This window comes from Pseudomonas sp. 7P_10.2_Bac1 (assembly GCF_025465935.1).
Classification (GTDB): Bacteria; Pseudomonadota; Gammaproteobacteria; order Pseudomonadales; family Pseudomonadaceae; genus Aquipseudomonas.
On the sequence record NZ_JANLNV010000080.1, the window covers coordinates 115,344 to 173,014 of the forward strand.

Annotated in this window: 50 protein-coding genes (2 of these 50 cut by a window edge); 12 read left to right on the forward strand and 38 right to left on the reverse strand. The window is 54.8% G+C overall.

The genetic code is table 11. The features are described from left to right. From NTD86_RS17350 to mtnA, 23 genes are all read right to left on the reverse strand, one after another. Window positions 1–385, reverse strand: the beginning of a protein-coding gene (locus tag NTD86_RS17350; protein WP_262203989.1) for a glycosyltransferase family 4 protein. Its footprint begins 731 nt before the window's first position; the window shows 385 of its 1,116 coding nt (coding positions 1–385); it begins with the start codon at window positions 383–385; its stop codon lies beyond the left edge, outside the window. Next, window positions 382–1,452, reverse strand: a complete 1,071-nt coding sequence (locus NTD86_RS17355; RefSeq protein ID WP_262203990.1) for a glycosyltransferase family 4 protein — start codon at window positions 1,450–1,452, stop codon at window positions 382–384. The genes NTD86_RS17350 and NTD86_RS17355 overlap by 4 nt, the downstream gene beginning before the upstream one ends. Beyond that, on the reverse strand, window positions 1,449–2,576 hold the full coding sequence (locus NTD86_RS17360; RefSeq protein ID WP_262203991.1) for an oligosaccharide repeat unit polymerase: 1,128 nt from the start codon (window positions 2,574–2,576) through the stop codon (window positions 1,449–1,451). The genes NTD86_RS17355 and NTD86_RS17360 overlap by 4 nt, the downstream gene beginning before the upstream one ends. A gap of 26 nt (window positions 2,577–2,602) precedes the next feature. Then, on the reverse strand, window positions 2,603–3,532 hold the full coding sequence (locus tag NTD86_RS17365; RefSeq protein WP_262203993.1) for a glycosyltransferase family 2 protein: 930 nt from the start codon (window positions 3,530–3,532) through the stop codon (window positions 2,603–2,605). Beyond that, window positions 3,526–4,809, reverse strand: a complete 1,284-nt coding sequence (locus NTD86_RS17370; RefSeq protein ID WP_262203995.1) for an O-antigen translocase — start codon at window positions 4,807–4,809, stop codon at window positions 3,526–3,528. Before NTD86_RS17370 ends, NTD86_RS17365 begins: the two co-directional genes overlap by 7 nt. A 1-nt stretch (window position 4,810) precedes the next feature. Continuing rightward, on the reverse strand, window positions 4,811–5,941 hold the full coding sequence (locus tag NTD86_RS17375) for a DegT/DnrJ/EryC1/StrS family aminotransferase (RefSeq protein ID WP_262203996.1): 1,131 nt from the start codon (window positions 5,939–5,941) through the stop codon (window positions 4,811–4,813). After that, complete coding sequence (locus tag NTD86_RS17380; RefSeq protein WP_262203998.1) at window positions 5,934–6,401, reverse strand: acyltransferase; 468 nt, start codon at window positions 6,399–6,401, stop codon at window positions 5,934–5,936. The genes NTD86_RS17375 and NTD86_RS17380 overlap by 8 nt, the downstream gene beginning before the upstream one ends. Then, window positions 6,394–6,798: a sugar 3,4-ketoisomerase gene (locus NTD86_RS17385; protein ID WP_262204000.1), complete on the reverse strand. Its 405-nt coding sequence runs from the start codon at window positions 6,796–6,798 to the stop codon at window positions 6,394–6,396. The genes NTD86_RS17380 and NTD86_RS17385 overlap by 8 nt, the downstream gene beginning before the upstream one ends. Next, window positions 6,795–7,361, reverse strand: a complete 567-nt coding sequence (rfbC, locus tag NTD86_RS17390) for a dTDP-4-dehydrorhamnose 3,5-epimerase (RefSeq protein WP_262204001.1) — start codon at window positions 7,359–7,361, stop codon at window positions 6,795–6,797. The genes NTD86_RS17385 and rfbC overlap by 4 nt, the downstream gene beginning before the upstream one ends. A gap of 2 nt (window positions 7,362–7,363) precedes the next feature. Further along, complete coding sequence (gene rfbA / locus NTD86_RS17395) at window positions 7,364–8,251, reverse strand: glucose-1-phosphate thymidylyltransferase RfbA (RefSeq protein WP_262204003.1); 888 nt, start codon at window positions 8,249–8,251, stop codon at window positions 7,364–7,366. Between the two features lie 164 nt (window positions 8,252–8,415). Then, the gene (gene rfaH / locus NTD86_RS17400; RefSeq protein ID WP_262204005.1) at window positions 8,416–8,943 is read right to left on the reverse strand and encodes a transcription/translation regulatory transformer protein RfaH; all 528 of its coding nucleotides are present in this window, start codon (window positions 8,941–8,943) and stop codon (window positions 8,416–8,418) included. Between the two features lie 95 nt (window positions 8,944–9,038). After that, window positions 9,039–10,511, reverse strand: a complete 1,473-nt coding sequence (locus NTD86_RS17405) for an MBL fold metallo-hydrolase (protein ID WP_262204007.1) — start codon at window positions 10,509–10,511, stop codon at window positions 9,039–9,041. A 126-nt stretch (window positions 10,512–10,637) separates the two neighbouring features. After that, window positions 10,638–11,093, reverse strand: a complete 456-nt coding sequence (locus tag NTD86_RS17410) for a hypothetical protein (RefSeq protein ID WP_262204008.1) — start codon at window positions 11,091–11,093, stop codon at window positions 10,638–10,640. 431 nt (window positions 11,094–11,524) lie between these two features. Next, window positions 11,525–11,773, reverse strand: a complete 249-nt coding sequence (locus NTD86_RS17415) for a LapA family protein (RefSeq protein WP_262204009.1) — start codon at window positions 11,771–11,773, stop codon at window positions 11,525–11,527. 24 nt (window positions 11,774–11,797) lie between these two features. Beyond that, the gene (ihfB, locus tag NTD86_RS17420) at window positions 11,798–12,094 is read right to left on the reverse strand and encodes an integration host factor subunit beta (RefSeq protein WP_083374729.1); all 297 of its coding nucleotides are present in this window, start codon (window positions 12,092–12,094) and stop codon (window positions 11,798–11,800) included. 366 nt (window positions 12,095–12,460) lie between these two features. Then, a complete protein-coding gene (gene rpsA / locus NTD86_RS17425) occupies window positions 12,461–14,155 on the reverse strand; it encodes a 30S ribosomal protein S1 (protein ID WP_262204012.1) in 1,695 nt (564 codons plus the stop codon). A 123-nt stretch (window positions 14,156–14,278) separates the two neighbouring features. Next, on the reverse strand, window positions 14,279–14,965 hold the full coding sequence (gene cmk, locus NTD86_RS17430) for a (d)CMP kinase (protein ID WP_262204014.1): 687 nt from the start codon (window positions 14,963–14,965) through the stop codon (window positions 14,279–14,281). Continuing rightward, entirely contained in the window at window positions 14,965–17,172 is a 2,208-nt protein-coding gene (locus tag NTD86_RS17435) for a bifunctional prephenate dehydrogenase/3-phosphoshikimate 1-carboxyvinyltransferase (RefSeq protein WP_262204120.1), read from the reverse strand. The genes cmk and NTD86_RS17435 overlap by 1 nt, the downstream gene beginning before the upstream one ends. Before the next feature lie 28 nt (window positions 17,173–17,200). Next, window positions 17,201–18,313, reverse strand: a complete 1,113-nt coding sequence (gene hisC, locus NTD86_RS17440) for a histidinol-phosphate transaminase (RefSeq protein WP_262204016.1) — start codon at window positions 18,311–18,313, stop codon at window positions 17,201–17,203. A gap of 10 nt (window positions 18,314–18,323) precedes the next feature. After that, a complete protein-coding gene (pheA, locus tag NTD86_RS17445) occupies window positions 18,324–19,418 on the reverse strand; it encodes a prephenate dehydratase (RefSeq protein WP_262204018.1) in 1,095 nt (364 codons plus the stop codon). Continuing rightward, window positions 19,418–20,503, reverse strand: a complete 1,086-nt coding sequence (gene serC, locus NTD86_RS17450; RefSeq protein WP_262204020.1) for a 3-phosphoserine/phosphohydroxythreonine transaminase — start codon at window positions 20,501–20,503, stop codon at window positions 19,418–19,420. The genes pheA and serC overlap by 1 nt, the downstream gene beginning before the upstream one ends. Before the next feature lie 185 nt (window positions 20,504–20,688). After that, on the reverse strand, window positions 20,689–23,352 hold the full coding sequence (gene gyrA / locus NTD86_RS17455; RefSeq protein ID WP_262204021.1) for a DNA gyrase subunit A: 2,664 nt from the start codon (window positions 23,350–23,352) through the stop codon (window positions 20,689–20,691). A 308-nt stretch (window positions 23,353–23,660) separates the two neighbouring features. Next, on the reverse strand, window positions 23,661–24,737 hold the full coding sequence (gene mtnA / locus NTD86_RS17460; RefSeq protein ID WP_262204023.1) for an S-methyl-5-thioribose-1-phosphate isomerase: 1,077 nt from the start codon (window positions 24,735–24,737) through the stop codon (window positions 23,661–23,663). Window positions 24,738–24,845: 108 nt separating this feature from the next. Here mtnA and NTD86_RS17465 point away from each other — a divergent pair, with 108 nt between their 5' ends. The 4 genes from NTD86_RS17465 (at window position 24,846) to NTD86_RS17480 (ending at window position 28,401) form a co-directional block, all read left to right on the forward strand. Then, window positions 24,846–26,177, forward strand: coding sequence for a TRZ/ATZ family hydrolase (locus tag NTD86_RS17465; protein WP_262204025.1), 1,332 nt, complete (start codon window positions 24,846–24,848; stop codon window positions 26,175–26,177). 64 nt (window positions 26,178–26,241) lie between these two features. Continuing rightward, window positions 26,242–26,940, forward strand: a complete 699-nt coding sequence (ubiG, locus tag NTD86_RS17470) for a bifunctional 2-polyprenyl-6-hydroxyphenol methylase/3-demethylubiquinol 3-O-methyltransferase UbiG (RefSeq protein WP_262204026.1) — start codon at window positions 26,242–26,244, stop codon at window positions 26,938–26,940. A 3-nt stretch (window positions 26,941–26,943) separates the two neighbouring features. Continuing rightward, window positions 26,944–27,615, forward strand: a complete 672-nt coding sequence (gene mupP, locus NTD86_RS17475; RefSeq protein ID WP_262204028.1) for an N-acetylmuramic acid 6-phosphate phosphatase MupP — start codon at window positions 26,944–26,946, stop codon at window positions 27,613–27,615. 45 nt (window positions 27,616–27,660) lie between these two features. Continuing rightward, entirely contained in the window at window positions 27,661–28,401 is a 741-nt protein-coding gene (locus tag NTD86_RS17480; protein ID WP_262204029.1) for a YciK family oxidoreductase, read from the forward strand. A gap of 67 nt (window positions 28,402–28,468) precedes the next feature. On the opposite strand, the gene NTD86_RS17485 is transcribed toward NTD86_RS17480, so the two are convergent. The 7 genes from NTD86_RS17485 to NTD86_RS17515 form a co-directional block, all read right to left on the reverse strand. After that, window positions 28,469–29,251 (reverse strand): TenA family transcriptional regulator, encoded by a 783-nt coding sequence (locus NTD86_RS17485; RefSeq protein WP_262204031.1) that lies wholly within the window; start codon window positions 29,249–29,251, stop codon window positions 28,469–28,471. Window positions 29,252–29,297: 46 nt separating this feature from the next. Continuing rightward, window positions 29,298–31,757: an EAL domain-containing protein gene (locus NTD86_RS17490; protein WP_262204032.1), complete on the reverse strand. Its 2,460-nt coding sequence runs from the start codon at window positions 31,755–31,757 to the stop codon at window positions 29,298–29,300. 135 nt (window positions 31,758–31,892) lie between these two features. Then, on the reverse strand, window positions 31,893–33,683 hold the full coding sequence (locus NTD86_RS17495; protein ID WP_262204121.1) for an ABC transporter ATP-binding protein: 1,791 nt from the start codon (window positions 33,681–33,683) through the stop codon (window positions 31,893–31,895). Between the two features lie 19 nt (window positions 33,684–33,702). Beyond that, entirely contained in the window at window positions 33,703–34,338 is a 636-nt protein-coding gene (locus tag NTD86_RS17500) for a DsbA family protein (protein ID WP_262204033.1), read from the reverse strand. A 1-nt stretch (window position 34,339) separates the two neighbouring features. Beyond that, window positions 34,340–35,278, reverse strand: a complete 939-nt coding sequence (locus NTD86_RS17505; protein WP_262204035.1) for a rhodanese-related sulfurtransferase — start codon at window positions 35,276–35,278, stop codon at window positions 34,340–34,342. Between the two features lie 113 nt (window positions 35,279–35,391). Beyond that, a complete protein-coding gene (locus NTD86_RS17510) occupies window positions 35,392–35,688 on the reverse strand; it encodes a BolA family protein (protein WP_262204036.1) in 297 nt (98 codons plus the stop codon). A gap of 11 nt (window positions 35,689–35,699) precedes the next feature. Continuing rightward, window positions 35,700–36,218 (reverse strand): DUF2059 domain-containing protein, encoded by a 519-nt coding sequence (locus NTD86_RS17515; RefSeq protein WP_262204037.1) that lies wholly within the window; start codon window positions 36,216–36,218, stop codon window positions 35,700–35,702. Between the two features lie 194 nt (window positions 36,219–36,412). Here NTD86_RS17515 and NTD86_RS17520 point away from each other — a divergent pair, with 194 nt between their 5' ends. Further along, complete coding sequence (locus NTD86_RS17520) at window positions 36,413–37,804, forward strand: class II fumarate hydratase (RefSeq protein ID WP_262204039.1); 1,392 nt, start codon at window positions 36,413–36,415, stop codon at window positions 37,802–37,804. 251 nt (window positions 37,805–38,055) lie between these two features. On the opposite strand, the gene pap is transcribed toward NTD86_RS17520, so the two are convergent. Beyond that, entirely contained in the window at window positions 38,056–39,582 is a 1,527-nt protein-coding gene (gene pap, locus NTD86_RS17525) for a polyphosphate:AMP phosphotransferase (protein ID WP_262204041.1), read from the reverse strand. A 139-nt stretch (window positions 39,583–39,721) separates the two neighbouring features. On the opposite strand from pap, the gene mnmC reads away from it, so the two are divergent. The 4 genes from mnmC to NTD86_RS17545 all read left to right on the forward strand — a co-directional run bounded on the left by mnmC (window position 39,722) and on the right by NTD86_RS17545 (window position 46,754). Further along, window positions 39,722–41,701, forward strand: coding sequence for a bifunctional tRNA (5-methylaminomethyl-2-thiouridine)(34)-methyltransferase MnmD/FAD-dependent 5-carboxymethylaminomethyl-2-thiouridine(34) oxidoreductase MnmC (gene mnmC / locus NTD86_RS17530; protein WP_262204043.1), 1,980 nt, complete (start codon window positions 39,722–39,724; stop codon window positions 41,699–41,701). A 307-nt stretch (window positions 41,702–42,008) separates the two neighbouring features. Next, window positions 42,009–43,781 (forward strand): N-acetylglutaminylglutamine amidotransferase, encoded by a 1,773-nt coding sequence (locus tag NTD86_RS17535; RefSeq protein WP_262204044.1) that lies wholly within the window; start codon window positions 42,009–42,011, stop codon window positions 43,779–43,781. A gap of 3 nt (window positions 43,782–43,784) precedes the next feature. After that, complete coding sequence (gene ngg / locus NTD86_RS17540) at window positions 43,785–45,530, forward strand: N-acetylglutaminylglutamine synthetase (protein ID WP_262204045.1); 1,746 nt, start codon at window positions 43,785–43,787, stop codon at window positions 45,528–45,530. Between the two features lie 36 nt (window positions 45,531–45,566). Further along, complete coding sequence (locus NTD86_RS17545) at window positions 45,567–46,754, forward strand: osmoprotectant NAGGN system M42 family peptidase (protein WP_262204047.1); 1,188 nt, start codon at window positions 45,567–45,569, stop codon at window positions 46,752–46,754. A 95-nt stretch (window positions 46,755–46,849) separates the two neighbouring features. On the opposite strand, the gene cysG is transcribed toward NTD86_RS17545, so the two are convergent. The 6 genes from cysG to NTD86_RS17575 are packed head-to-tail and all read right to left on the reverse strand — an operon-like array spanning window position 46,850 to window position 54,385. Next, the gene (gene cysG / locus NTD86_RS17550; protein WP_262204049.1) at window positions 46,850–48,244 is read right to left on the reverse strand and encodes a siroheme synthase CysG; all 1,395 of its coding nucleotides are present in this window, start codon (window positions 48,242–48,244) and stop codon (window positions 46,850–46,852) included. Continuing rightward, window positions 48,245–49,525, reverse strand: a complete 1,281-nt coding sequence (serS, locus tag NTD86_RS17555) for a serine--tRNA ligase (protein WP_262204051.1) — start codon at window positions 49,523–49,525, stop codon at window positions 48,245–48,247. A 16-nt stretch (window positions 49,526–49,541) separates the two neighbouring features. Further along, the gene (crcB, locus tag NTD86_RS17560) at window positions 49,542–49,916 is read right to left on the reverse strand and encodes a fluoride efflux transporter CrcB (protein ID WP_262204053.1); all 375 of its coding nucleotides are present in this window, start codon (window positions 49,914–49,916) and stop codon (window positions 49,542–49,544) included. After that, window positions 49,913–51,238, reverse strand: coding sequence for a replication-associated recombination protein A (locus NTD86_RS17565; RefSeq protein ID WP_262204055.1), 1,326 nt, complete (start codon window positions 51,236–51,238; stop codon window positions 49,913–49,915). The genes crcB and NTD86_RS17565 overlap by 4 nt, the downstream gene beginning before the upstream one ends. 26 nt (window positions 51,239–51,264) lie before the next feature. Next, entirely contained in the window at window positions 51,265–51,888 is a 624-nt protein-coding gene (gene lolA, locus NTD86_RS17570) for an outer membrane lipoprotein chaperone LolA (protein WP_262204057.1), read from the reverse strand. 52 nt (window positions 51,889–51,940) lie between these two features. Beyond that, entirely contained in the window at window positions 51,941–54,385 is a 2,445-nt protein-coding gene (locus tag NTD86_RS17575) for a DNA translocase FtsK (protein ID WP_410016991.1), read from the reverse strand. A 371-nt stretch (window positions 54,386–54,756) separates the two neighbouring features. On the opposite strand from NTD86_RS17575, the gene aat reads away from it, so the two are divergent. From aat to infA, 3 genes are all read left to right on the forward strand, one after another. After that, window positions 54,757–55,446 carry a leucyl/phenylalanyl-tRNA--protein transferase gene (gene aat / locus NTD86_RS17580; RefSeq protein ID WP_262204059.1) on the forward strand — a complete coding sequence of 230 codons (690 nt, stop codon included), beginning with the start codon at window positions 54,757–54,759 and terminating at the stop codon, window positions 55,444–55,446. A gap of 65 nt (window positions 55,447–55,511) precedes the next feature. Next, on the forward strand, window positions 55,512–56,219 hold the full coding sequence (locus NTD86_RS17585) for an arginyltransferase (RefSeq protein ID WP_262204061.1): 708 nt from the start codon (window positions 55,512–55,514) through the stop codon (window positions 56,217–56,219). A gap of 99 nt (window positions 56,220–56,318) precedes the next feature. Continuing rightward, window positions 56,319–56,537: a translation initiation factor IF-1 gene (gene infA / locus NTD86_RS17590; protein WP_002553999.1), complete on the forward strand. Its 219-nt coding sequence runs from the start codon at window positions 56,319–56,321 to the stop codon at window positions 56,535–56,537. A 285-nt stretch (window positions 56,538–56,822) separates the two neighbouring features. Here the strand turns inward: infA and clpA are convergent, their stop codons facing one another. Continuing rightward, window positions 56,823–57,671 carry the final stretch of an ATP-dependent Clp protease ATP-binding subunit ClpA gene (gene clpA, locus NTD86_RS17595; protein ID WP_262204062.1) on the reverse strand. 1,422 nt of this gene lie beyond the right edge of the window, so only the last 849 of its 2,271 coding nucleotides appear in the window; its start codon lies off the right edge, out of view; its stop codon occupies window positions 56,823–56,825.

Below are 57,671 nucleotides of genomic sequence, written 5' to 3' on the forward strand. Positions count from 1 at the left end.
CAGATACACCTTCTGTAAAAGCCCATCCATGCGCTGTAAAAACTACAGGTATAGAAAGACTTTTTGCTGCTAACCTACCAATAACACCAGCTTTTGACGAATGAACATGAACGATATCCGGGTTTGTTAATTTAAAAAAATTTCGCAACTCAAAAAAACAAAGAAAATCTTTTACAACATTTATTTCTCTTACAAGATTTTTTAAACCCTTACACTTGATACCCATCGATGCAGCGCGGTCAAACAAAACACCTGTTTCAGTTTCTGCGCCAACACCGATAACTACATCATGACCCTTTGCTTGAGCCCCTGCCGCCAGATCTAGCAAGTGAACACTTGCTCCACCCAACACATCTGAACGTGTGATTACATATAGTATTTTCAATTTGCAATCTCGCTCATAATTCGCATCAGCGATGAAGCTTGGACTTGTACTGAGTAGTGATTCTCAACTGAGCGTCGACCCGAAAGCCCTAATTTTTCTCGAACTTCAGCAGATGAAAGCAAATGACCTAAGCTCTGCTCCCAATCCTCAAGAGATTTAGCTAATAATCCAGATTTACTGCCGTTCACAATATCAACATTGACACCTATTGGAGATGCTATAACTGGGACAGCACACGCCATATATTGAATTAACTTGTATCCGCACTTTCCTTTTTCCCAAGGGCCATCCTTGAGCGGCATAATACCTATATCCATTTGCTGGATCATTTCTACTTCTGCGTCTTCACTCCAGGGCAATACTTCGATATCAACGCCCTGAAATTCATTAACTAGTTTAGTATCAGCACCCACCAAAATGATTTTTGCTCCGTAGGCTTTACACTGAGCTATCAAAGCATCTTTTATTTCAATAATGTATTTTTGCGTCGAGGGAGATCCCATCCAGCCTATAACTAGCTTATTACCCTCACCATTTTTTTTCACGTCATAGCGTTCTAGGTCAATCACCGTTGGTACCACAACTACTTTTTCCGCACCAGCATCAGAAGCATATGTAGCCAAATAGCTATTTCCAGCAACTACGCAACTTGAATAACGCATCACACGCGCAATTTTATCATTTAAGAATTTTTTAATCAGGGGATTGGAGGACATATCATAGTTATGAAAAATCGCATCATCATAATCAACAATAATTCTTACCCCAATTAATACTAAGACTTTCTCTGCCCAAGCAGGAAAGTAGGGAAATATCTCCTTTTCGAGCCAGATCACATCATATTTTCGGGCTTTAAACAGCCATGCCAACCTGCAAAAATAATACTTTATATAATGCCAAATCGTGGAGCCACTACCATCATAAAGTCTAATTAGATATTGCTCATCTAACATGTTAGCTACATCTACAGTATTTCCTTCCCGTTCTAGAAATGGAATATACTGAAGCATCCTTAATCTCGAACTAGCTCCCGTTCGAGAGTATTTAGAAAGCAAAAGAATTTTCATGACTCACCTTCATTGCAATAACGTTTTGATAACGTGAGCCTGCCACCATAAAATAACGGCCACAAAATTACGCCAACGTAAAAATAAGTTGTCAATGTAAACTGCCAAGCATAGAATACCATAACTAAAGCATATATGTAACAACTCAAAAGTGCTAAAAAATAACCTCCATTGCTGCAAGCCCAGCGCCTTAGCAGGGCATACCAAAATCCCAATAGAGTCATGCAGGTTACAACGACGCCAACACCGCCTACTAAGTATGGACTTGACGCGTAGGTGAGCACATTAAAATCACCATCTGCAAAACCAATATCAAATGGAGTACAGCTGTATGTTCCAAGGCTAATGAGTTCAATGACTTTACCAACTACTAAGTCAACGCAACCATTCCCTGCCTGCCCCCCTAACCAATGTGAAAATGCCGTTACAGCATATCCAAAATAGGTATATAAAAAATCAAAACCCTTATCACCACCCGCTCGTCCAGTGGCGACAGCAATGATGCAGAATATCAAGACCAAACCGATAAAAAAAACCAGCAAACCCTTAAGCCGCACCCAGCCAATATAAAATAACGTATAGGCGATGCTCACAAACAGGAACAGGACACTGGTACGCTCCGCCAAACTTAAAGCCGAAACTAAGTATATCCCTCCTGCTGCTGAACAAAGCAGCAATCTTTTGTTTTGTGCGTAGTACAATGCCAAACACAGGCCGAATAATGAGAAGTGCTGAGCTCCATAATTAGATTCATTACCCCAAACATATACATACCTTAGATTAAACAGCACCCCCCCCTGTAATGGACCGTTTATACCGAACTTATAAATTCTATAACACGACAATATCAACCCAATTAACGCCAATACCCAGTAGAATAAAATAATTCCGCGAGGGGCTTCTGCAGAACCTACTTCCATTTGCGCCGGGTCCCATTTACCGCCCCCTAGTATCAATATAAGAACACTATAGGACAATAAAAAAGCTAAAATACCACTTAAAAAAACATTATGCCCCCACTCCCAAGGCTCACCCAAAACAATGAGATTCATTACAAGCATAGTTGCTACAATAAAAACAAGAATATTGAATGGTGATGTCAAATAAAATCTAGAGTCATTCATTTATAAAATCTACACATACTAATATATTACCTAACCTTCGACTTAAGATAAGAGCGAAAAACAGTGAGCAATCTTGATAGAGGAATATTAAAAAAATAGTAAATAGAACTGACAATTACTCGCCCAGACGATGCTTTGAAAATTGGCTTTATATACTCGAACTGACGATTTTTTATTGCAACAATAGAGTAATATGCAAACATTTTTGAAACTGCATATTCAGACAGTGGGGCTTTAGCAATTGAGCGAATAGCTTGGGCGACAATCGTATATTGCCGCAATAGGTTCCTAAAACTGTTGTGTGGATGTTGACGGTACATAACCACATCAACTTCTGGCGCATACAAGAAATCACGGTCCCACTCAGAAAAAACAGACAACAATCTTACGAACATTGGGTAGTCATCTAATACGACATTAGAATCCCAACCGCCAATATCTTTGAGCGCGCTCACCCTAAATACGGTAGATTGCAACAGCAATGGAACCGGATAGTTAAAAAGAGAAGCTTTACTCCGCTCGCTAGGTTTCAGCTTCAAAAAGCTCTCTTGTGCCTTACCATAAACATCGTATGTACTACCTTCATCTTCGTCATCAAAGGCTCTAGCACCACCAATACAAAATTGGCTCCTTTTATTATTTTCTAATTTCTCTATACACTGTAGCAGCCCATCTTTATCAGGTATGTCGTCTGACGCAACAAGATAAAAATACTCAGTGCGTGCAAGCGATAGCCCCAAATTTAAAGACGAAACCAGGCCTGAATTATTTTTTTGTATTAACGATATGTTCGATGCGTTATGTTTTTTTAGAAATGATTGTACGATTTCAGCTGTTGCATCCGTTGAACCATCATCTATAACAATAACGCTAGCCCATTCAAGTCCAAGAACAGCCAACATACATGATTCAATATATTTTTCATGATTATAAGATGCAATTACAATCGTTAGCACAACACACCATCCTTATTACTCAGCACTGCTGCCTTAAATTTTCTCGACATCAACAGAGCTATTACAACCCAATAAATTGCATAATTAATAGCATACGCAACTGTTACCCCTACAAACCCAAAGTAATGAGTAAAAACAACAACCATAAGTACATAAGATATTGCGAACAAAACCTCCGTTATCATAAACATCTTAAACATGGCTTTACTCAACATCACATATGCTAGAATCCAACTTCCTATTTTCAAGGTATCGCCAATCATTTGCCAGGCAAACAACTCACGCATAGGGCCGAAATCAGATGTAAAAAGAAGATTTATAATAAAATCACGCAAGACATAAACAATACCTGCCATTAGAGCGACACAAGGCAATACGTATTTGTAGCCTTGCGTGATTTCGGCTTTGAGAGCGATAACACTTTTAAGTTCTGACAACTTTGGAAGATAATAAACACTTAACGTCGAGGTTACCAAAAGCAAATAAGCAGAGCTGAATCGAGTTATGGCCTCCCAATATCCAGCCGCATCCCACCCAAACAATGTCGCCAAATGATTACGGATTAATATCTGACTTAAAGGTACACACGCAGCCGATGTTAGCGCCATAGCAACATATTTAAATAAGTTTTTTGCTACTGACTTGTCTATAGCGCCAAACAAGTAATGCAGTTTGAACCAACTTGCTCTTTTGCAGATGTAAATGGTGACAAAAAATGAAATAGACTGGTAGAGGGCCAATGCAACCAGAGCTCCATATAGCCCATACTTAACTGCCAAAAAACCAGTAATACATAAAGCGAAAATGCTACCAACTATATTGGCTGCAACATAACGCAGAATATCTTTTTTACCATTAAGAATCGCTAGTATTAATGAGTTTAAAGCAAGAAGTATTAGCCCGCCTGAGAGCCACCAAAACACACCTGACAGTCCCTTGTCTTTAAAAAAAAGTTCCGCCAAATACCCACTAAATACTGCGACTAATATAGCCATTATTAAAGAGATAATAGTCGCTAATGTGCCAGCAGTACGCCAAACCGCCTGCTGCTTAGCTACATCGTCTGAATACTCGGCAGTATATTTGGTCACTCCTGTATTGATCGCGCCACTTGTAAACGTAGAAATCATCTGTAACGCATTTTGGAATTGCCCCAGCGCTGCGTATCCAGAAGGCCCTACATAAATAGCAAGGATTTTATTAATCCCTAGCAAAGTCAGCATTTTAACAATAACTGCAACACCATTTAAAACACTTGTGCGCAACAAGGTCATCATATTATTTACTTACTGAAAATTTGTTACACGCATCCACAACTAACAAGGCATCAGCCTCTGTCATGACAGGACTGATTGGCAAACTTAAAACTTCTTGATGAATACTTTCAGTAATAGAATAATCACCCTCAACAAATTCAAACCCCTCATATGCTTTTTGTTTGTGCGGCGGTATCGGATAATGGATAAGTGTATCTATCCCTTTGCCGGATAAATATTTTTTTAATTCATCACGCGAATCACAACGAATCACAAAAAGATGCCAAACGTGAGCACCATACTCCAACACATCTGTACCACGCGATAGAGGGAGAGTAATTAACGGATTATCAATGCCTCTCATATAAATATCAGCGATCACTCTTCTCTTGACGATCTGTTCCTCAAGATATTTCAATTTCACACGCAGCATAGCTGCTTGTATTTCATCGAGTCGACTATTTACCCCCTGAATAATATTTTTATACTTTTCGTGCGAGCCGTAATTACGTAATGCTTTTAATACATCAACCAGCTCGGGGTCATTCGTGGTAATGGCTCCTGCATCCCCAAGCGCACCGAGGTTTTTACCTGGATAAAAGCTAAAGCCCGACGCATGTCCCCAATTGCCAGCTTTTTTCTCATGCAGCTTAGCGCCGTGAGCTTGGGCGGAATCTTCTAGCAAAAGTAATCCATGACGATCCGCAATATCAGCTAACTGGCTCATATTCGCGAGCTGACCGTATAAATGCACAGCAAGGATTAAACGGGTTTTGGCAGTTATCCGAGACTCGACTTCAGCTGCGCCTAAATTATATGTCAGTTCATCTGGCTCAACCAAAACCGGAACAAGACCATTTTCGGTAATACTTAAAATACTGGCGATATATGTGTTAGCAGGAACAATGACTTCATCACCGACGGCTAATCTACCTAGTTCTTTCCAAGCGCGGATTGTTAATGTGAGCGCATCTAACCCGTTAGCAACGCCGACACAATATTGTGTCCCGCAGTAAGCTGCAAACTCCTTCTCAAACTCGTTTAACTCTTTCCCGTTTATATACCACCCAGAGTCAATAACCCGCGCACACGCCTCTATAAGCTCGGAGCGGCATTCTTCATTAATTTTTTTTAAATCTAAAAAATCAACCATGATCAACATACCTAATAACTTTTGCTGGATTTCCAACTACAACAGCATGGTCTGGAACATCTGATATAACAACTGCCCCCGCACCAACCATGGCACCTACACCAACAACAACACCTGGTAATATTGTTGCATTTGCTCCAATGCTGGCCCCCTCATTAACTATCACACCATAAAATTTTTCAGGATATACTTTTGATCTGGGATATGGATCATTTGTAAATGTGGCATTAGGCCCAATAAATACATTATCGTAAATCCTGGTACCCTCCCACAAATATACGCCTGATTTAATTGTCACATTATTGCCAATCTTGACATCGCCTTCAATCAAAGTATGCGCACAAATATTACAGTTCTCACCTATCACTGCACCACTCAGAATTACTGAGTATTGCCATACTCTTGTTCCTGAACCTATGGCTTCGCTCTGAACATCTGACAAGGGATGAATTTTAGGCATTACCTACCTCGCGTTTAAAAGCGCTGTAGTCACGCAAATAATCTGCTTCGGTGTAGTGCTCACTCGCTAAAACGAGAAGAATACAATCCTCACTGAAATCATGCATCTCGCGCCAAAGCAAACTGTCAATCAGAAGTCCTTTAACAGGCGAGTTCATGATTACTTCTTCCCGGACCAAACCATTATCGAGAACCATTCGACAGCTACCCGATATACAAATAGCGACTTGTTTTAATTCTCGATGAGCATGAAATCCACGACTTACATTTTTTTCAGTATGATATATGTAATAGACGCGTTTGATTTCAAAAGGAATTATTTTACCCTGCTCTAATGCTACTAGACTTCCTCGTTCATCACCTAGAATCTGAAAATCCAACCATTTCGCCAAGATCATAACTTACCGCCCATTAGCGACGAATATGATGGAGCATTTTTGTCTTTTTCGCTGATTACCAGATGATCGATTTGTGGCCAATTAATATTAAAAACTTCATCATCCCAGCGTAAAGATCGCTCCGAAGATTTATTATAATAATTCGTCGTTTTATAAAAAAACTCAGTTTCATCTTCCAAAGCCAAGAACCCGTGTGCGAAACCCTCAGGAATCCACAACATCTTGTTGTTAGACTTGCTCAGTTCGACTCCAACCCATTTCAGATAGGTTGCAGAATCTTTGCGTAAATCAACAGCCACATCATATGCAGCCCCCTGCAGCACACGTACTAGTTTACCTTGGGCATACGGAGCCTCTTGAAAATGCAGGCCTCTAAGCACTCCTCGCTTAGAGAAGGAATGATTATCCTGCACAAATGCACGTGCTATAGGTAAACCTAAATCCTGCAACCTTTGGTTAAAGAGGGCCTCATTGAAGCTTTCCATGAACCAACCGCGGTCATCGGAATAAATTTTCGGCTCAAATATCACAACATCAGGAATCTCGGTTTTGATGATTTCCATGCCTACTTACTCTCATCAAATATTTTCTGAAGATACTGTCCATACCCAGTTTTCTTCAGTTTATGAGCCTGCTCACCCAATTTCTCAGGTGTTATCCAGCTATTGTTATAGGCAATTTCTTCCAGGCAAGCAACTTTCAAGCCCTGACGTTGCTCGATGGTATGTACAAAGTGACTGGCCTCAAGTAATGACTCATGAGTTCCAGTATCCAGCCATGCAAAACCACGCCCCAACATTTCGACCTTCAAGTTGCCCTGCTCGAGATAAGCGCTATTAATATCTGTAATTTCAAGTTCACCACGTGAAGATGGCTTAATACTTTTAGCTATTTTCACGACGTGATTATCATAAAAATATAAGCCTGTTACTGCATAATTCGATTTTGGCTTGATAGGCTTTTCTTCAATACTAAGCGCACGACCACTACTATCAAACTCAACAACACCAAAACGTTCAGGATCTGAGACATGATATCCAAACACAGTGGCGCCCACACTGAGCGACATAGCTGAGCGTAAATTATCCGAAAAATGTTGACCGTAAAAAATATTGTCGCCAAGGATCAAACAAACAGCATCTTCACCTATAAACTCTTCACCAATGATGAAGGCTTGTGCCAATCCATCGGGGCTAGGCTGCTCAGCGTAGCTCAGTTCAATTCCATATTGACTACCATCGCCCAACAATTTCTTGAAGCATGGCAAATCTTCAGGCGTGGAGATAATTAAGATTTCGCGCATGCCTGCCAGCATCAATACCGACAGAGGATAGTAAATCATCGGTTTGTCATAAATTGGCAGCATTTGTTTTGAAACGCCCAAGGTGAGCGGATGCAAACGGGTGCCTGAACCGCCAGCTAAAATGATGCCTTTACGTTTAATGGTGGTCATGTCGCGAGCACGTCCTTAACTGTTCTTGTACGTCCCCTCACTTATATCTGGATGTTATGCGGGAGGACTAATCTGAAATACACACGCTACCGCCCCAGGATTTATCGTTGAATTCCTGAGAACGATTTACATTTTCGATTTGGCAAAGCCAACCCAATATCGGTCTACCTAGGAGAAATACTCGTGGCAGGCAAACTGATCTGCTGCTGACGGTTCATTAGGTTGATGAGCAGAATGACCCTCTCCTCGCCGTCCATAGACATAAATATGGACTCAATACCTGTGAAGCCCTGTTCGAGGATGGTGACTTTATCGCCAGGATTAAATTTGGAGATGATGTGCGTTTCAGCACGTGATTGTAGTTGAAGGATCAACTCGTGGCTGACGGCCAAGGGGCGTCCACCAAATGCAACAACCCGAGCGACTCCTCGGGTTGAACGCAGGGGGGCCCAATTGGCGCCTTCGGGCATATGGATGAAGAGATAGCCCGGGAATAGTGACTCTCTCACGCAGCTCAATTGGCCACGGAGCAGTTTTTCTCGCCGACAAACCGGGCGAGAACACTCGTAGCCTTGGCGCTGGAGATTTTCTTCGGCACGCTCGTCTTGTTTAGGCTTGCATTGCACCAGGTACCAGTCGTCTGATTTCGGATTGCAGGGATCACTCGGTACTGGGGTATTTATTGTTTGCATGGGGACTTCATTGATGGGTTCATCCGTGGTTTACCATTGTGCCTTGCATGTGCAAATGGCAAGCAACTGGGCTCTTATCATGACTGCAGCCGGCTTCATGGAAACGGCTTGACGTCTGTCGGGATAAGGACGTCTACAACTTTGTTTTGAGCGCGATATAGGCCCAACAGTTCCTTTGCCAATGCCTTCCTTGCCGGCTCCTCACCGTGTACCAGGCGTATTTGTGCTGGCCATTGAGACATGCCTGAAACGAACTGAAGCAGGTCTTTCTGGTCGGCGTGGGCAGAATAGCCACCCAATGTGCTGACACCTGCATGGATCATACAGCGCTCACCTTCCAATTCAACAAATCCGCCTGACGGACCGTATTTTTGTATCGCTGCCCCCGGTGTTCCCTTGGCCTGAAACCCCGTAAACAGCACGTTATGCCGTTGGTCAGCCAACATCGCTTTCAGGTAGTTCACTATCCGTCCACTGGAGCACATTCCTCCTCCAGCAATAACTATCGCCGGTCGACCGGTGCTGGCCAGATAGTTAACTGTCTGCATATGCCGTGCATGGCTGTCGACAGTGATCAATTGCTCGAACTGCAAAGGCTTGCGCCCATCTGCAAGTCGTACTAGGGCCTCTTCATTCCAGTAGTTCTGTAGTTCACGATAGACCTTGGTTAAGCGGCTTGCTAAAGGAAAATCCAGAATAACCGGCACTTGTGGCCATGTGATGGGAAGAAATTGATCGTCATCACATACGGCTTGCGCCGGACCAAGCAAAGCCTTGCGATGCAAGATATCTTCAATTTCGTAGAGTAGCTCTTGAGTACGGCCCATGCTGAACGCCGGAATCAATAACGTTCCATGATCAGCCAAAGCCTTGTCGATAGCGCTTTCAAGGCGTTCTTGGCGGCTCATACGATTTTCGTGTAAACGGTCGCCGTAAGTGCTCTCAAGAATCAGGATATCTGCCCTCTCGGGCGACACAGGCGCAGACAGAAATGGTGAATGCGGAGCGCCCAAATCACCCGAAAAGACGATGCGTCGCTTCAACGTTGCCTGAGGATAGTCAAGATCGCACTCCACATAGGCTGCCCCCAGGATATGCCCTGCCCTTTGCAGTCGAATTTGAGCGGTCAGGACATCTGTTTGTTCGATGCTGAACCAATGATCAAAAGGCAGCGCAATGATTTGTTGCTGTACGCGCTGCAAATAGCGCTCGACAGTCTTAGGATCTCGACTCACCTCAAGCTTGAATGCATCTTCAAGAATCAATGGCAGCAGCTTGGCTGTTGGTTCACTGCACAGAATTGGCCCGCGGAAACCTGCGGCAAGCAAGTAAGGAAGCCGCCCAACATGGTCAGCATGGACATGCGTGATAATCAGGGCCTTAACACCTTCAAGCGAAAAGTCGATCTGCGGGTAATCTGTGCACCTTTCGAGTGCGACTCGTTCATCACCGCCTTGAAATAGCCCGCAGTCAATCAGCACACTGCACTGGTCAGTCATCTGTAATTGATGACATGACCCGGTAACGCCGTTGACGGCACCATGATGTAGAACAATCGGATATCCCATGTACTCGCTCGCGACAGTCAAACCTTGGGGCTATCAACACTCAGCTTTTCGACGCCCAGCTCTGTCGATAATCGCCGGATCAATACAATCAAGACACTTACCACACAGCTAAAAGTTCAGCCGCCATCAAGATATGACCTCTCCGGGCGTTATCGCTTCCATCAACCGAGCTAGTCGATCCATCCGCACTACTCTAAGCTGCTTACCCAGCACGGCCAGCTCAACCTGTGAATGAGTGCGCTTTACCTCTCCAGCAGCGTTCAATGTTGCATTGCGGGTATGCTGGTTACCGTCACTTTTGGCTAACGCTGCTTCAAACCTATGCTCGAGTTTCGTACTGCTTTTATTGATCACGCTATTGAAGCCAGCCTCTAGCCGCTTACGCCCAACTTCCATTGCAGACGTTTCACCTACATTGGAAGCACATGGGAGCCCTCTCATCGAAGAGTTACTGAACGGCTCAAAACCCTCACCAAGCCTAACGCCTGGACGCTGCAAATAACTGAACGGCCCCTGATTGGCGTTGAAAAAAAACCAAAGACCAAGTGCATCGAGAGTTTGGTTCGTGGCCAGACGAAACATACTTGCCACTCGACATTGAAGGGTTATAAGGCAGGAATGAGCATAGATAAATAACCCAGCTGAGGCGCCAAGATGCAGAGCAAAATGGCAGCCATGCGAATTTAACCGGACAAGCTCAATGCTATCGCTGTCGTGGCTTGAGACGGTACCTAGAAAAGGGGGAATACTGCTCAAAAGCGAAGCCTGCTTTCAATGCAAAACTGCGGGCTCGGATGCGGAGATATTTATCACCGAACAACAAGCACCTGAATGAGGGCACCTGAATAGGTAAGTCAACAGCAGGCAATCGAGGATTGGCCGTATTCTGCCTGCATTACCTGTCGTTACAAAGAATACGAGGCCTGACTTGTTGTAGGAGATTTCCCATTACAACTGATTACTATCTGGCCAGGCGAGTGATCCTCGATCCGTTGCGCCAGACCTCTACCTTTTTATGACTGCACTAAGTTGCGCTTTAATCTGGCCGACTTTCGCTTGTAAGCAATAAAGCCCATTGCAGGCCCAATCAGCATGCCTAGTAGCAAAGACCCTATGACGATAAGGGAAGCCGGCAGTTCTGGTGTACTCCACCCAAGAAAAACCAATGAAGTGGGTTGCTGGTTTTCGAGAATAAAAATCATCGTCCCAAAAATCACCACCAGCGCAAAAACCACCAGAACTGCACGCTTGACGCTACTCATTTGTAACTCCCATGTCCTGAAGGATTAAATCTCGCCTTCCTCATCTTCGTTCACTCGATCCCGAAGCTCTTTACCTGGCTTGAAATGAGGAACAAATTTGCCGTCAAGACTTACTGACTGGCCGGTCTTTGGGTTGCGCCCCACTCGTGGAGCCCGATAGTGCAGCGAAAAACTACCGAAGCCACGGATCTCAATTCGATCTCCGGTCGCCAGGCACTGTGACATTTGTTCAAGCATGGTCTTGATAGCCAGCTCAACATCCTTGGATGAGAGTAGCCCTTGATGGGTGACAATTCGTTCGATCAACTCCGACTTCGTCATATTTTTCCCTTCTTTTTCAAGCAGCTAGATCAGCGCTCCAAAGGTTTTAGCATGATCAAAAGAATTTGAACAGCCCAGTTATTGACTTTTGTATGCCATTCACTACTGAATTGCGGATGAATACAGAGAACGATCAAAAAACATCACCTAATAGCTTGGCCGTCCTCGAGCCCATCCAACACGACGCTAAGAGCTTCTGAAGGACACTCGCTGCCATACCCGCACACGACGGCAAAACGCTGGAGACACACCCAGAGCCCTTCCTGCTCAACCTTCACATGATCAGCGTCGACCTTTAGGAAAAACTCAAATTTCAGGCACAAAAAAGGGCGACCTAAGTCGCCCTTTTTTATGGTCAATCAGAACTTAGTTCTGTTTTTCCATTTGTGCACGCAGCAGGTCGCCCAAAGTGGTCGGACCAGCAGCGATCTCAGAGGTAGCTGGCTTGTCGCGCAGGCTCTGGATTGCTTCCTTCTCGTCTTCAACGTCTTTCGACTTGATGGACAGTTGGATTACGCGGCTCTTGCGATCAACGCTGATGATCTTGGCTTCTACTTCTTCGCCTTCTTTCAGAACGTTACGAGCATCTTCGATGCGGTCACGGCTGATTTCGGACGCTTTCAGAGTCGCTTCGATATCGTTGGCCAGAGTGATGATGGCGCCTTTGGCGTCAACTTCTTTCACGGTGCCTTTAACGATTGCGCCTTTGTCGTTCTCTTGTACGTACTCGGAGAACGGATCGCTTTCCAGCTGTTTGATACCCAGGGAGATACGCTCACGCTCTGGATCAACAGACAGGATTACAGTGTCAAGCTCGTCGCCTTTCTTGAAACGACGAACGGCTTCTTCGCCCACTTCGTTCCAGGAGATGTCGGACAGGTGAACCAGACCGTCGATGCCGCCGTCCAGACCAATGAAGATACCGAAATCGGTGATCGACTTGATGGTGCCGGAGATTTTATCGCCCTTGTTGAACTGGCCAGAGAAATCTTCCCATGGGTTAGATTTGCACTGTTTGATGCCCAAGGAGATACGACGACGCTCTTCGTCGATGTCCAGAACCATAACTTCCACTTCGTCGCCGACTTGTACGACTTTCGAAGGATGGATGTTTTTGTTGGTCCAGTCCATTTCAGAAACGTGTACCAGACCTTCAACGCCTTCTTCCAGCTCAGCGAAGCAGCCGTAGTCGGTCAGGTTGGTCACACGCGCGGTCACGCGAGTGCTTTCTGGGTAACGGGCTTTGATAGCAACCCATGGATCTTCACCCAGTTGCTTCAGGCCCAGGGAAACACGATTGCGCTCGCGATCGTACTTCAGAACCTTAACATCGATCTCGTCGCCAACATTGACGATCTCGGAAGGATGCTTGATGCGCTTCCAAGCCATGTCGGTGATGTGCAGCAGGCCATCAACGCCACCCAGATCGACGAATGCGCCGTAGTCGGTGAGGTTTTTGACGATACCTTTAACTTGCTGACCTTCTTGCAGGGATTCCAGCAGAGCTTCACGCTCAGCCGAGTTCTCTGCTTCAAGTACGCTGCGACGCGAAACAACAACGTTGTTGCGCTTCTGGTCAAGCTTGATGACCTTGAATTCCAGCTCTTTGCCTTCCAGGTGCGTGGTGTCGCGCACTGGACGAACGTCAACCAGAGAACCTGGCAGGAACGCACGGATGCCGTTAACGTCGACAGTGAAGCCGCCTTTAACCTTACCGTTGATAACGCCCTTGACCACTTCTTCAGCTGCGAAGGCTGCTTCCAGAACGATCCAGCATTCAGCGCGCTTGGCTTTTTCACGGGACAGCTTGGTTTCGCCAAAGCCGTCTTCGACCGCGTCCAGCGCAACGTGAACTTCATCACCGATGTTGATGTTCAGTTCGCCAGCATCGTTGTGGAACTGCTCCAGCGGGATGAGGCCTTCAGACTTCAAACCAGCGTGAACGGTTACCCAACCAGCTTGGTAATCGATATCAACGATGATAGCGGTGATGATCGAGCCAGCCTGAAGATTCAGGGTTTTTAGGCTTTCTTCAAACAGTTCTGCAAAGCTTTCGCTCATTTTAATTCCTGTTGATCAAGGGCGAAGGAATACGCCCATCTGCCACATTCCAGACAATGTGGGTTACGTTCATATAAAAGAAGGCATGCAGGACTATTTCTGGTCTCCTGCACGCGTTCTTGATCATCCGGCGAGATCGCGCAGGGCGATTTCGCTCTTGATGCGTTCCAACACCTGCTCGATGGACAACTCCGTAGAGTCGAGTTGCAGGGCATCAGCCGCCGGCTTGAGCGGGGCTATTGCACGCTGCGTGTCACGCTCATCACGGGCACGTATCTCATCCAACAGACGCGGGAGACTAACATCATCCCCCTTGGCCTTCAACTGCAAGTAACGGCGACGGGCCCTCTCCTCGGCGCTGGCCGTCAGAAAAATCTTGAGCGGCGCATTAGGAAAAACCACAGTCCCCATGTCTCGACCGTCCGCAACCAGCCCCGGAAATTCTCTGAAGGCACGCTGACGTTGTAGCAAAGCCTCGCGAACAGCGGGCAATGCCGCTACTTTGGATGCGCCCGCAGCAACATCTTCATTGCGGATAGCCAGCGTAACGTCTTCACCTTCGAGCACGATACGCGCCGGCTTACCTTCCGTCGCCCCGACGAACTGCACATCTAAATGTGCCGCCAACTGACTCAATAAGGCTTCGTTATCGAGGGCGACACCATGATTAACGGCAGCAAACGCCAACAAACGGTACAAGGCGCCAGAATCCAGCAATGCCCAGCCCAAATGCTCGGCCAGGCGACCTGCAACTGTGCCTTTACCCGAACCGCTAGGCCCGTCGATGGTGATGACTGGCGCCGTCAACATCACGACTGCGCCTCTTGGGCCACGCGAATACCGACCTGCTTGCACAACGCAAGAAAGTTCGGGAAAGATGTCGCGACGTTGGCACAATCGTGAATACGGATGGGCGCCGTGGCACGCAACGAAGCAATACTGAAGGCCATTGCAATGCGGTGGTCACCATGGCCATGCACTTCACCACCACCGATTGAGCCGCCATCAATAATGATGCCGTCTGGCGTTGGCTCACACTTGACGCCCAAGGTCAGCAAGCCGTCAGCCATCACCTGGATACGATCAGACTCTTTGACACGCAGCTCTTCAGCACCGCGCAAAACAGTACGACCTTCTGCAACAGCCGCCGCCACGAACAGTACCGGAAATTCGTCAATCGCCAATGGCACCAGCGCTTCAGGGATTTCGATGCCTTTAAGCTTGGCCGCACGCACACGCAAGTCCGCTACTGGCTCGCCGCCCACTTCGCGTTGGTTTTCGAGAGTGATGTCAGCCCCCATCAAACGCAAGATATCGATCACACCGGTACGGGTCGGGTTGATACCAACATGCTGCAGCAACAGATCGGAACCTTCAGCAATAGACGCTGCCACCAGGAAGAATGCCGACGAGGAGATATCGCCCGGTACTTCGATATGCGTTGCCGTGAGCTTGTGGCCCGACTCGACCGACGCCGTAGCACCGTTAACGCTCACTGGATAGCCGAAACCCTGCAACATGCGCTCAGTATGGTCGCGCGTTGGCGCAGGCTCAGTGACCGAGGTCTTGCCTTCGGCATACAGACCCGCCAATAGCAGACAGGACTTCACCTGAGCACTGGCCATCGGCAGCGTGTAATTCAAGCCCTTGAGGGAATGACCGCCACGAATGGTCATCGGAGGACGACCCTCTGCCGCCGTTTCAATCACGGCACCCATTTCACGCAGCGGGTTGGCTACGCGGTTCATTGGGCGCTTGGTCAGCGATGCATCACCGGTCAGCGTCGTGTCAAAGCTCTGCGCAGCCAGAAGCCCCGACAACAGGCGCATCGACGTACCCGAGTTACCCAGATATATGGGCCCCGGCGGCGCTTTCAAGCCATGTAGGCCAACGCCGTGAATGGTCACGCGCCCCTGATGCGGGCCTTCAATAACCACGCCCATATCACGAAACGCCTGCAGTGTTGCAAGAGCGTCTTCGCCTTCAAGAAAGCCTTCAACCTGCGTCGTCCCCTCAGCCAGGGAGCCGAGCATGATCGAGCGGTGGGAAATGGACTTGTCGCCTGGCACGCGGATTTGGCCAGTAACAGTGCCACCTGGTTCAGCCAGGAAAATCAGATCATTTGAATTCATAGGGTCCACATATGCCCGGCGGGCCAGGATTTTACTGAAATGCTCTCGAGCAACACGGGCGCGAGTAAAAACGCCCAGCAGTTGATGCCCGTCCCCTGCATCGACCGCGTCGCGCAAGGCGTCGAGATCGCTACGAAATGTATCCAATGTGCGCAGCACCGCCTCGCGGTTGGCGAGAAAGATGTCATGCCACATTACCGGGTCACTCCCGGCGATTCTTGTGAAATCGCGGAAGCCTCCCGCAGCGTAACGGAAGATCTCCAGATTCTCATTGCGCTTGGCAAGAGAATCGACCAACCCAAAAGCCAACAGATGCGGCAAATGGCTGGTTGCAGCCAAGACTTCGTCGTGACGCTCGACCTGCATATGTTCTACATCAGCGCCCAGCGCACGCCACAACGCATCAACCAGAGCCAACGCGACAGGATCGGTTTCAGCCACAGGCGTCAAAATAACCTTGTGCCGCTGAAACAGGCTGGCATTTGATGCTTCTACACCACTTTGCTCAGACCCGGCAATCGGGTGACCCGGCACGAAACGCGCCGGCATGGCGCCAAATGCCTCGGCAGCAGCCCGCACCACGTTGCCTTTTGCGCTGCCAACGTCGGTCAGCACCGCTTGCCCCAGATCAATACCCGCCAACAAGCCGAGCATTTTCTCCATGGCCAGGATGGGCACCGCCAATTGGATAACGTCGGCGCCACGGCAAGCCACCGCCAAATCGGCTTCACAGCGGTCAACAACACCCAGTTCTACAGCCAGGGCCCGCGACGTCGGGTTCAGGTCTACCCCGACCACCTCAGCACACAAGCCACTTTCACGCATGCCTTTGGCGAAAGAGCCACCAATCAGGCCCAGCCCCACCACCACCAACCGACCCACAATAGGCTCGGCAGGTTTCAACGATATAACATCAACCACGAGCAAGAACCTTGGCCAACGCCTCAAGCAAGCGGGTGTTCTCCGCTGGCAGACCAATAGTGATACGCAAGTGATTCGGCATGCCGTAATTGGCCACCGGGCGAACGATTACGCCTTCACGCAACAAGCCCTGATAAACAGGTGCTGCCACCCGCCCCAGGTCCACGGCAATAAAATTGCCCTTGGATGGAATCCACTTCAAGCCCAACGCACGGAAACCGTCTTGCAGCTGCAGCATGCCGGCATCGTTAAGGCGGCGGCTTTCAGCCAGATAATCGGCATCTTGCAATGCAGCGCAGGCCGCAGCCAGCGCCAGACTGTTGACGTTGAATGGTTGGCGAACACGGTTCAACACATCAGCCACCACTGCACTCGACAAGCCATACCCGACCCGCAAGGCGGCCAGGCCATAAGCCTTGGAGAAGGTACGCGAGACCAGCAGATTTGGATAACCTGACAGGAACTCCACGCCATCCGGCAACTCACTGCCTTCGGCGTACTCGATGTATGCCTCGTCCAGCACCACCAGCACGCGTTCAGGCACATCTTGCAAGAACTCGTTCAGCGCTTCGGCACTGAACCAGGTACCAGTCGGGTTGTTCGGATTGGCAAGAAATACCACACGCGTGTTGTCGTCTATCGCCTGCAGCATCGCCGGCAAGTCATGACCCCAGTCTTTCGCCGGAACAACATGCGCCATTGCCCCGACTGCCTGGGTCACAATCGGGTAAACCGCGAACGCATGTTCACTGAACACCGCATTCAGGCCTGGCGCCAAGTACGCACGAGCTACCAGCTCCAGGATGTCGTTGGAGCCATTGCCCAGCGTGACTTGATCAAGTTGCACGCCAGACTGCTCAGCCAGGAGGGTTTTAAGGGCAAAACCGTTGCCATCCGGGTAACGCGTCAGCTCAGCCAGTTCTTCACGAATGGCCGCCAGAGCCTTGGGGCTCGCACCCAAAGGGTTTTCGTTGCTGGCCAGCTTGACGATAGTGGCCGGATCAATGTCCAGCTCACGCGCCAGCTCGTCCACAGGCTTGCCCGGGACATATGGCGAAAGTTGCTGCACGCCCGGCTGTGCCAGGGCGAGAAAATCACCGCTCATGTAAACCGCCTCAGAGAACCGCTTTCGGATAGGAGCCGAGCACCTTGAGTGCTACGGCTTCCTGGCTGATCTGCTCCAGCACACTCTTGACCAACGGGTCGCGATGGTGGCCAGCAAAATCAATGAAGAACACATAGGTCCACTTGCCACTGCGCGATGGGCGTGTCTCGATTCGCGTGAGATCGATGCCGTTTTCATGGAATGGCACCAACAGCTCATGCAACGCACCTGGACGGTTGCTCATCGACACGATGATCGAGGTCTTGTCATCCCCGGTCGGCGGCACTTCCTGGTTACCAATCATCAGGAAGCGGGTGGAGTTATCCGGACGATCTTCGATCTTTTCAGCCAGACGCGTCAGACCATACAGGCCCGCCGCCATGTCGCCAGCAATCGCTGCTGAATTCCACTCACCCTTGACCCGCTTGGCCGCCTCGGCATTGCTCGATACGGCGATACGCTCAACGTTCGGGTAGTGAGCATCCAGCCACTTACGGCACTGGGCCAACGACTGGGCATGCGAGTAGATACGGCTGATGCTGTCCGTCTTGGTGTTTTCGCCCACCAGCAGGTGGTGGTGAATACGCAGCTCTACTTCGCCGCAGATCACCATGTCGTGCTCAAGGAAGCTGTCCAGCGTGTGGTTGACGGCGCCCTCCGTAGAGTTCTCCACCGGCACCACGCCAAAGTTGACCGCCCCAGCCGCCACCTCGCGGAACACCTCATCAATCGCAGCCATTGGCTTGCTGATCACGGCGTGCCCGAAATGCTTCATGGCCGCTGCTTGAGTAAAGGTGCCCTCAGGGCCCAGATAAGCCACCTTGAGTGGCTGCTCCAGCGCCAGGCAAGAAGACATGATTTCGCGGAACAGACGCGCCATCTCCTCGTTACCCAGCGGCCCCTTGTTGCGCTCCATTACACGTTTGAGCACCTGAGCTTCACGCTCAGGACGGTAAAATACCGGCACTTCGCCTTCAGCCAGCGAATCCATCTTGACGCGCGCCACTTCCTGCGCGCAGCGAGCACGCTCACTGATCAGCTCGAGAACCTTTTCATCCAGGCTATCGATACGCAGGCGCAAAGCCTTGAGTTCTTGCTCGGACATTAGCCGTGTTCCTTCTCGAACTCTGCCATGTAAGCCACCAACGCGTTCACTGCGTTGATGTCAACGGCGTTATAGATCGACGCGCGCATACCGCCTACCGAGCGATGGCCCTTGAGGTTCAGCAGACCACGAGCCTCGGCACCTGCCAGGAATGGCTTGTCGAGACGATCATCCGCCAGACGGAACGGCACGTTCATCCACGAGCGATCGGTCTTGTTGATCGGGTTGCTGTACAAGCCGCTGGCATCGATGAAGTCATACAACGTGCGTTTTTTGACTTCATTGAGCTTGCCGATCGCTTCAACACCACCCTGCTCTTTCAGCCACTCAAATACCAGACCTGAAAGGTACCAGGCCAGGGTTGGCGGCGTGTTGTACATCGAGCCGTTATCAGCTGCGACCTTGTAATCGAGCATGGTCGGGCAGAACGAGCGAGCACGCCCCAGCAGGTCTTCGCGAACGATGTTGACGACGATACCACTCGGGCCGATGTTCTTCTGTGCGCCGGCGTAGATCATGCCGAAGCGGGACACATCGACCGGACGCGACAGAATGTCGGAAGACATGTCGGCCACCAGCGGAACATCACCGGTTTGCGGAATCCATTCGAACTCCAGGCCGCCAATGGTTTCGTTCGGAGCGTAGTGAACGTAGGCCGCGTCCTTGGAGAGTTTCCACTCGTTCTGGCCGGGAATTGCGAAATAGTCGTAGCTCTTGGCACTGGCAGCCACGTTGATGTGGCCATAGCGCGAGGCTTCTTCAATGGCCTTCTGCGACCAGATACCGGTATCGATATAATCCGCCGAGCCATTTTCTGGCAGCAGATTCAGCGGAATCTGGGCAAATTGCTGGCTGGCGCCGCCCTGCAGGAACAGGACCTTATAGTTCGAGGGAATAGACAGCAGGTCACGCAGATCCTGCTCAGCCTTGGTTGCAATGGCCACGAACTCATCGCTGCGATGGCTCATCTCCATGACCGAGAGACCCTTGCCGTGCCAGTCGAGCAACTCTGACTGGGCCCGCAACAGGACGGCTTCAGGAAGCGCAGCTGGACCTGCGCAGAAGTTATAGGCTCGTTTGCTCACATCCACTCTCGCTCTGATTTGGTGGGTCATGCAATAAATCAATAAGAGCTGCGCAGTACAGCGAGACGGCAATCTGTTCTGTGCGCACCTGCCAGATGGCTCAGAAAACCGCTGCCTCGCTATGCTTTGCAGCTCCAACACATACAACAAGGGGGCGAATCTTCATCCGCCCCCTGTGTGTCCGCTTATTCCTGCGGCTCTGCTTCGTCAGCGTCAGCCTCTAGCGGCTGCTCGTCGTCAACACCATCCTGGATGGCCTCGCCCTCGAGCTCGACTCCACCTTCGATGTCACCGTCGAGTTCTTCGCCTTCGACTTCCGATGGTTCTTGTACCCGCTCAAGTCCAACCAGCGTTTCGTCACTGGCCAGCTTGATCAGCGTAACGCCCTGGGTGTTTCGACCCAGGCTCGACACTTCGTCAACCCGTGTACGCACCAACGTGCCCTGGTCAGAAATCAGCATGATTTCTTCACCATCCTGAACTTGAACAGCGCCAACAAGGCGACCGTTACGCTCGTTGCTGACCATGGCAATTACGCCCTGACCGCCACGCTTGTACTCAGGGAACTCGCTGATAGCAGTACGCTTGCCGTAGCCGCGCTCGGATGCAGTGAGGATCTGGCTGCCATCTTCCGGGATAAGCATCGAAATCAGCTTTTGACCTTCTGGTAGGCGCATACCACGTACGCCACGGGCAGTACGGCCCATCGCACGCACGTCGGACTCTTTAAAGCGGGTTACCTTGCCACCGTCGGAGAACAGCATGACTTCACGCTCACCGTCTGTGATGGCTGCGCTGATCAGCACGTCGCCTTCGTCCAGCTCCAGGGCAATCAGGCCCACGCTGCGCTGACGACTGAAGGATTCCAGCGGGGTCTTCTTCACGGTGCCGTTGGCAGTTGCCATGAAGATAAAGTGACCTTCGGTATATTCCTCGACCGGCAACATAGTGGTGATGTATTCACCTTCATCCAGCGGCAACAGGTTGACCAGCGGACGACCGCGCGCTGCACGGGATGCTTCCGGGATTTCGTAAGTCTTGAGCCAGTACACCTTGCCCTTGCTGGAGAACAGCAACAGCGTGGTGTGACTGTTGGCAACCAGCAGGTGAGCGATGTAGTCCTCATCCTTGACGCCAGTAGCCGATTTGCCTTTACCGCCACGACGCTGGGCCTGATACGCCGCCAGCGGCTGAGTCTTGGCATAGCCACCGTGGGAAATGGTCACGACACGCTCTTCTTCCGGAATCATGTCGCCCAGTGTCAGGTCGAGACGGTGATCCAGGATTTCGGTACGACGGACATCGCCGTATTCGGCACGAATGACTTCCAGCTCTTCACGGATCACTTCCATCAAGCGCACAGCACTATTGAGGATGCGGATCAGTTCGCCGATCTGGTTGAGAATCTCTTGATACTCAGCCAGCAGTTTCTCGTGTTCAAGACCGGTCAGACGGTGCAGGCGCAATTCAAGAATGGCCTGAGCCTGTTCTGGCGACAGGAAGTACTTGCCATCACGCAGACCGTATTGCGGGTCAAGATTTTCAGGACGGCACGAATCTGCGCCGGCGCGCTCGACCATTGCCACAACGGCAGTGGACTCCCAAGGAGTGCTGACCAGCGCTTCCTTGGCTTCGGACGGCGTTGGCGAAGCCTTGATCAGTGCAATCACCGGATCGATGTTCGACAGGGCAACCGCCTGGCCTTCAAGGATGTGGCCACGCTCACGGGCCTTGCGCAACTCGAACACCGTGCGGCGGGTCACCACTTCACGACGGTGACGCACAAACGCTTCAAGCAGGTCCTTGAGGTTCAGAATGCGGGGACGACCGTCGATCAGGGCAACGATGTTGATGCCGAAAACGCTTTGCAGTTGAGTCTGCGCATACAGGTTATTGAGAATAACTTCTGGCACTTCGCCACGACGCAACTCGATCACTACGCGCATACCGTCCTTGTCGGACTCGTCACGCAACTCAGTGATGCCTTCGAGCTTCTTCTCTTTAACCAGCTCGGCGATCTTCTCGATCAAACGCGCCTTGTTCAACTGGTAAGGCAGCTCGGTGATCACGATCTGCTGACGGCCACCGACCTTGTCGATGTCCTCAATGACCGAGCGGGCACGCATGTAGATGCGGCCACGGCCAGTGCGATAAGCCTCGATGATACCGGCACGGCCGTTGATGATGCCTGCCGTGGGGAAATCGGGTCCCGGGATGAACTGCATCAGCTCATCAACGCTCAACTCCGGGTTGTCGATCAGTGCCAGGCAGCCGTCGATGACTTCGCCCAGGTTGTGCGGCGGGATGTTGGTGGCCATGCCTACGGCAATACCACTGGAGCCGTTGACCAACAGGTTGGGAATACGCGTCGGCATGACCGCCGGGATCAGTTCCGTGCCGTCATAGTTCGGCACCCAATCCACGGTTTCCTTGTGCAAGTCGGCCAGCAATTCGTGAGCCAACTTGGTCATACGCACTTCGGTATATCGCATGGCTGCGGCGTTATCGCCGTCAACCGAACCGAAGTTGCCCTGACCGTCTACCAGCAGGTAGCGCAGGGAGAATGGCTGAGCCATTCGAACGATAGTGTCGTAAACAGCGGTATCACCATGCGGGTGATACTTACCGATCACGTCACCGACCACACGGGCAGATTTCTTGTACGGCTTGTTCCAGTCGTTACTCAGTTCGCTCATCGCAAACAGCACACGCCGGTGCACGGGCTTCAAGCCATCGCGCGCATCAGGCAGTGCCCGCCCGACAATGACGCTCATTGCGTAGTCTAGGTAGGACTGTTTCAGCTCGTCTTCGATATTGACCGGGAGGATTTCTTTGGCCAGTTCGCCCATGAGAAGCCTGATTCCTTTTTCGGGTGAAACTTCGCCACATCCATTCGGGACGAACGAAGCTCGCCGCTGCTGGCCACGTGCCAAGCAACGACTTACGACAAATCAACGAGTTAACCTACGGATTTGCGCAGTAAGGGCAACCCCTGCAGGGCACCCCGGAAACCGCCGGATGTTATCACAATTGGCGTGGTTGGCGGCTACAAGCTTCAAGCGACAAGCTGCAAGTTTGCAGCACATGGCAAGATATCCCGCAGCCTCGCAACCGCGGCTTCAAGCTTGCCGCCGACAACTCGCCGCTTGCAGCTGCATTAATGCAACCGCTTGCGACACATCAACTGGGCTATTTTGGCCGCATCCGGACGCTCAACAATGCCCTTTTCGGTCACGATCACATCGATCAGGTCAGCTGGCGTCACGTCAAAGACCGGGTTGAACGCCTGAACGTCCGCTCCGACACGCCTGCCCCCGACTTCCAGCAGTTCGCTGCCAGTGCGTTCTTCAATTGGAATGTCTTCGCCGCTGGCCAGATCCATGTCGATGGTCGAGCTCGGCGCAACCACCATAAAGCGCACACCGTGATGCATCGCGTTGACCGCCAACTGATAGGTGCCGATTTTGTTCGCGACGTCACCATTGGCGGTAATCCGATCAGCCCCCACAATCACCCAGGTGACACCCTTGGTTTTCATGATATGGGCCGCCGCCGAATCCACATTCAAAATCACCGGAATCCCCTCATTGGCCAGTTCCCAGGCCGTCAGCCGCGAGCCTTGCAGCCAAGGGCGTGTCTCATCGGCATAGACCTGCTCGATCATGCCTTCCAGCCAGGCCGCCCGAATCACCCCCAACGCTGTACCGAAGCCGCCGGTGGCCAGCGCGCCGGTGTTGCAGTGCGTCAGAACAGTCTGGGCATTGCCCTGATGCCGACGAATCACATCGACACCCAATTGCGCCATGGTCAAATTGGCCTCGCGATCACTCTCATGAATCGCCAACGCTTCATCTTCGAGGGCCTGCAGGGCATCGGCGCTATCTTTGCAGCGCTCCAGACGATCACGCATGCGGTTGAGGGCCCAAAACAGGTTCACAGCAGTCGGCCGCGAGTTCGCCAGCAGGGTGAAATCCTGCTCCAGCGCCGCCACCCAATCTGCGCCAGCTACCTTACGATCACGCGCCGCCAAGACAACGCCGTAAGCGGCCGCAATCCCGATCGCCGGCGCGCCGCGCACCACCATATCGCGGATAGCCTGGGCTACACCCTGGACATCGGTATAGGCCAGCCAGCTCTCTTCAAAGGGCAAAATGCGCTGATCCAACAGATGCAGGGCTTTACCCTGCCAATCAATGGCCTTCACCTTTTCTGCGGCCAACAGTCGATCGCGCATGACTTCCCCTATCACCCAGATACAAAACCGCTGATTATAGCGAGCCTGCCCCCAGGGCGCTCGGGTATACTTCGCGTCCTTTTTATAATGCACTGGAAGCCGTTTTTGATGCCAACCCAGCCCTTGACCTTCGATTTACTGCTACTCCCCACCTGGCTAGTACCGGTTGAACCCGCCGGGGTTGTGCTCAAGGATCATGGCATAGGCATCCAGGACGGACGCATCGTTTTCATCGGCCCACGCCAACTGGCACTGAAACACACAGCTCTTGAAACCCGCGAACTCCCTGACATGCTGCTGAGCCCGGGACTGATCAATGCCCACGGCCATGCGGCGATGACCCTGTTCCGCGGCATGGCCGATGACCTGCCCCTGATGACCTGGCTTGAAAACCACATCTGGCCGGCCGAAGCCAAATGGGTCGACGAAGCCTTTGTACGCGACGGCACCGATCTGGCCATTGCCGAACAGATCAAAGGCGGCATTACCTGCTTCAGTGACATGTATTTTTTCCCGAAGGTGGCCAGTGAACGCGTGCACAACAGCGGGATCCGCGCACAGATCGCCTTCCCTGTCCTGGACTTTCCGATTCCGGGCGCCAGTAACGCGGATGAATCCTTGCGCCAAGCGGTAGAGCTGTTTGGCGATCTGAAGTACCACCCACGCATCAAAATCGCTTTCGGCCCCCACGCGCCCTATACAGTCGGCGACGAAAACCTGGAGAAAGTCCGAATTATTGCCGACGAGCTCGATGCCGCCGTGCAGATGCACGTACACGAAACCGCCTTTGAAGTGCAACAGGCGGTCGAAAACAATGCCGAACGCCCGATCGCCCGCCTTGCCCGGCTGGGCTTGCTGGGCCCGCGCTTCCAGGCCGTGCACATGACTCAGATCAGCGACCAAGACCTGAGCTTGCTGGTAGAAAGCAACTCCAGCGTCATCCATTGCCCCGAATCCAACCTGAAACTGGCCAGCGGCTTCTGCCCGGTCGAGCGACTGTGGCAAGCCGGCGTCAATGTCGCGGTTGGCACCGACGGGGCCGCCAGCAATAATGACCTGGATCTGCTCGGCGAAACCCGGACTGCCGCCCTGCTGGCCAAAGCCGTTTCCGGCTCGGCCACGGCACTGGATGCACACCGCGCATTGCGCATGGCTACGCTCAATGGCGCACGCGCACTGGGCCTTGAGAACGAAATCGGCTCGATTGAAGTTGGCAAGGCGGCTGATCTGGTGGCATTCGACCTGAGCGGGCTTGCCCAGCAACCGGTCTACGATCCCGTCTCACAGCTGATCTACGCCACTGGCCGCGACTGCGTGAAGCACGTATGGGTCGCAGGCAAGCAACTGCTGGATAACCGCCAACTGACGCGACTGGACGAACAACACCTATGCGCGACCGCCAAAGCCTGGGGCGAGCGCATAAACAGCCATACTCACTGATTCCAAGCCTCAGGGCTGAGGCCCTGAGTTTTACCCGGTTTTTTCAGCTTTAGAGGATTTACCCATGAGCAACGTCGACCACGCCGAGATCGCCAAATTCGAGGCGCTTGCCCATCGCTGGTGGGACCGCGAAAGCGAGTTCAAACCGCTGCACGATATCAACCCGCTGCGTGTGAACTGGATCGACGAGCGCGTCCAGCTGGCCGGCAAAAAAGTCCTCGATGTGGGGTGTGGCGGCGGCATACTCAGTGAATCCATGGCGCAACGCGGAGCAACGGTCACCGGTATCGACATGGGCGAAGCCCCGTTGGCGGTCGCGCAATTGCACCAGCTAGAGTCCGGCGTCAACGTCGAATACCGCCAGATCACCGCCGAAGCGCTGGCAGACGAAATGCCAGGCCAGTTCGATGTCGTCACCTGCCTCGAAATGCTCGAACACGTGCCAGACCCAGCCTCGGTCATCCGTGCTTGCTATCAACTGGTCAAACCCGGCGGCCAGGTGTTCTTTTCCACCATCAACCGCAATCCGAAATCCTATCTGTTCGCAATTATCGGCGCCGAGTACGTTCTTAAACTGATGCCGCGCGGCACTCATGACTTCAAGAAATTCATTCGTCCCTCCGAGCTGGGCGCCTGGAGCCGCAAGGCGGGCCTGAGCGTCAAAGACATCATCGGCCTGACTTACAACCCGCTGACCAAGCACTATAAATTGGCCAACGATGTAGACGTCAACTACATGATCCAGACACTGCGCGAGGAGTAACGCATGCGTTTAAGAGCAGTTCTCTTCGACATGGACGGCACCCTGCTCGACACCGCGCCGGACTTTATCGCCATCTGCCAGGCCATGCGTGCAGAGCGCGGCCTGGCGCCGATTGCCGACAAATTGATTCGCGATGAAATTTCCGGCGGTGCCCGTGCAATGGTCGCCGCAACATTTGACATCACTTGTGAATCGCCAGAGTTCGAGGCATTGCGCCTTGAGTTCCTTGAGCGTTATCAACGTGATTGCGCAGTACACAGCAAGCTGTTCGACGGCATGGCCGAACTGCTGGCCGATATCGAAAAAGCGCATTTGATCTGGGGCGTCGTCACCAACAAGCCGGTGCGTTTTGCCCAACCGATCATGGAACGACTAGGGCTGGCCGAGCGCTCAAAAGTGCTGATCTGCCCCGATCACGTCACCCACAGCAAACCCGATCCTGAACCGATGATCCTGGCCTGCAAGATGCTTGACCTTGATCCCGCCAGCGTTTTGTTCGTGGGCGATGACCTGCGTGACATTGAATCGGGGCGCGATGCAGGCACCAAAACGGCCGCCGTGCGCTATGGCTATATTCACCCTAATGACAACCCCGACCATTGGGGCGCCGATGTGGTCGTCGATCATCCGGCTGAATTGCGTAAAGTCCTGGATAACGCGATGTGCAGCTGCTGACACGCCGCCACCGCGCATGTTTTTTGCTTTTTGTTGAGGTGCTTAATGTTTGATTACTCCGCTCGCCCCGATCTGCTCCAGGGCCGCATCATCCTTGTGACGGGTGCCGGGCGCGGTATTGGCGCCGCAGCGGCCAAAACCTATGCCGCGCACGGAGCGACTGTCCTCCTGCTTGGCAAGACAGAAGCCAACCTGAGCCAGGTCTACGACGAAATCGAAGCCGCAGGGTACACCAAGCCGGTGGTTATACCGTTCAACCTCGAAACCGCCCTGCCCCATCAGTACGATGAACTGGCCGCCATGATTGAAAGCGAGTTCGGCCATCTTGACGGGGTGTTGCACAACGCCTCGATCATTGGCCCACGCACGCCACTGGAGCAGTTGTCTGGCGAGAACTTCATGCGCGTCATGCACATCAACGTCAACGCCACATTTATGCTGACCAGCACCCTGCTGCCGTTGCTCAAGCTCTCACAGGACGCGTCGGTGATCTTTACGTCCAGCAGCGTAGGTCGCAAGGGTCGCGCCTACTGGGGTGCCTATGGCGTGTCCAAATTCGCCACCGAGGGGCTGATGCAAACGCTTGCCGACGAAGTTGAAAACGTTTCGACAGTACGCGCCAACAGCATCAACCCCGGCGCCACCCGCACCAGCATGCGAGCACAGGCCTACCCTGCTGAAAACCCGCAAAATAACCCTGAGCCGCAAGACATCATGCCGGTATACCTGTACCTGATGGGCCCAGACAGCACCGGTGTGAATGGCCAGGCTTTCAACGCGCAATAACGCCAAGCCATAAAAAACCGGAGGTCGCGCCCCAGCACGATCTCCGGTTTTTGCCATGGGAAAATACTTACCCGGCGACCAACTCGCGTTGCTCATAAACCGCGTGTGAGCGTTCGTACTGCAAGCAACTCTGCAAAAACAGGTACTTGTAGTCATAGCTTTTGCAAATCGCCCGGCGCAACTCGGTCTGCAGCGCCTCAGAGGGATTCATCCCCGCCAGCGTGCAGATAATCTCGAGCGCTTCCCAAGGGTGTTCATCGTCATATTGCGCGTGCATCTTCAGCCACTTCATGGCGCGCTTACGCTCTTCAGGCGCGAAGGAGTCTTCATAGATGGTTTTTGAACAGACTACGGCCGCCCACTCCCCAACAGCTCCCTCGATGGCGTAATTGGTTGCTGCCATCGATACGGCCAACGAGTCAGTGGCGCAGCTATGCCAGCACCAGTCATTCAGGGCCTGGAACTCTGCCGGGACGTCCTGCGCATTCATCTCCTCAAGACTCACGCCATGCGCCCGTGCCCAGTTCACCCAGTAGTCCGCATGGTTGAGCTCAACCCGAATGTTGCGAATCAGCCAGCGCCGCGCCATGTCTTCGCCAGGGTGTCGACCATAACGGGTCTTGCCCAGGTTATGGCCCATATACAATGAAAACTGCTCAACCACCGGCCAGCCGCCGATCAGAAAAGTGCGAAAGGTCTTTTCACTCAGCGTGTTGTCACGCATGCGCTGGTAGATCTCGTGTTCAACCACCCGACGCTTGCTCTGCGCGCAGTCACGAATCAGCTGCTGAGCCCACTCTGGATAACTGGTCGGCTCCATCAAGGGGCCTGTTCGGTTAAATGCATCCATCGCTATCCGACTCCTTCTGAAATGCACGTTATTAAATCAGCAAGCTTTAACGCAAAGCTCCCGGCAATTTCGGAGCAAAAGGCCGCGGTCGCGAGGGTCGAGACCACAGGCTTTCAACCTTGAAGATGCCGGGGCGTTCGATCACATAACCCTGAGCATAATCAACGCCGATTTCCATCAATGCATGCTCAATTTGCGATGATTCGACAAATTCGGCAATCGTTCGCTTACCCATGACATGCCCGATATGGTTAATAACCTCAACCATAGCCCGGTTGATTGGATCGTCGAGCATATCCCTGACGAAACTGCCATCTATCTTCAAAAAATCGACGGGCAGGTGTTTAAGGTATGCAAATGAAGACATTCCTGCGCAAAAGTCATCCAAAGAGAAATGACAACCCAGCGCCTTGAGGTCATTAATGAAGCGAATAGCGTTGCCCAGGTTCGCGATAGCGCTGGTTTCGGTGACCTCAAAACAGATCTGCCCAGGTGAAACGCCATAACACTCGAACTGTTCATGCAAGAACGCCAGAAATTCCTCATCTCCAATCGTCGAGCCTGACAAGTTGATCGCACACATTTCCATAGGCCGCCCGGGTTCCCGGAGCGCGCATTCGGCAATCGTCTTGAAGACGCTCTCCACTACCCAGCGGTCAATCAGGCCCATCAAGCCATAACGCTCGGCTGCAGGGATGAAGCTGTCAGGCATGATCACCCGCCCCTGCTCATCATGCAGTCGCAACAAAATCTCGAGGTGACCGCGGTCCTGCGGTTCAGGCCCCAGCGGTACGATGGCTTGTGAATAGAGGCAAAAGCGGTTTTCCTCCAGAGCCACATGCAAGCGTTGGACCCAAGTCATCTCACCGAACCGTATGGACAGCTCCGTGTCATCCTCGTGATACACCTGAACTCGATTACGCCCCTTTTCCTTGGCCATGTAACAGGCCAGGTCGGCTGCCCGCAGCGCAGCCTCCAGAGTGACAGGCACAGGGTTGATGTACACCAGGCCAATACTGATGGTGTTTAAAAACGGCCGTCCCTTCCAGGCAAAGTGCAGGCTTTGCACCGTGTGGCGCAAGCCTTCGGCAATTTTCTCGGCCACGTCAGCCGGGCAGTTTTCAAGCAATATGCCGAATTCATCTCCCCCCAGCCGGGCCAGGGTATCGCCTTCGCGCAGACCGGCCTGCAGCAGCGCGCAGACATGACGCAACAGTTCATCACCCGCCGCATGACCACAGGTGTCGTTGACCAGCTTGAATTGGTCCAGGTCCAGGAACATCAGCGCATGGCGGCCTTGCTGCCGTGTCAGATTCTGCAGTACCCGCTCCAGCCGGTATTCGAATTCACGACGATTGGCGACCCCGGTCAAGGCATCATGAGTGGCTTGCCAGGACAAATTGGCAATGTACTGGCGCTCCTGGGTCATATCGTGCAGCACCAACACCGCCCCGCTAAGTGCGCCTGCGTGTCGGATCGGCGTACCAGTCAGCGTAACTGCGACGCTGGTGGCGTCCATGCGTTGGATCAAACGGGAATGCTCGCTACTGCCCGCCAGACGGCCACGGAGTATTTGATCGATGAGAGTAAAGCCGTCATCTGCCCGATTTTCATCCAGTAACTTGAACAAGGCCCCTAACGGCAAGCCCTGGGCCTGCGCGAACTTCCAGTGGGTCAATTGCTCGGCCGCCGGGTTCATGTAGGTGATGGCCCCCTTCGTGTCTGTCGTGATCACTCCATCACCGATGGATTCAAGCGTGACATGCGCCCGCTCTTTCTCTAACTGCAGAGCGTCGGCAAATGCCCGGCACTGCAACAAGATCTTGTGTGTGCGCCACAACGCCAGACAAATCAGCACCAATGCCGTCAGCAGATTAACGATCAGCAACGCCTGCAGAATGAAGCGCGAGGCTTCGCCCAAGATCTCGCTGAATGCATAGGTCAAGGGCGTGACAGCATCATTGATCGCATCTATCTGCGCCTTCCACTGCCGGGTATCGTCTGCTGTCACTTGCTCAGTGCTGATACGCCCATGCATCTGGAGTGCGAGTTCATCGAGCTTGGCCAGATACCCATCCGCCACACTCCATTGCTGGATGGCTTTGTCCAGAAAGCTCAAATGACGGAAGTTTTGATAGAGCCAGATAATTCCGGCCACATCTTCAGGACGATTGCCACCTTGCAGAGCGCCTTCGCGTGCAGCCTTGAGGTCGGGTGGCGACTGCTCCAGAGCTACGCGTAGCGCGTGATCACCTTGGGGAACACCAATGGCTTGCTGGTATTGCGCATATGTATACGGATCGCGACTGTCCGCGTAGAGATTGAGAAAGTGAATGGCATCTTTCTGCCCCTTTGACCACAAACTCTCCCCCGCAACATACCCTCTCACGGCAGAGAGCATGTACAGGCTCACACACCCCAATAGCACCTGGAACAGCACGACCGCAATAAAGGGCCAGACAATCCCCAGCAAACGAGGTGTGACGAGGCTACGTGTTGGCTTCATGAGGTTCCTTGCAGCAAGCTGCTTGATGAAAACCAGAAAAAAAGCCGCGAAAAATCAGACCCACAGTTGGTGCTCAGGACGATTCAGGCGCTCGGCCGCACACCCTGACTACCCGTCCACATACACTGCCCGCCTTCAGCTTTGCTGCAAATGGCCATACAACTGTGCGTAAAGACCGCCTTCGGCTATCAACTGGTGATGCTCGCCGTCCTCGGCAATGCTACCACCATCAAACACTAGCACCCGGTCTGCTTGTTTTACCGCAGAAAGACGGTGAGCGATGATTAAAGTCGTACGCCCACTCAAGAATTTTCCTAAAGCGTGATGCAGGTTGTATTCGGTGGCAGCATCCAGCGCGCTGGTCGCCTCATCAAGAATTACCACACGGGGTTCGGCCAACACCATACGTGCAATCGCCAGACGTTGCCGCTGCCCCCCTGATAAACGCACGCCGGAACGCCCGACCACGCTGTCCAAGCCTTGGGGCAAGGTCAAAATAGTGCCGTCGAGCTGAGCGATTTCCAGTGCGCGCCAGCAAGCTTCATCGGTCCGCTCACGACCCATGGTCAGGTTGGCACGCACCGTGTCGTTAAACAACGCCGGATGTTGCAACACGACCGCCACATGCTCGCGGATGGTCTCAAGACCAATGTCGGACTGCTTGACGCCGCCAAAGGAAATAGTCCCAGACTGTGGGGTATACAGCCCCAGCAGCAGTTGCACCAAAGTGCTTTTACCGCCGCCGCTGGTGCCGACAATCGCTACCTTTTCGCCAGGAGCAATACTCAGGTTGAGCGTGTCCAGCACCTTTTCTTCACCGTAGCTGAAACTCAGGTCCCGAATAGTGATACCGACGGTTTCATGCCCGGTAAACGGGTTAATACCGCCCGGATAGTGAGGTTCGTCTTCACGGGCGAGCAATTGATTGATGCGCGTCACAGCACCGTCGGCGGCATAAAAAGCGTATTGCAGATTCAGCAACTGCTCGACCGGGCCAATCATGAACCAGAGGTAACTGAACACCGCCAGCATCTGGCCAATCGACAAATCAGAGAACAACACCGTCAACATGGCTGCTGCGCGGAAAATATCGATACCAAACTGGAACAGCAGCCCACTGGCACGGTTCGAAGCATCGGTTTTCCACTGCGAGGTCGAAGCAAAATTCCGCACTTCGCGAGCGCGTTGCTGTAACCGACCGAGGAAAAAGCCTTGGCGATTGCCCGCTCGCACCTCCTGGATCGAATCCAGGGTTTCGGTCAGCGCCTGGGTGAAACGCCCGGTGCTGTCGTTTTCGAGTTTCTTGAGGTGTTTGACGCGCTTGCCCAACTGTACAGTTGCGTAGATCACCAACGGGTTGAACAACAGGATCAACAGCGCCAATTGCCAGTTCATCCACAGCAAAATCCCTGACGTACCAATCAGGGTGAGCATTGCCACCAAAAATCGGCTCAGGGTTTCGCCGACAAACTTGTCGAGGGTGTCGAGATCGGTGACCAAATGCGTGGTTACCGTGCCGCTGCCCAGGCTTTCGTACTCCGCCAACGAGATACGTTTCAAACGCTCGATCAGCCGCACCCGGATGCGAAACACGATGTCTTTGGCCAACCGCGAAAACAAGCGTGCCTGCAGAACGTTAAATAGCAATGCGCCCACGCGCAGCAACAGCGTTACCACCAGCATCAGGCCAATGTAGCCCACCGATGTGTGCCAGGCAGCGGGCAGCCAGTGGTTCATGACCTTCAGCGCCGCATCGCCATGCCCCAGCAAGACTTCGTCCACCAGCAATGGCAGCAGCAACGGAATGGGCACACTGCACAGGGTGGCCAGCACGGCCACGCCATTGGCGATCCACAGGGCTTTTTTATGGCGCAGGGCCAAACGGCGAATGTCTGACCAGCTCAGACGGTCTGCCATACGGGAAATCGACGGCTTGGCAGACGACTCAAGCACTCGCTGCTCGTTCAAGCCAGCGGCCCAGCAAGTCTGATAGTTGATCAATCGGCTGATAGCCATTGGTCAGCAACGCCAATTGGCCATTGCGCTCGGCCAACAAGGTCGGAAACCCGGCAATACCCAGATCCTGAACCCACGTGAAGTCTGCAGCCGTCGCAGCCTGTTGCTCGGCACTGTCAAATGCCGCAGCAAAGTCGATCCGTGACAGCCCGGCCTGCTCGGCCAATTCAACCAGCACACTGGTTTGCGTCACGTCACGTCCCTGGGTGTAGAACGCCTGCTGGATAAGCTTGACCAACGCCCAGGCACATTCCGGTGCCAGGCTGCGCGCAGCCACAACCGCGCGGCAGGCAGGCTCACAATCGTAGATAAAACCATCGGGCAAGGCACCGTCAAACTGGAACGGCTGCCCGGTGGCGTCAGCGACGGCCTGCCAATGCTCGAGGATATAGCGCCGCGTTGACGGCTCAAGCGCCGCACTGTTGCCAGTGCGCAACCCGCCCATCACCAAGTGCACTTGAACACCCGCGGCTTGCGCCTGCTCGAACAAGGCTTGCGCGACAGGCGAAAAGCCCCAGCACCATGAACACATCGGGTCCATCACATAGAGCAGGCGCGCAGACATATCAGGCCTCGGCAGATTTACGGTAGTTGTGACCGATAGGGTGCGGCTGATTGCGGGCCTTGGCCAGTTCAATCTGCTTTTGACGATCTATCGCGCTGCGACGGGTTTTCTCGCTCAGCTTGTCCCAACAGTGCGGGCAACTGATGCCTGGCTGATAGTGCTCGGACTCACGATCCGCGGCGCTGATCGGCGTACGGCAGGCGTGACACTGGTCGTACTCACCTTCGCTCAGGTCATGGCGCACGGTCACACGGTTATCAAATACAAAGCAATCGCCTTGCCACTTGGACTCTTCCTGCGGCACCTCTTCAAGGTACTTCAGAATGCCGCCCTTGAGATGATAGACCTCATCAAACCCCTGGCTGAGCATGTAGCTCGAGGCTTTTTCGCACCGAATGCCACCGGTACAGAACATCGCGACTTTTTTGTGCACAGCCGGGTCGAAGTTAGCCTTGATGTAGTCAGGAAACTCACGAAAGCTCGTGGTTTTGGGATCAATCGCGCCTTCAAAAGTGCCAATCGAGACTTCGTAATCATTACGGGTGTCAATCAACAGCACCTCAGGATCGCTGATCAAGGCGTTCCAGTTCTCGGGGTCGACATAGGTTCCGACGGTTTTGTTCGGGTCTACGCCTTCAACGCCGAGGGTCACGATTTCTTTTTTCAGTTTGACCTTGGTCCGGTAGAACGGCTGGTCTTCGCAGTAGGATTCCTTGTGATCGATGTCGATCATGCGCGGGTCGTTGCGCAGCCACGCCAGCAGGCCGTCGATCCCTTCACGGCTACCCGAGACGGTGCCATTGATGCCTTCTTCGGCGATCAGCAAGGTGCCCTTGATGCCGTTATCCACCATGGCCTTGAGCAAGGGTTCGCGTAGTTCAACGTAATCTTCAAGGGTGACGAATTTATACAGTGCCGCTACAACAATTGACGCAGTCATCGTGAATCTCTCCAGGTGGCTACCCTCGCAAAGGGTGAACCGGATGCAAAAAAAACGCGCCGACTAAGCGGCGCGCAGCGGATTCTAGCAAAAAGCCAGCTCAGGAAGCCAACTCAGTGAGAGCCGCCAGCACAGGTCGGCGAGGCCGGGGCTGTGCCGATTTGCGCCCATTCCTCGGGCGTATACGTGTGCAAGGCCAACGCATGGAACTCGCCCATCAAGTCACCCAGAGTGGCGTAGACCTTTTGGTGACGCTTGACGCGGTTGAGCCCGGCGAACTGCTCGCTGACCACCACAGCCTTGAAGTGGGTCTGCAACCCACGACTGTGCATGTGGCTTTCATCCAGCACGCTCAAATGCTCAGGCTGCAGCGCGCTCAGCGTCGTTTCAATACGTTGTTGCATGCTCATTCAGACTCCGCTTACTTCTTTTTGGCCGGGGCCGGTGCTGCCGGTACCAGTTCGGCAGTCATGTCTTCCAACAACTTGTTGACCACAGGAACGGCGCTTTCCAGCTTGGCCTGAGTCATCTGGGCAGACTGCTGAGTCAGTTGCGGCATTTTTTCCAGCACTTTCTTGCCCAATGGCGACTGGTAGAACTTCACCAGATCATTAAGCTCGGACTCGCTGAAGTTGGCGGTGTACAGCTTGACCATGTCCGGCTTCAACTTGTCCCAGCCAATGGCTTGGTCCAAGGCTGTGTTGGCCTTGGCCTGGTAGGTTTCGAGCAAGGCTTTTTTCGAAGCTGGCGCTTTGGTCTGTTCAAAGCGTTGAGCAAACATTTGCTGCACTTGCATGTACACCGGCGTCCCCAGTTTGTCGGCATGTGCCAGCTTGAGGAACGTTTCAGCACTGGCAGCGTGGCTGGCAGCGTCGGCGAATACTTGGCCGCTGGCGCATACCAGAGCAACTGCAGTACAGATGGCGCGAAGACGAGTCATCGAGTTTCCTTTATCTAGCAAACGAGGTCGTACCCCAGGGGCCACCATTCTGCGCCTAACAAAGTGTGTCACTCAAGCCCGACACTGATAGCGGTTCTCAACAATCCGACAAAAACCAATAAAACTAAAGTTTGAACTCCTGATGGCGATTGAGCGCCTAAGCTCACTGATCAACCTTTAGGAGAAACGACCTGATGAGCCGCATCGAAACCGACAGCCTGGGTGAAGTGAACGTACCGGATGAGGCCTATTGGGGCGCTCAGACTCAGCGCTCGCTGATCAACTTTGCCATCGGCAACGAAAAAATGCCGCTGGCCGTACTGCACGCTCTAGTCCTGATCAAAAAAGCCGCGGCTCGGGTCAACGACCGCAACGGCGACTTGCCCGCCGACATCGCCCGCCTGATCGAACAGGCCGCCGATGAAGTGCTCGACGGCCAGCATGACGATCAATTCCCGTTGGTGGTCTGGCAAACCGGTAGCGGCACGCAGAGCAACATGAACGCCAACGAAGTGATTGCCGGGCGTGCTAACGAACTGGCGGGCAAGGGCCGGGGCGGCAAGGCTCCGGTGCACCCAAACGACCACGTCAATCGCTCGCAGAGTTCAAACGACTGCTTCCCGACCGCCATGCACATCGCGGCTGCCAAGGCGGTCCATGAACAGCTGTTGCCGGCCATCAGTGAATTGGCTGGTGGGCTTGCCGAATTGTCGGCGCGCCACATGAAACTGGTCAAAACAGGTCGCACCCACATGATGGATGCCACCCCAATCACGTTCGGCCAGGAGTTGTCGGCATACATCGCACAACTGGACTACGCAGAAAAAGCCATCCGCGCCGCGCTCCCGGCTGTTTGTGAACTGGCTCAAGGCGGCACCGCCGTGGGCACCGGCCTGAATGCGCCCCATGGCTTCGCCGAAGCCATTGCGGCAGAACTGGCGGCCCTGTCGGGGTTGCCGTTTGTCACCGCACCCAACAAATTTGCCGCCTTGGCCGGGCATGAGCCGTTGACCACATTGTCGGGCGCCCTGAAAACCCTTGCCGTCACTCTGATGAAACTGGCCAACGACTTCCGTCTGCTGGGCTCGGGACCGCGTGCGGGGCTTGCCGAGATCAAACTGCCAGCCAACGAGCCAGGCAGCTCGATCATGCCGGGCAAGGTCAACCCGACCCAGTGTGAAGCGCTGTCGATGCTGGCCTGCCAGGTGTTGGGTAATGACGTGGCAATTGGCTTTGCCGCCAGCCAGGGGCATTTGCAGCTCAACGTTTACAAGCCAGTAATCATTCACAACCTGCTGCAGTCGATCAAACTTCTGGCCGATGGTTGCAGCAACTTCAATGAACACTGCGTGACCGGGCTAGAGCCTGACGCGGGCAAAATGGCCGAGCATCTTGAGCAAGGGCTGATGCTGGTGACCGCGCTTAACCCGCACATCGGCTACGACAAATCGGCACAAATTGCCAAAAAAGCCTATGCCGAAGGGCTGACCTTGCGTGAAGCGGCCTTGGAGTTGGGTTACCTCACCGACGAAGAGTTCAACGAGTGGGTACGCCCTGAAAACATGCTCAGCCCCGGCAAGCATTAAACACACAGGCCCTTCTCCCCCGGCAGAGGGGCTCTTCGGTAAAAAGCGTGATCAAGATTAAAAGATCGCGAAGCAAGCTCGCTCCTACAGGTCCTTACCAATCACGTCATTGCCCAGTCAGTCCCCTCTCCCTTAGGGAGAGGGTGAGGGGCTCTTGATTTGAGAGGGTTTGAGTACATAAACACAACCTCTCGCTACCCCAAAACTCCCCGCTTGAAATCGTATCCAACAAGGCGTGGCGCCAATCCCCTTCAAATACGAATTTCTGTCTTGTTTTTCTTGGCGTGTTTGTCGCTTTTTTCGAAGGCCGCTTCCAGCGCTTCGTTGATGGTGCGCAACACCTGGACCCGCGCACAGCGTTTGTCATTGGCCGCCACCAGTGTCCAGGGCGAGATTTCGGTGCTGGTGCGGTCAACCATGTCGCACACAGCCGTGCGATACAGGTCCCATTTCTCGCGGTTGCGCCAGTCTTCTTCGGTGATCTTGAAACGTTTGAACGGGATGGTTTCGCGCTCCTGGAAGCGTTCCAGCTGCGTCTCTTTATCAATCGCCAGCCAGAATTTGACGACGATCACCCCCGAATTTCTCAGCTGTTCTTCAAAATCATTGATCTCGCCATAGGCGCGCAGCCAATCAGCCTGGCTGCAAAAATCCTCGACGCGCTCCACCAGCACCCGCCCGTACCACGAACGGTCAAAGATGGTGAATTTTCCGCGGCCCGGTATCTGTCGCCAAAACCGCCAGAGATAAGGTTGGGCCCGCTCGTCCTGGGACGGCGCGGCAATCGGTACGATGTTGTATTGACGCGGATCGAGGGCCGCCGCAACCCGGCGAATAGCGCCACCCTTGCCCGCCGCATCGTTGCCCTCAAACACCGTGATCAGGGCATGCCGACGCATACGCTTGTCACGCATCAGGCCTGACAAGCGCGCCTGTTCAGTCACCAACTGCTCTTTGTAGTCGTCTTTTTCCAGACGCTGAGACATGTCCAGGCAATCGAGCAAGCTCAAACCATCACGGCTTTCTGGCAGTGGCGGTACGTTAATTGGTCGCACGCGACTTTTGGGGGCGTTAAGCGCGGCTTGCAGACCTTCCAGCAATATCTTGCCCACCGTCAGGCCGCGGTAATGCGGGTCTACACCCTCAACAATGTGCCAAGGCGCGTAATCACGGCTGGTACGACGCAGCACGCGCTCGCCGTAACGCACAAATTTGTCGTAGGTTTTGGATTGCTGCCAGTCCAGCGGGCTGATTCGCCAACTGTGCAGTGGGTCATCCTTCAGAGCCTTGAGGCGCGCCTTCATTTGTTTTTTGGACAAGTGAAACCAGAATTTAAAAATGACCGCACCTTCGTCACAGAGCATCCGCTCCAGGCGCTCGGCCCCGGTAATGGCCTGATCCAGCACTGCATCCTTGATAACCCCATGCACCCGGGCCTGGAGCATCTGGCTATACCAGTTGCCAAAAAATACCCCCATGCGCCCCTTGGCCGGCAAATGCCGCCAGTAGCGCCAGGCGGGTGGGCGCGCCAGCTCTTCGTCGGTTTGCTGATCGAAAGTTCGCACCTCGATCAATCGTGGGTCCATCCACTCATTCAGCAGTTTGACCGTTTCACCCTTGCCAGCACCTTCGATGCCGTTGATCAGCACAATCACAGCCGTGCGTTTTTGCTGATGCAGGTCGTATTGCGCCTCAAGCAACGCTTCACGTAGGGCAGGGACTTCTCTGTCGTAGGTTTCTTTATCGATTGAATGACCGATTTCAGCGGATTCGAACATGGAAAGCTCCCTGGCAAGATGTCACAAGCCTAGTCGATTGCTTTCTGTTGCGTGTTGATAAAGCGCATAAAACTGTCATGAATCCGTCGTGCAGTGGCCGATCGGCTAGAATGGCCGCCTTGCCGATGCAGAGCCTCACATGACCATTGAAATGACCAACGCCCAGCTGGACTGGGATGACCAGGGTCGCCCCCATTCGCGGCTGTTTGACGACGTGTACTTTTCAGACAAGTCGGGCCTGGAAGAAACCCGCTATGTCTTTATTGAACAGAATGCCTTGCGCGAGCGCTTTAGCGCCCTGCCCGCCAACGGCCATATGGTGATTGGGGAAACCGGCTTCGGGACCGGCCTCAACTTTCTCTGCGCCTGGCAACTGTTCGACGAAATGGCCCACCCGCAAGCCCGGCTGCATTTCATCAGTGTCGAAAAATACCCGCTGACCCGCGACGACCTGCAACGCGCCCTCGCCCTTTGGCCAGACCTTGCGCCCTACAGCGAACAACTGCTGGCTTGCTACTTCGCCATTCACCCGGGCTTTCAAACCCTCAGCCTGGCCAACGGCCGGGTCACACTCACGCTGCTGATCGGGGATGCGTTGGAGCAATTGCCGCACCTCGACGCACAGGTCGACGCCTGGTTTCTGGACGGCTTTGCGCCAGCTAAAAATCCGGACATGTGGACGCCAGAACTGTTTGCTCAGTTGGCCCGCCTGGCAGCGCCGCAGTCCACCCTAAGTACCTTCACCAGCACCGGTTGGGTACGCCGCGCGCTGAATGATGCTGGCTTCAAAATGCGTCGTACACCAGGGATCGGCCACAAGTGGGAAATCCTTCGCGGCGTCTTTCTCGGCATTCCAGAGACCGCCTCGCCCGGCGAGACGAGCAAACCCTGGTACGCGCGCCCGTCCGCCCTCACGGGGCCACGCACTGCGTTGGTGATCGGTGGTGGCCTGTCTGGCTGCGCCAGCGCCAACAGTCTGGCCCGGCGCGGTTGGCAGGTGGTGCTACTTGAGCGTCATGAACGTCTGGCCAAAGAAGCCTCCGGTAACCCGCAAGGCGTGCTGTACCTCAAGCTGTCAGCCCATGGCACGGCGCTGTCGCAAATGATCGTCTGTGGTTTTGGATACACCCGTCGGGTCCTGGAACATTTGCAACGTGGGCGCGACTGGGATGATTGCGGGGTGCTGCAACTGGGCTTTAACGCCAAGGAAGCCGAACGCCAAGCGCAATTGGCTGCGGCCTTTCCATCCGCGCTGGTGCATTTGCTGGACCAACCCCATGCACAGACGCTGGCCGGTGTTGAACTGGCCCATGGCGGGCTGTTTTATCCCGAGGGCGGCTGGGTGCATCCGCCAGCCTTGTGTCAGTTTCAGGCACTGCACCCCAATATCAGGGTTGTGACTCACCAGGACGTGCTGCAACTCAACAAGGTGGGCGGGCTTTGGCAGGCCTGCCAGGGCGAAACCGTGCTGGCGAGCGCGCCGCTGGTGATTCTGGCGGGTGCTGCCGAAGTCAAGCGCTTCCCAGCCAGTAGCGGTTTGCCCCTCAAGCGGATTCGCGGGCAGATCACCCAATTGGTTGAAACCCCGCGCAGCTCAGCACTGAAAACCGTGGTCTGCGCCGAAGGCTATGTGGCACCGGGCCGCCTGGGCGAACACACGGTGGGCGCCAGCTTCGACTTTCATAATGAAGACTTGACCACCACCCCCGAAGGCCATCAAGGCAATCTGGATTTGCTGGCAGACATCTCCCCCGATCTGGTGCAACGCCTCGCAGAACAAGACCTTAATCCCCAGAACTTGCAAGGTTGGGCGGCGTTTCGTTGCACCAGCCCGGACTACCTGCCGATCGTCGGACCGCTGGCCGATACCACAGCGTTTGCCCACGCCTATGCGGCGCTCGGCAAAGACGCGCGGCAAGTTCCGCAGGTGCAATGCCCGTGGCTGGAAGGCCTGTATGTCAACAGCGGTCACGGCTCACGCGGCTTGATCACCGCTCCGCTGTCGGGCGAACTGCTCGCCGCCTGGATCAATAACGAACCCCTGCCCCTCCCTCGCGCCGTTGCCGAGGCCTGCCACCCCAACCGCTTTGCCCTGCGCGCTCTGATCCGCAGGCTTTAAACCACCCCTCCACCTGGCTGTGCGCACCCCGCACAGCTGTGGCCAGCCGCACACTCTGCTGACTTGATCCGCGCCGCGTACAGGCACCGTTGGTAAATTTTATTGAACGATCCCGACCATGATCACTCGATAAAACACGGTCATTCATCGCGGCGCGCGGCATTTTAAACCCTGCGCGTCGTCTGGGCTGAAGGCACGGCCAATCGCCATGCCTCCTGTAAACCGTGCCCGCGCTGCCCACATCGTTTGTCGATGTCGTCTGAAGCGGTAGTGACACACATGCCGAAACACCAAGGATTTAAACACCATGTGCGGATTAGCTGGAGAGTTACGTTTTGATCACCAACCTGCCGACCTGGCAGCCATCGAACGCATTACCCACCACCTTGCACCACGTGGCCCCGATGCCTGGGGATTTCATAGCCAAGGGCCGATAGCCCTCGGCCACCGTCGCCTGAAGATCATGGATCTGTCCGACGGCTCGGCGCAGCCAATGATCGATAGCCAATTGGGCCTTTCTCTGGCCTTTAACGGGGCAATCTACAACTTCCCGGAACTGCGCACCGAACTGGAAAAACTCGGCTACGCCTTCTACTCCAAGGGTGACACCGAGGTATTGCTCAAGGGCTACCACGCATGGGGTGAAGCCCTGCTGCCCAAGCTCAATGGCATGTTTGCTTTTGCCATCTGGGAGCGTGATGCCAAGCGTTTATTCATTGCCCGCGACCGCCTGGGCGTGAAGCCGCTGTATCTGTCGCGCACCGGCGAGCGCTTGCGTTTTGCTTCGACCCTGCCGGCGCTGCTCAAAGGCGGCGACATCAACCCAATGCTCGACCCGGTCGCGCTGAACCATTATCTGAATTTCCATGCCGTGGTCCCGGCGCCGCGCACTCTGATTGCCGGCATTGAAAAACTGCCGCCCGCCACGTGGTTGCGCATCGACGCTGACGGCAACACCGAGCAGAAAACCTGGTGGACGCTGCCTTACGGCCCGCATGCCGATGAGGCCAATCTCACCTTTGAAGACTGGCGCGAACGCGTACTGGACAGCACCCGTGAAGCCGTCGCCATTCGCCAGCGCGCAGCGGTAGATGTCGGTGTGCTGCTGTCAGGCGGCGTCGACTCCAGCTTGCTGGTCGGTTTGCTGCGGGAAGTGGGCGTACAAGACCTGTCGACCTTTTCCATTGGTTTTGAAGACGCAGGCGGTGAGCGCGGTAATGAGTTCGAGTATTCGGACCTGATCGCCGAGCACTACCACACCCGTCATCACCAATTACGCATTGGCGAAAATGAAATCATCGAGCAACTGCCAGCGGCCTTCCGGGCAATGAGCGAGCCGATGGTCAGTCATGACTGCATTGCCTTCTACCTGCTATCACGGGAAGTCGCCAAGCACTGCAAAGTAGTGCAAAGCGGCCAGGGTGCCGATGAACTGTTTGCCGGGTACCACTGGTACCCGCAGGTCGACGGCGCCAGCGATCCTTACGCAGCCTACCGCGAGGCCTTTTTTGATCGCAGCTATGCCGAGTACCAGGCCACTGTGCAACCACAATGGCTGACCGCCAATGACGCCGCCGGGGACTTTGTCCGTGAACACTTCGCCCAGCCGGGTGCAGACGCCGGGGTTGACAAGGCGTTGCGTCTGGACAGCACGGTGATGCTGGTCGATGACCCGGTCAAGCGCGTCGATAACATGACCATGGCCTGGGGCCTGGAAGCGCGCACGCCGTTTCTGGATTACCGCCTGGCCGAGTTGTCGGCGCGGATTCCGGCCCGGTTCAAGCTGCCCAATGGTGGCAAGCATGTGCTCAAGGAAGCCGCGCGCCTGGTCATCCCCAGCCAAGTCATCGACCGCAAAAAAGGCTACTTCCCGGTGCCCGGTCTCAAGCATCTGGAAGGCAACACCCGAACGTGGGTACGCGATTTGCTGCAGGACCCTAGCCAGGATCGCGGCCTGTTTCAACCGGCCATGCTCGACCGTCTGCTGAGCCATCCACAAAGCCAACTGACGCCTCTGAACGGCTCCAAGCTGTGGCAATTGGCGGCACTGAACCTGTGGCTGAGCGAACAAGGAATCTGATCAATGAAACCCCTTGCCACAGCCTATAGCCAACGTTTACTGCGCGGGCAAGCGCCCTCCTACGAGCGACTCCAGGCCCGCTTTGCCGAAGATGGCAGCGCGCTGGACGCTAACCCGGTCGCTATACATTGCGGCTGGGGACGCCTGCTGATCGGTCACACGTTCCCAGAACCAGCCAGTCTGGCCAACGAATTGCTGAACGAACAAGCCGGTGAGCGCGACATCGCCTTGTATGTGGCAGCCCCGCAACAGGTATTGGCGCAGTCACCGCAGCAGTTGTTTCTCGACCCCTCGGACACCCTGCGTCTGTGGTTCACCGATTATCGCCCCGCAACCCGGGTGTTCCGCGGCTTTCGTATTCGGCGCGTGCAAAGCGAGGCCGACTGGAGCGCAGTCAACGCGCTGTATCAGGCGCGTAACATGCTGCCCGTCGACCCGACCCTGCTCACCGCGCGGCATAACGGCGGGCCGGTGTACTGGCTGGCTGAAGATGAAGACAGCGGCACGGTGATTGGCAGTGTAATGGGGCTCAATCACCACAAGGCGTTTCACGACCCTGAAAACGGCAGCAGCCTGTGGTGCCTGGCCGTCGATCCGCAATGTTCGCGGCCCGGCGTTGGCGAAGTGCTGGTAAGGCATTTGGTCGAACATTTCATGAGCCGCGGCCTGAGCTATCTTGACCTCTCGGTCCTGCACAACAGCCTGCAAGCCAAAAAACTGTACCGAAAGCTGGGCTTTCGCACCCTGTCGACCTTTGCCATCAAACGTAAAAACGGCATCAACCAGCCGCTGTTTCTCGGCCCCGGCCCAGAGGCCGGGCTCAACCCCTACGCGCAGATTCTGGTGGAAGAAGCCTACAAACGCGGTATCGATGTACACATTGATGACGCCAATGCTGGCTTGTTCACACTCAGTCATGGTGGGCGCCGTATTCGCTGCCGCGAATCGCTGACGGACCTGACCAGCGCCATCAGTATGAGCCTGTGTCAGGACAAGAGCCTGACCCACAAAGTGTTGAGTGCTGCGGGCTTGAATGTGCCCACCCAGCAACGCGCTGGCAATGCCGATGACAATCTGGCGTTCCTTGAGGAGCACCTGCGGGTGGTGGTCAAGCCGCTGGATGGCGAGCAAGGCAATGGAGTGGCGGTTGATCTGCATTCAATTGAACACGTACAGGAAGCGATCAAGGCGGCCCAAGCCTTTGATAACCGGGTGCTACTGGAAAGCTTCCATGAAGGCCAAGACCTGCGCATCGTGGTGATCGGTTTTAACGTGGTAGCCGCCGCCATACGCCGCCCGGCGCAGGTTATCGGCGATGGCCAGCACAACGTGCGTCAACTGATCGAAGCACAAAGCCGTCGCCGCCAGGCTGCCACCCATGGTGAAAGCCGCATCCCGCTGGACGCCGAAACCCTGCGAGCGGTTCAGGCCGCCGGATATGACTTTGACAGCGTCTTGCCTGCCGGCCAACTGCTGGCGGTTCGCCGGACAGCCAATTTGCACACCGGCGGAAGTCTTGAGGACGTCACCGCGATTCTTCATCCCGTGCTCGCCGATGCGGCTGTTCGTGCTGCACGAGCGCTGGACATTCCTGTGGTCGGGCTCGACATGATGGTGCCTGCCGCAGACCAACCCGAGTACGTGTTTATTGAAGCCAATGAACGTGCCGGGCTGGCCAATCACGAGCCGCAGCCTACCGCCGAGCGCTTTATCGACTTGTTGTTCCCCCACAGTCAGCCCGCGCCTTGAACCGTCTGTTGCACACCTCCCGCAAAAGGAGCTTTTATGAGTCACACCCTGCCAGAACCTGACCTTGAGTACCTGCAACGGGTGCTTCTGGAAATGCTTGCCATCCCCAGCCCTACCGGGTTTACCGACACCATCGTGCGTTACGTCGCCGAACGTCTTGAAGAATTGGGCATCCCCTTTGAGCTGACCCGTCGTGGTACTTTGCGGGCCACGCTCAAGGGCCAGCAAAGCGGTCCGGACCGCGCCGTCTCCGCGCACCTGGACACCATTGGCGCCAGTGTGCGAGCGATCAAAGACAATGGCCGCTTGGTGCTGGCCCCCGTTGGTTGCTGGTCCAGCCGCTTTGCCGAAGGTAGCCGGGTCAGCCTGTTCACCGACAACGGCGTGATTCGCGGTAGCGTGTTGCCGTTAATGGCGTCAGGCCATGCTTTTAACACAGCTGTGGATGAATTGCCGGTGAGCTGGGACCACATAGAACTGCGCCTGGACGCCTACTGCGTCACCCGAGCCGATTGCGATTCGCTGGGTATCAACGTGGGGGATTTTGTCGCGTTTGATCCTTTGCCTGAATTCACCGAGAGCGGACACATCAGCGCCCGACACCTGGACGACAAGGCCGGGGTTGCCGCCTTACTGGCAGCCCTCAAAGCCATCGTCGAGAGTGGTGAGCAACCGCTAATCGACTGCCATCCACTGTTCACCATCACCGAAGAAACCGGCAGTGGCGCAGCCGCCGCATTGCCGTGGGATGTGAGTGAATTCGTCGGCATTGATATTGCGCCGGTCGCTGAGGGCCAGCACTCCAGCGAGCATGCCGTCAGCGTGGCCATGCAGGATTCGGGCGGCCCATATGACTACCATTTGTCACGGCACCTGTTGGGATTGGCCACCCACAACGACATACCGGTGCGCCGAGATATGTTCCGCTATTACTTCAGCGATGCGCACTCAGCCGTCACGGCGGGGCATGATATTCGCTGCGCACTGCTGGCATTCGGTTGCGATGCGACCCATGGCTATGAGCGCACGCACATTGATAGCCTGGCGGGATTGAGTCGTTTGCTTGGGGCATACCTGCTCAGCCCGCCGGTGTTTGCCAGCGACGCCCAACCGGCACAAGGCTCCCTGGATCGTTTTAGTCACCAGTTGGAACACGATGCCCAGATGGAAAGCGATACACGCGTGCCGTCGGTCGACAGCCTGGTAGGGGAAAACAGGAACTGAAAATAATCTGTAGGCGCGAGCTTGCCTCGCGATCTTTTAAAAAATCAAAAGATCGCGAGACGAGCTCGCTCCTACAGAAATTTTTTGCTGTGCAGTTAAACCTGCGACTGGGCGCCTTCGAACCACGCCAGCTTCTGACGCAGCAATACCACTTCGCCTACGATCACCAAGGTCGGTGCATGTACTTCATGCTCCGCGACCAAGGTCGGCAGGTCTTTCAACGTGCCGGTAAACACTCGCTGGTTTGACGTGGTGCCTTGCTGGATCAGGGCCGCCGGGGTGTCAGCCGAACGACCGTGGGCAATCAGTTGTTCGCAGATGATCGGCAAACCAATCAAGCCCATATAGAACACCAGGGTTTGCGCCGGGGCGACCAGGTCGTTCCAAGGCAAATTACTGGTGCCGTCTTTCAAATGCCCGGTCACGAAACGCACCGATTGCGCATAGTCGCGATGGGTCAGTGGAATACCGGCATACGCCGCGCAACCACTGGCAGCGGTAATGCCCGGCACCACCTGGAAGGGAATCCCGTGGGCTGCCAGCTCTTCGATTTCCTCGCCACCACGGCCAAAGATGAACGGGTCGCCGCCTTTAAGCCGCACCACGCGCTTGCCTTGCTTGGCCAAGTCCACCAGTTGCTGGTTGATCTGGTCTTGCGGCACCGCGTGATCAGCACGGCGCTTGCCGACATAGATACGCTCGGCATCGCGGCGGCACAATTCGAGAATGGCAGGCGCCACCAAGCGGTCATACAGCACAACGTCCGCTTGTTGCATCAGACGCAATGCGCGGAAGGTCAGCAGGTCGGGATCACCCGGCCCAGCACCCACCAGGTAAACCTCACCGGTGGTTTGCGCCGCTTCACCGGCAATCTTGGCTTGCAGCAAACGCTCGGCCTCAGCGCCTTGCCCGGCCAATTGACGATCAGCGATCGGCCCCTGGAAAACGTCTTCCCAGAAGCCGCGACGCTGCTGCACATCCGGGAACAGGTGTTTGACCTGCGTGCGGAAACGCGCGGCAAGGCCTGCCAACTGTCCGTAAGTCGAAGGAATCCAGGTTTCAATCTTGGCGCGAATCAAACGCGCCAGCACCGGCGCATCGCCACCACTGGACACGGCGACGATCAACGGCGAGCGATCGACGATGGCTGGGAAAATCACGCTGCACAGCGCGGGCGCATCGACCACGTTGACAGGCACACAACGACGATGGGCATCAGCGGACACTTGAGCGTTGAGCGGCTCATCGTCAGTTGCGGCGATAATCAGCACGCACCCGTCAAGGTCGGCTTCAACATAGCCTCGCAATACCTGCTCCCCGCCGCTACTGTTTACCAACTCGCACAGCTGTGGCTCTATCGCGGGCGCAACGACCCGCAGTACCGCACCGGCGTCGGCCAGCAGCCGGGATTTGCGCAAGGCAATCTCCCCGCCACCGACCACCAGTACACGGCTGCCACGCAGGTTATGAAACAGCGGCAGAAACTCCATTTAGCCGATGACCTCGATACCGCCCATGTAAGGCTTGAGCACTTCAGGTATGCGGATCGAGCCGTCTGCCTGCTGGTAGTTTTCCAGCACGGCCACCAGCGTGCGGCCTACGGCCAGGCCGGAACCGTTGAGGGTATGAACCAGTTCAGGCTTGCCGGTTTCGGTATTACGGAAACGTGCCTGCATACGACGGGCCTGGAAGTCGCCGCAGTTAGAGCACGACGAGATTTCGCGGTATTTGTCCTGGCTCGGTATCCACACTTCCAGATCGTAGGTCTTGGTGGCGCTGAAACCCATGTCGCCGGTGCACAGCGCCAAAGTGCGGTATGGCAGTTCGAGCAGTTGCAGTACTTTTTCGGCGTTGCCGACCAGGCCTTCCAGTGCCTCCATCGACGACGACGGCTCAACGATCTGCACCATCTCGACCTTATCGAACTGGTGCTGGCGAATCATGCCGCGGGTGTCACGGCCCGAAGCACCGGCTTCACTGCGAAAGCATGGCGTGTGCGCCACGAACTTGATCGGCAGTGCTTTGTGATCGACGATCTCGCCCGCCACGATGTTGGTCAGCGACACTTCGGCGGTTGGAATCAGGTACAGATCGGCTTCACCTTCACGGGTGATCTTAAACAGATCTTCTTCGAACTTGGGCAACTGGCCTGTGCCCTGCAGCGCAGGCGCCTGCACCAGATACGGCGTGTAGGCCTCTTCGTAACCGTGTTCATTGATGTGCAGGTTGATCATGAACTGCGCCAATGCACGGTGCAGGCGCGCGATCGGCCCACGCAGCAAGGCAAAACGGGCGCCGGACAGCTTGGCGGCGGTTTCAAAGTCCAGCCAGCCGTGCTGCTCGCCGAGTGCAACGTGGTCCTTGATCTCGAAATCAAATGCCTTCGGCGTGCCCCAGCGGCGAATTTCAACGTTGTCGTCTTCGTCCGCGCCGACCGGTACCGATTCATCCGGCAGGTTCGGCAGGCTCAACAGAATAGAGTCCAGCTCGCTCTGGATCGCGTCCAGCTCAACTTTGCTGCTGGCCAGATCGGTGCCCATGGTTTCCACGCTGGCCATCAGCGGCGCAATGTCTTCACCGCGTGCCTTGGCCTGGCCAATGCTCTTGGAGATGGCATTGCGTTCAGCCTGCAGACGCTCGGTCAGGGTTTGCACTTCTTTACGCTTGGCTTCCAGCGCGTCGATGCGCGCCACGTCCAGCTTGAAGCCACGGGATGCCAGGCGATCCGCTACGTCCTGCAGGTTCGTACGTAACAGTTTGGAATCGAGCATGTCGGTTTCTCGTTTATCAAAGTTTGGTCAGGGACAGGCCAGCCCAGGTTGCAAGCAGCCCGCCGAATACGCTGAGGGCCGCATAGCCCAGCGCCAATAGCACTTGCCCGCTTTCAAGCAGGCGCACCGTATCCAGTGAAAAGGATGAAAAAGTGGTCAAACCGCCCAAGAACCCGACCATGAGCCCAGCGCGGACTTCAATCGGGACTTCCGGACGGATCAAAAATAGTCCGTAAAGGACGCCAATCAGCAGGCAGCCCACGATATTAACGGCCAATGTCGCGGTATAGAAGTGCTTTGGCCAATTGGCGGTCACCCAGTTGCCCGTGGCGAAACGCAATAACGTGCCGGCTATGCCACCCACCGTCACCGCAGCGATCAAAGGAATCAAGGTTTTCTCCGCTGCAGAGGACTGGCACGATCAAGGGCGGCCAGGTGTTTGAGCTTCTCGCCAATCTTCAATTCAAGCCCGCGCGGCACGGGTTGATACAACGCCAACGGCTCCAGCTCATCAGGGAAGTAGTCTTCCCCGGCCGCGTAGGCATCAGGCTCGTCATGGGCGTAACGGTATTCGTCGCCATACCCCAATTGCTTCATGAGTTTGGTCGGCGCGTTGCGCAAATGCAGCGGAACTTCGAGCGAGCCGTACTCGGCGGCACTGCGCAGCGCCGCCTTGAAGCCCATGTACACCGCGTTGCTTTTCGGCGCACAGGCCAGGTAGGTGATCGCCTGGGCCACGGCCAACTCGCCTTCGGGGCTGCCCAGTCGCTCTTGCACATCCCAGGCCGCCAGGCACAGGCTCAAGGCCCGCGGATCGGCGTTGCCGATGTCTTCACTGGCCATGCGCACCACCCGGCGCGCGATGTACAGAGGGTCGCAGCCGCCATCGATCATGCGGGCAAACCAGTACAGCGCGCCGTCCGGGTTTGAGCCACGTACCGATTTGTGCAAGGCCGATATCTGGTCATAAAACGCTTCGCCGCCCTTGTCGAAACGGCGCTGGGTGTCACCTAACAAGTTATGCAGCAGGTCTACGCCAATTTCAGTGTGGTCTTCGGCAAGGTCCGAGGCGTTTTCCAGCAAATTGAGTAAACGCCGCCCATCGCCGTCGGCCGCCCGGAGCAACGTTTCAAAGCCCTCATCGCTGAGGGTCAGGCCGCGTTTGCCCAGGCCTTTGTCTTCAGTCAGTGCGCGGTGTACCAACTTGCGCAGCGCCGCTTCGTCGAGGCTCTTGAGCACGTAGACCCGCGCCCGTGACAGCAGGGCGTTGTTCAGCTCAAAGGACGGGTTTTCGGTGGTGGCGCCGATAAAAATCAGGGTGCCGTCTTCAACGTAAGGCAAGAACGCATCTTGCTGTGACTTGTTGAAGCGGTGCACTTCGTCGACAAAAAGAATGGTCCGCCGCCCGTACTGGCCGGCTTGCTGCTTGGCGATTTCTACCGCCTGGCGGATTTCCTTGACCCCGGCCAGCACCGCCGAGACCGTCTCGAAATGAGCGTCAGAGACTTCGGCCAGCAACCGCGCCAGCGTGGTTTTACCCACGCCCGGCGGGCCCCAGAAGATCATCGAGTGCAGCGCGCCCTGCTCCAGCGCTTCACGCAAGGGCTTGCCGCGTGCGAGCAGGTGTTGTTGACCGACATACTCATCCAGGTTGGTCGCCCGTAGACGGGCGGCCAAGGGTTGGGCAATCGGTGCACTTCGAAACAGATCCATAGAGCGTTTGAAACCTCGTCCAGGGCTTATTCCTGGATGACATCAGCCCCTTTCGGGATATCGAACTTGAACTTGGAAGCCGGGATCGGATCGTTAGCCTTGACCCCGGTGAACAGCAAGTCGGTACGCTGACCCACGCTGTCAACCAAACGCATGTTATTGATCAAGCCACCGCGAAACGACAGATTCAAAGAGTCGAAAAGGGTGTCTTTGGTTTTTGGCTTGAGGGTGAAATCTATCACCTCGCCGGCTTGTTTTGAGGTGATGTCAAAACTTTCACTGATTTTCGAGACATCGCCCGAAAGCAACAAGGCCGGGGTCTGGGTCAGACGCTGATCCAACTTTTTGATGGTGACCTGCTCCAGGTCCGGATCCCACAAGGTGACTTTCTGGCCGTCGGAGACCATGGTTTGCTCATTTGGCGCATCGGTGTGCCAGTAGAACAGCCCCGGACGCTGCAAGGCCATTTGCCCTTTAGTGTCCTGCAACTGAGTGCCGCTGCCATCCAGCGTCAACTGGGAAAAGTTGGCGGTCAGTGTTTTGGAGCGTTCCAGAAGGCTGGTCAGGCTCTGTACATCCGCCGGAGCGGCACTGGCGGAAAAAGCAGTAAAAGCCAAAACCGGTAGCAACAACATGCTGACAAAACGCATGGATATCCTCATTGATTAGTTGATCCCTGCTCGCGCGCACGCGGCGAGCAGATCAGTCGCGCATTGGAGCCGGCGCTATCACTTCGCGCGAGCCGTTGGTGTTCATCGCGGTCACGACCCCGGCCATTTCCATGGACTCGATCATGCGTGCCGCGCGGTTGTAGCCGATTTTCAGTTTGCGCTGGACCGCAGAGATAGAAGCACGACGGCTTTCGAGCACGAACTGGACAGCTTCGTCGTACAGCGCATCGGTTTCGGCGTCATCGCCTCCTTCGCTGCTGCCGCCATCAAAACCGCTGCCGGCCTCTTCGACGCCCGCCAGAATGTCATCGTTGTAGTCAGGCGTGCCACGCTGCTTCCAGGCCTCAACCACGCGGTGCACTTCATCATCAGACACGAACGCGCCGTGTACCCGGATAGGCAGGCTGGTGCCTGGTGGCATGTAGAGCATGTCACCGTGGCCCAGCAACTGCTCGGCCCCACCCTGGTCGATAATGGTCCGCGAGTCGATTTTGCTCGACACCTGGAAAGCCATACGGGTCGGAATGTTGGCCTTGATCAGACCGGTGATCACATCCACCGACGGACGCTGGGTCGCGAGGATCAAGTGAATCCCGGCAGCCCGCGCCTTCTGGGCGATACGGGCGATGAGTTCTTCGACCTTTTTACCGACGATCATCATCATGTCGGCAAATTCGTCGACCACCACCACGATGGTCGGCAGCTTGGTCAGCAGCGGTGCTTCATCATGGATGCTTTCGCGTTTGTACAGCGGATCGCTGATGGGCTCGCCTGCCGCTTCAGCGTCCTTGATCTTCTGGTTGAAGCCGGCCAGGTTTCGTACGCCCATCTTGGCCATCAGCTTGTAGCGGCGCTCCATCTCGGCCACGCTCCAACGCAGGGCGTTGGCCGCGTCCTTCATGTCGGTCACCACCGGGCACAGCAAATGCGGGATGCCTTCATAGATCGACAGTTCAAGCATTTTCGGGTCGATCATGATCAGCTTGGCGTCGTCCGGCCCGGACTTGAACAGAATCGACAGGATCATGGCGTTCACGCCCACGGACTTACCGGAACCCGTGGTACCGGCCACCAGCAAGTGCGGCATTTTTGCCAGGTCGGTGATAACAGCCTTACCGCCGATATCATGACCCAGGGCCAGGGTGACCGGCGATTTGGCATCATCAAACTCAGAGGTCGACAACACTTCGGAGAAACGCACGATCTGGCGGTCTTCGTTAGGGATTTCGATACCGACCGTGGTTTTGCCCGGAATCACTTCCACCACCCGCACACTGGTCACGGCCAGCGAGCGCGCCAGGTCCTTGGCCAGGTTGGCGATCCGGCTGACCTTGACCCCGGCTGCCGGCTGGATTTCGTAACGGGTAATCACCGGGCCCGGGTGAATCGAGTCCACTGCAACTTCAACCCCGAATTCCTTGAGTTTGATTTCAAGCAAATGGCCGACGGCGGCCAGCGATTCAGGGGAGTAATTGAGTTGCTTCTTCTCCGCCGGGTCCAGCAACGAGATCGGTGGCAGCGTGCCTTCAATCGCGCTGTCGACAAACAACGGCACCTGTTTTTCTTTCTGCACGCGCTTGCTGGGCTCCGGCGCTTTGGCCGGGGCTGGCGTGATCACCGCCGGCACGTGTTTCTCGCGCTCGGACATGTGTTTGCTCAGCGCCTGCTCACGCTCGATCAGGCGCTCCTTGGCCTTGGCTTGCTCACGCTTGTCGGGGACGCTTGGCGCCACGACTTCATTGACGCGGGTATCAACTTCACGCAACTGGGCAACCAATTGCTTACGCTCATTACGGTCCGACCACCAGCGATTGGCGGCCCCCTGGATCAATTCGAACAGGTCGAGGGTGATCTTGCCGGTCACGTCCATGACCTTGAACCACGACAGATCGGTAAAAACCGTCAGACCAAACAGGAACAAGGCAATCAGCAGCAGCGTGCTGCCTTGAATGTTCAGGACATTTTTCGCCAGGTCACCGAGGCTCTCGCCCAGTGCACCGCCAGCGCCTGCGGGCAAGCCGCTGGCCGAATGGAAATGAATATGCGCCAGCGCCGCCCCCGAGAGCACCAGGAAGATCAGGCCGACCAGGCGCCATGAAAACAGCAGGCCGCTCCACTGCCAGGGCTGATGCCGCTCGCGAAAGATCTGATAGGCCTTGATCGCCAGCAACATCGGGAAGATGTAGGCGAAATAGCCGAGCACCATGAACAGGATATCTGCACTGTAGGCGCCCACCGGGCCGCCAAAGTTCTGCACGTCCACTACGCGACTGTTGTGACTCCAGCCTGGGTCGTCCTTACCGTAGGTCAACAAAGCCATCATCAGAAACAGGCATAGAGCGCCAATAGCGAGCAATGCACCTTCCTTGAGCCGGTAGTGCAGTTGCTGACGCCAGAGTGGAACTGTTTTAGGTGCTGCTGTGGATTTCTTCAAAACGCGTCTTTTCCTGCGCCTGTGGCGCGCCCAACGATTGATTGACTGCAAAATACTGCTCAATTCGAGCAGGTGACAAGTTCAGACATGAAACTGGACTAGCCTTGCACACAGCCTTGTAATATGACTCGTCACCCGATGACCAGCCCGCCATGGGGTGCGGTGAGTGTTGTGCAGTTTAGAACAGCTCAAACAGGCGAGCCATTGTACGGGTTTAAGCCGTGGATGCCACGCTGACGCCCACGGCGGATGTTTCAACATGCGCCAACCTGAGAGCCGTTAATTTGAGCATGCATTGCCTTTTGTGACAAAGACTTAAAGCAGCGCCAATACTGCCATGGACGCGCTCGACTCAGACCGCGTCTACGCGGCAGAGTTGCAGCCCCCTCCCCTCTTCTGTAAGACCGATTGCCATGCTGACCTGGTTAAAACGCGACACCCTGACCTTCCCGCCACTGAAAATGGCCATGCGCGAACCCAATGGACTGCTCGCGGCAGGCGGTGATTTGTCTGCCGACCGACTCATCCAGGCCTATCGGCATGGCTGTTTCCCTTGGTTCTCCGAAGGCCAGCCGATTCTCTGGTGGTCACCCGACCCTCGCACGGTGTTATTCCCCGAAGAGCTGCATGTGTCCCGCAGCCTGGCCAAACTGTTGCGCCAGCAACGTTACCAGGTGAGTTTCGACCAGGACTTTGAAGGGGTTATTCGTGCCTGCTCTGCGCCACGAAGCTACGCCGACGGCACATGGATTACCGAAAAAATGCAAACTGCCTACATCGAACTTCATGCACGCGGCCATGCGCATTCGGTTGAGGTCTGGGACAACGGCGAACTGGTGGGCGGCCTGTACGGGCTAGCCATGGGCCAGCTGTTTTTTGGTGAATCCATGTTCAGCCGCGCCGACAACGCCTCAAAAGTGGGCTTTGCTACGCTGGTCAGCCACTTGAAGGCATGGGGGTTTGTTCTGATTGATTGCCAGATGCCAACCCAACACCTGCAAAGCTTGGGCGCACGATCAATTCCTCGCGAACAGTTCGCCGATTTTCTGCACAACCATCTGGATCAGCCTTCAACTGCGCAATGGCCCCGTAACGAGAGCTAGGCTTTCGTAGGCGAGTTTTGCCAGCTGGCTTACACTTAGTTCAAAGTTTTCCCTGAGGGCCAATCATGACCGAGCTGGCGCGCCTGAAGTTTTATGCCACTCAACCTCACGTTTGCAGCTACCTGCCCGACGAACAGGCGACTACGCTGTTCCTCGATCCCAGCCAGCCGATGGATGTGCAGGTGTATGCCGATTTGTCCGAGATGGGCTTTCGTCGCAGTGGCGACCACCTTTACCGCCCCCATTGCGTTAAATGCGATGCCTGTACCCCGGCGCGCATCCCTGTTGCCACGTTTGCTCCCAATCGCCAACAAAAACGTATTTTCAAACGCAATGCCGACCTGCAGGTCACGGCTGCCAAGCCGAGCTTCACCGATGAGTACTTTGATCTCTATCGGCGCTACATCGAACAACGGCACGCAGACGGGGATATGTTCCCACCTAGCCGCGAGCAGTTTTCAACGTTCCTGGTGCGTGACCTGCCATTTTCGACCTTCTACGAGTTCCGCCTGGACGGACGGTTGCTGGCGGTAGCGGTCACTGACGTCCTGCCCAACGGTTTGTCAGCGGTCTATACGTTCTATGAACCCGACGAAGAGCGTCGCAGCCTGGGTCGCTACGGGATTCTCTGGCAAATTGCCGAAACTCACCGCCAGGGGCTGCATGCGTTGTACCTCGGGTACTGGATCAAGAACTGCAAAAAGATGAATTACAAGACCGAATATCGGCCCATTGATCTGCTGATGAACCAGAGATGGAGCACTCTTTACTGAACCCCTTGGCTTAAACCCTACTTTTCGGGCACAATGCACGCCGCTTTTGCCTGGCGCAGTTGCACCGGGCCATTCACTGGACACCGAGGGCTTTACTGCATGTCGAAAGAAGACAGCTTCGAAATGGAAGGCACTGTCGTCGACACCCTGCCCAACACCATGTTTCGTGTGGAGTTGGAAAATGGGCACGTCGTAACCGCGCATATTTCCGGCAAGATGCGCAAGAACTACATTCGTATTCTTACCGGTGACAAAGTGCGCGTCGAACTGACGCCCTATGACTTGAGCAAAGGGCGCATCACCTACCGCGCTCGTTAATCAAGTCAATACAAGACGCCCGGCTCTGCCGGGCGTTTTTGTTTGCCTGAGATATGACGAACGCCTGCCCTGACTCCAGGAGCGAGCTTGCCTCGCGATCTCTTGATCTAAGCCCCCCTCACCCTAGCCCTCTCCCGCAGGAGAGGGAACCGATTGGGGGATGCTGAAGATACTCACTGGTCTGCTTGCTACGCGACAGCGCGGCGTCGAAGACGAGGCGGCAACCCTACAGGGTGCACCTATAAAAAAAGCGCCTTTCGGCGCTTTTTTTATTTCACGGTCACATCAAGCCATTTCAACATCTGTTTCAAACTCGAAGACCAACTCACCGTCTTTGAGGTCGATGTTAACCACACCGCCGTGATCAGCCAGCTCACCAAAGAGAATCTCTTCAGCCAGTGGACGCTTGATTTTGTCCTGAATCAGACGCGCCATCGGGCGGGCACCCATGGTCACGTCGTAGCCGCCAGCCGCCAGCCAGCCGCGCGCGGCATCGGTCACCACCAACTGCACGTGTTTGTCTTCCAACTGCACTTGCAACTCGGTGAGGAACTTGTCCACCACGTGTTTGATCACTTCATGGCTGAGGCGACCAAATTGAATGATGGTGTCCAGGCGGTTACGGAACTCAGGGGTGAAGCTCTTCTTGATCACTTCCATTGCATCGGTGGCGTGATCCTGCAGAGTGAAGCCGATCGATGCTCGCGAAGCCGTCTCTGCACCCGCGTTAGTGGTCATGATGATGATCACGTTACGGAAGTCGGCCTTGCGCCCGTTGTTGTCGGTCAGCGTGCCGTGGTCCATGACCTGCAGCAGCAGGTTGAAGACCTCAGGGTGCGCCTTCTCGATTTCATCCAGCAGCAGGACGCAATGCGGCTGCTTGGTGATGGCTTCGGTCAACAGACCGCCCTGGTCGAAGCCCACGTAGCCTGGAGGCGCACCGATCAGGCGTGACACGGTGTGACGCTCCATGTACTCGGACATGTCAAAGCGGATCAGTTCGACACCCAGCGCCTTGGCCAACTGACGTGCCGCTTCGGTTTTACCGACACCGGTCGGACCTGCGAACAGGAAAGAGCCCACTGGCTTGTCAGGCGACTTGAGCCCGGCTCGCGACAGCTTGATAGCGGTCGA

Bases quoted from the DNA above. Each gene is read 5' to 3' on its own strand.
- NTD86_RS17485 (WP_262204031.1), bottom strand. From the start codon at position 29,251: ATGGATGCATTTAACCGAACAGGCCCCTTGATGGAGCCGACCAGTTAT.
- rfbC (WP_262204001.1), bottom strand. From the start codon at position 7,361: ATGGAAATCATCAAAACCGAGATTCCTGATGTTGTGATATTTGAGCCG.
- aat (WP_262204059.1), top strand. From the start codon at position 54,757: ATGCTGACCTGGTTAAAACGCGACACCCTGACCTTCCCGCCACTGAAA.
- gyrA (WP_262204021.1), bottom strand. From the start codon at position 23,352: ATGGGCGAACTGGCCAAAGAAATCCTCCCGGTCAATATCGAAGACGAG.
- rfaH (WP_262204005.1), bottom strand. From the start codon at position 8,943: ATGCAAACAATAAATACCCCAGTACCGAGTGATCCCTGCAATCCGAAA.
- NTD86_RS17520 (WP_262204039.1), top strand. From the start codon at position 36,413: ATGAGCCGCATCGAAACCGACAGCCTGGGTGAAGTGAACGTACCGGAT.
- rfbA (WP_262204003.1), bottom strand. From the start codon at position 8,251: ATGACCACCATTAAACGTAAAGGCATCATTTTAGCTGGCGGTTCAGGC.
- pap (WP_262204041.1), bottom strand. From the start codon at position 39,582: ATGTTCGAATCCGCTGAAATCGGTCATTCAATCGATAAAGAAACCTAC.
- NTD86_RS17480 (WP_262204029.1), top strand. From the start codon at position 27,661: ATGTTTGATTACTCCGCTCGCCCCGATCTGCTCCAGGGCCGCATCATC.
- NTD86_RS17370 (WP_262203995.1), bottom strand. From the start codon at position 4,809: ATGATGACCTTGTTGCGCACAAGTGTTTTAAATGGTGTTGCAGTTATT.
- ngg (WP_262204045.1), top strand. From the start codon at position 43,785: ATGAAACCCCTTGCCACAGCCTATAGCCAACGTTTACTGCGCGGGCAA.
- NTD86_RS17535 (WP_262204044.1), top strand. From the start codon at position 42,009: ATGTGCGGATTAGCTGGAGAGTTACGTTTTGATCACCAACCTGCCGAC.
- rpsA (WP_262204012.1), bottom strand. From the start codon at position 14,155: ATGAGCGAAAGCTTTGCAGAACTGTTTGAAGAAAGCCTAAAAACCCTG.
- NTD86_RS17510 (WP_262204036.1), bottom strand. From the start codon at position 35,688: ATGAGCATGCAACAACGTATTGAAACGACGCTGAGCGCGCTGCAGCCT.
- mtnA (WP_262204023.1), bottom strand. From the start codon at position 24,737: ATGCGCGATCGACTGTTGGCCGCAGAAAAGGTGAAGGCCATTGATTGG.
- NTD86_RS17585 (WP_262204061.1), top strand. From the start codon at position 55,512: ATGACCGAGCTGGCGCGCCTGAAGTTTTATGCCACTCAACCTCACGTT.
- pheA (WP_262204018.1), bottom strand. From the start codon at position 19,418: ATGTCCGAGCAAGAACTCAAGGCTTTGCGCCTGCGTATCGATAGCCTG.
- lolA (WP_262204057.1), bottom strand. From the start codon at position 51,888: ATGCGTTTTGTCAGCATGTTGTTGCTACCGGTTTTGGCTTTTACTGCT.
- NTD86_RS17490 (WP_262204032.1), bottom strand. From the start codon at position 31,757: ATGAAGCCAACACGTAGCCTCGTCACACCTCGTTTGCTGGGGATTGTC.
- NTD86_RS17465 (WP_262204025.1), top strand. From the start codon at position 24,846: ATGCCAACCCAGCCCTTGACCTTCGATTTACTGCTACTCCCCACCTGG.
- hisC (WP_262204016.1), bottom strand. From the start codon at position 18,313: ATGAGCGGTGATTTTCTCGCCCTGGCACAGCCGGGCGTGCAGCAACTT.
- cmk (WP_262204014.1), bottom strand. From the start codon at position 14,965: ATGTTGACGGCGCCAGTCATCACCATCGACGGGCCTAGCGGTTCGGGT.
- NTD86_RS17415 (WP_262204009.1), bottom strand. From the start codon at position 11,773: ATGAGTAGCGTCAAGCGTGCAGTTCTGGTGGTTTTTGCGCTGGTGGTG.
- cysG (WP_262204049.1), bottom strand. From the start codon at position 48,244: ATGGAGTTTCTGCCGCTGTTTCATAACCTGCGTGGCAGCCGTGTACTG.
- NTD86_RS17505 (WP_262204035.1), bottom strand. From the start codon at position 35,278: ATGACTGCGTCAATTGTTGTAGCGGCACTGTATAAATTCGTCACCCTT.
- NTD86_RS17360 (WP_262203991.1), bottom strand. From the start codon at position 2,576: ATGAATGACTCTAGATTTTATTTGACATCACCATTCAATATTCTTGTT.
- NTD86_RS17545 (WP_262204047.1), top strand. From the start codon at position 45,567: ATGAGTCACACCCTGCCAGAACCTGACCTTGAGTACCTGCAACGGGTG.
- NTD86_RS17410 (WP_262204008.1), bottom strand. From the start codon at position 11,093: ATGTTTCGTCTGGCCACGAACCAAACTCTCGATGCACTTGGTCTTTGG.
- serS (WP_262204051.1), bottom strand. From the start codon at position 49,525: ATGCTCGATTCCAAACTGTTACGTACGAACCTGCAGGACGTAGCGGAT.
- mupP (WP_262204028.1), top strand. From the start codon at position 26,944: ATGCGTTTAAGAGCAGTTCTCTTCGACATGGACGGCACCCTGCTCGAC.
- NTD86_RS17385 (WP_262204000.1), bottom strand. From the start codon at position 6,798: ATGATCTTGGCGAAATGGTTGGATTTTCAGATTCTAGGTGATGAACGA.
- NTD86_RS17375 (WP_262203996.1), bottom strand. From the start codon at position 5,941: ATGGTTGATTTTTTAGATTTAAAAAAAATTAATGAAGAATGCCGCTCC.
- NTD86_RS17500 (WP_262204033.1), bottom strand. From the start codon at position 34,338: ATGTCTGCGCGCCTGCTCTATGTGATGGACCCGATGTGTTCATGGTGC.
- ubiG (WP_262204026.1), top strand. From the start codon at position 26,242: ATGAGCAACGTCGACCACGCCGAGATCGCCAAATTCGAGGCGCTTGCC.
- NTD86_RS17380 (WP_262203998.1), bottom strand. From the start codon at position 6,401: ATGCCTAAAATTCATCCCTTGTCAGATGTTCAGAGCGAAGCCATAGGT.
- ihfB (WP_083374729.1), bottom strand. From the start codon at position 12,094: ATGACGAAGTCGGAGTTGATCGAACGAATTGTCACCCATCAAGGGCTA.
- NTD86_RS17515 (WP_262204037.1), bottom strand. From the start codon at position 36,218: ATGACTCGTCTTCGCGCCATCTGTACTGCAGTTGCTCTGGTATGCGCC.
- NTD86_RS17405 (WP_262204007.1), bottom strand. From the start codon at position 10,511: ATGGGATATCCGATTGTTCTACATCATGGTGCCGTCAACGGCGTTACC.
- infA (WP_002553999.1), top strand. From the start codon at position 56,319: ATGTCGAAAGAAGACAGCTTCGAAATGGAAGGCACTGTCGTCGACACC.
- NTD86_RS17565 (WP_262204055.1), bottom strand. From the start codon at position 51,238: ATGGATCTGTTTCGAAGTGCACCGATTGCCCAACCCTTGGCCGCCCGT.
- NTD86_RS17355 (WP_262203990.1), bottom strand. From the start codon at position 1,452: ATGAAAATTCTTTTGCTTTCTAAATACTCTCGAACGGGAGCTAGTTCG.
- mnmC (WP_262204043.1), top strand. From the start codon at position 39,722: ATGACCATTGAAATGACCAACGCCCAGCTGGACTGGGATGACCAGGGT.